Below are 57671 nucleotides of genomic sequence, written 5' to 3'. Positions count from 1 at the left end.
CCCGCTGATGGGCGCGGCCGCGGCCGAGGGCGCCGACCTGGTGCTGGTCACCGACGACAACCCGCGCACCGAGGAGCCCGCCGCGATCCGCGCGGAGGTGTTGGCCGGCGCGCGAGCGACGGTGGAGGGGCTTGTCGGGGCGTTCCGCAGCGGTTCTGCCTCGGTCGAGGAGATCACCGGCGGGCGGCGCGCGGCCATCGACGAGGCGGTCCGGCGGGCCGGCGAGGACGACGTGATCGCGGTGCTCGGCAAAGGGCACGAACGAGGGCAGGAGGTGGCCGGCGTGACGCACCCGTTCGACGACCGGGTCGAGCTCGCGGCGGCACTGCGCGCCCGGTTCGGCCACCTGGTGGGTCAGCGATGATCGCGATGCGCCTCGACGAGGTCGCGGCGGCGGCCGGTGGCCGGCTGGTCGGCGCCGACCCGGCGGCCGTGGTGACCGGTCCGGTCGAGTACGACTCGCGCAAGCCCACCGCCGGTGGCCTGTTCGTCGCCTTCCCGGGCGAGAAGGTCGACGGCCACGACTTCGCCGCGGCCGCCGTGGCCGATGGCGCGGTCGCGGTGCTCGGCACGCGGCAGGTCGAGGGCGTGCCGATGGTGCTCGTCGACGACCCGCTGGTGGCGCTGGCCGGGCTGGCCCGGGCGTCGCTGTCCCGGCTGCCGGACCTGTGCGTCATCGGCCTGACCGGCTCGTCCGGCAAGACCACCACGAAGGACCTGGTCGCCCAGCTGGCCGCCAAGCTCGGCCCGACGGTCGCGCCGGCCGGCTCGCTCAACAACGAGCTGGGCTTCCCGCACACCGTGCTCAAGGCCGACGAGCAGACCCGCTACCTGGTGCTGGAGATGGGCGCCCGGGGTGCCGGGCACATCAGCTACCTGGCCGGCATCGCCACGCCGCGGGTCGGCGTGGTGCTCAACGTCGGCACCTCGCACATCGGCGAGTTCGGCTCGGTCGACAACATCGCCGCGGCCAAGGGCGAGCTGGCGGAGGCCGTACCCGTGGACGGGGTGGCGATCCTCAACGCCGACGACGAGCGGGTCCGCAAGATGGCCGTGCGCACCCGGGGCCGGGTGGTCCTGGTCGGCGAGTCGCCGGACGCGGACGTGCGCGCCGACGACGTGACCATGGACGCGAGCGGGATGGCGTCGTACACGCTGCGGGTGGCCAGGGGGAGCGTGCCCGTGCGGCTGCGCGTGCCCGGCCGGCACCAGGTCGGCAACAGCCTCGCCGCCGCCGCCGTGGCCCGCGAGCTGGGCATGCCGCTGCGGGAGCTGGGCGAGGCACTGGGCGAGCTGACGCTGCGCTCCGCCCGCCGGATGGACGTGTTCGAGCGGCCCGACGGGTCGACCGTCATCGACGACTCCTACAACGCGAACCCGGCGTCGATGGCCGCCGCCCTGCGGGCGCTGGCGACCATCGGCGAGGGACGGCGTACGGTCGCGGTGCTCGGCTATATGGCCGAGTTGGGGGAGTTCGAACGCTCCGGTCATGAAGAGGTCGGGCGGCTCGCCGCGGAGCTGGGCGTCGACCGGCTGGTCGTCGTCGGCGAGGCGGCCGGGCCGATCCACGACGGCGCGACGGCCCATCCGGGCTGGGAAGGTAGGTCCGAGGTGGTGGACGACCAGGCGGCGGCGATCGAGGCGCTGCGGGCCGATCTGCGGCCGGGCGACGTGGTCCTGGTGAAGGGCTCCCGGTACCGGACCTGGGACGTGGTGGACTCTCTCCGCGAGAACGGCAGTACGGCGTGAGGGCGGTCATCGTCGCGATGGCGGTGGCGTTCCTCGTCTCGCTGTTCGGCACCCCGCTCGCGATCAAGGTGTTCACCCGGCTCAAGGCCGGACAGCCGATCCGGGCCGACGGCCCGCAGATGCACATGGGCAAGAAGGGCACGCCGACGATGGGCGGCGTGGTCTTCATCGTGGCCACGGTGATCGCCTACGTGGCCGGCCACATCGCGCTGACCACCCTGCCGTCGCAGCAGATCTTCCAGGTCGGCCCGACGATCACCGCGCTGGTGCTGCTCGGCCTGCTGGTGTTCTGCGGCGCGGTCGGCTTCATCGACGACTTCCTCAAGGTCCGCCGGCGGCACAGCGGCGGCCTCAACAAGCGGGGCAAGCTGGCCGGCCAGCTCCTCGTCGGCGCCACCTTCGGCATCATCGCGCTCTACTTCCCGAGCACGATGCTGGACACCACGGGCAGCCGCACGAACAGTGAGACCGTCGGCAGCACCGCGATCTCGTTCATCCGCGAGGTGAGCTGGCTCGACATCGGCAAGGTCGGCTCGGTCATCCTGTTCGTCTTCGTCGTGCTCGCCGCGACCAACGGCGTCAACCTGACCGACGGCCTGGACGGCCTTGCCACCGGCGCCACGACGATGGTCCTCGGCGCGTACGCGTTGATCGCGTTCTGGCAGTACCGGCACTGGTGCGCGGACCCGAGCTACGTGAAGGCCGGTGCCGACACCTACTGCTACGCCGTACGAGATCCGCTGGAGATCGCTCTGATCGCGGGGGCCGGTGCCGGGGCGTGTGTCGGCTTCCTCTGGTGGAACACCTCGCCGGCCCGGATCTTCATGGGTGACACCGGAGCGCTCGGCCTGGGCGGCCTGATCGCCGGCATGGCGATGTCGACCCGCACGATCATGCTGCTGCCGATCATCGGCGGGCTCTACGTGATCATCACGATGTCGGTGGTCATCCAGATCATCTCGTTCCGTACCACCGGTAAACGGGTGTTCCGAATGTCTCCGCTGCAGCACCACTTCGAGTTGGCGGGGTGGAGCGAGGTCAACATCGTGGTCCGCTTCTGGATCATCGCGGGCATCGGCGTCGCGATGGCCCTGGGCCTCTTCTACAGCGACTTCCTGGCCTCCATGACCGGCTAAGACCGACACGCCGAGAATTTCTCCGCTGTCCGGGCGGGCCGAGCGCCCATGATGAGCCGGTGGGGGAGGAAGCGAAACCGGCTACGGTCGCCGCGCAAGCGCGCCGCTCGCTGTTCGACGGTGGGGTGTCGGCGCTGCGCGGGCTGCTGGGGCGTCCGCTGGCGTCCTACTACCTGCTGATCTCCAGCGCCGGGCTGCTGCTGGTCATCGGCCTGACCATGGTCTTCTCGGCGACCGGCCCGCGGGACATCGCCGACGACGGCAACGCGTTCGCCGCGTTGGCCAAGCAGGCACTGTTCGCCGCCGTCGGGCTGGCCGCGTTCTGGGTCTGCCAGCGGCTGCCGGCCCGCACCTTCCGGGCGCTGGCCCGGCCGATCCTGGGCGTCGCGATCGCGCTGCTGCTGTTCCTCAACGGGCTCAACGCGCTCGCCGCCGTCCGGGAAGAGAAGGTGGTCCATCTCGGCCCGATCCAGAGCGACGAGCTCTGGCTGCACATCGGCTCGTTCCAGCTCCAGCCCTCGGAGTTCGTCAAGATCGGCCTTATCCTCTGGGCCGCCGACGTGATCAGTCGCAAAGGCCCGGCACTGACCTACTGGCGGGAGCTGGCGATGCCGCTGCTCCCGGTCCTCGCGCTGCTCTTCATCCTGGTCGGCTACAAGGATCTCGGCACGATGCTCATCCTGATGGCCATCGTGGTCGGCCTGCTCTGGGCCGCCGGCGTGCGGATGCAGGTCTTCGCCATCCTGTTCGTGGCCGGCCTGGCCGGCATCGGTGTGCTGATCGCGGCCGCGTACTACCGGTTCGCCCGGCTGCTGACCTTTTTCAACCCGCCGACGGACTGCGACCTGAAGGACTGCTACCAGGGCATCCAGGGCCGGTACGCGATCGACAACGGCGGCTGGTTCGGCGTGGGCCTGGGCCAGGGCCAGCTCAAGTGGGGCTGGCTGCCGGCCGCCGACAACGACTTCATCTTCGCCGTGATCGCCGAGGAACTCGGCGTGATCGGATGCATCGTGGTGCTGACGCTGTTCGGGGTCCTGGCCTACACCGGCCTGCGGATCGCCCGGCGGATCGACGACCCGTTCCGCCGCCTGGTCGCCGCGGCGCTGACCACCTGGCTGGTCGCCCAGGCCCTGATCAACATCGGTGGCGTCGTCGGGCTCATCCCGATCACCGGCCTGCCGTTGCCGTTCATCTCCGACGGCGGAAGCGCCCTGGTCGTGACCATGGCCGCGGTCGGCATGCTGGCCTCCTTCGCCCGCGCCGAACCCGACGCCGCCCGAGCCCTGCATGCCCGCCCGTCGGCCCGGTGGGTCCGACTACTCTGGGCCCCGCTGCCTCCGTTGCCCTCGGCTCCGAAGGCCAGCCGTCCGTCGGCGTCCGCCGGTGGGCGCGCCGCGCGCGAGCGTGCCGGCGTGGGTGGCGAGAGGAGACGGTGATGGGTCCGCTGCGGTCGGTCGTGCTGGCTGGTGGAGGGACGGGTGGGCACATCTATCCGTTGCTCGCCTTCGCCGACTGTCTGCGCCGCCATGATCCATCGGTCCGGATCACCTGCCTCGGCACGCCGAAGGGCCTCGAGAACGAGCTGATCCCGCCGCAGGGGTACGACCTGCGGCAGATCCCGGCGTTCCAGCTGCCCCGGTCGGTCAACATGGCCCTCCTGCGTACGCCGGACCGGATGGTGACCTCGACCCGCGCGGCCGGCAAGATCCTCGACGAGGTCCAGGCCGACGTGGTGGTCGGCTTCGGCGGCTACGTCTCGGTGCCCGGCTACCTGGCGGCCTGGCGCCGCGAGGTGCCGATCGTGGTCCACGAGGTCAACGTGCCGCCGGGCGTGGCCAACCGGATGGGCATGCGGTTCACCAAGTACGTGGCGGTCGGCTTCCCGCACCAGCCGCAGCAGGCCGAGTCGCTGCGCGACGCCCGGGTCGTCGGCGTGCCGCTGCGCTCCTCGATCGCCCACCTCGACCGCCGCGCCGCGTCCGCCGCCGCCCGTGCGCGCTTCGGGCTGCGCCCCGACCTGCCGGTGCTGTTCGTCTCGGGCGGCTCACAGGGCGCCCGCTCGATCAACCTGGCCGTCGCCGGTGCGGCCAAGGAGCTGTCGCGGGCCGGCGTCCAGGTGCTGCACGTGATCGGCGCCCGCAACGAGCCGGTCTCGATCCCCAACGACCTGCCGGTGCCCTACGTGACCATTCCCTACCTGAGCCAGATGGAGCTCGGGTACGCGGCCGCGGACCTGATGCTGAGCCGGGGCGGCGCGATGACCGTGGCCGAGGTGGCGGCGATCGGCCTGCCGACCATCTACGTCCCGTACCCGTACAGCAACCAGGAGCAGAGCCGCAACGCCCAGCCCGTGGTCGACGCCGGCGGCGGCCTGCTCGTCGACGACGGCGAGATGACGCCGGCGTGGGTCGAGCGCACCGTGATCCCGCTGCTGCGCGACCCGCACCGGCTGGCGGCGATGGGCTACGCCGCCGCGGGCTACGGCCGGCGCGACGGTGACGAAGCGCTGCTCGACTTCGTTTACGAAGCGGCCACCCAGGCCCGATAGGACACTGACGAGAGCGAGGCACGGTGGCAGGGCTCAACATCGCGGACTTCACCCCGGCCGGCACGGTGGCGGCCGAGGATCTCGGCACGGTGCACCTGATCGGCGTGGGCGGTGTCGGCATGAGCGGGCTGGCCCGCCTGCTGCTGACCCGGGGCATCCCGACGTCCGGCAGTGAGCTGCGGGAGTGGCCGGCGCTGGCCGGGTTGCGCGCGCTCGGCGGCACGATCCACATGCGGCACGTCCCGGAGAACCTGGACGGCGTCGACACCGTGGTCTACTCGACCGCCATCCCGCAGGACCACCTCGAGCTCGAGGAGGCCCGCCGGCGCGGACTGCGGATCATGCACCGGTCCGAGGCGCTGGCCGCCGCGATGACCGGCCGGCGCACCGTCGCCGTGGCCGGCACGCACGGCAAGACCACGACGACCTCGATGATCACGCTGATCCTCCAGCACGCCGGGCTCGACCCGTCGTTCGTGATCGGCGGCGAGATCTCCGAGGTCGGCTCCAACGCCCACCACGGCACCGGCGACCTGTTCGTCGCCGAGGCCGACGAGAGCGACCGGTCGTTCCTGCTCTACCGGCCGTACGTGTCGATCATCACGAACATCGACGCCGACCACCTCAACACCTACGGCGACCTGGCCGGGCTCGAGGCGGCCTTCCTGGAGTACGCGCTGCTGACCGACCCGGCCGGCTTCGTGGTGACCTGTGCCGACAACGACGGCACCCGGCGGCTCGCCGAAACCCTGCGTGCGCGCGGGCGGCGGGTGCTCACCTACGGCGTGGCTGAGGACGCCGACCTTCGGCTGACCGACATCTCGTCGTCGGTGCTCGGGGTCCGCTACCAGGCCACGCTGCTCGGCGAGGAGGTCGGCGAGATCCGGCTGCCCGTGCCGGGCGGGCACTTCGGCCTCAACAGCGCGGCGGCCGTCCTGGCCGCGGTCGAGCTCGGCGTCTCGCTGCCGGTCACCGTGGAGGCCCTCGCGGCGTTCCCGGGCGTACGCCGCCGGTTCGAGCGCAAGGGCGTCGCCAACGGCGTCGTCGTCTACGACGAGTACGCGTACCACCCGGTGTCGGTCACGGCCGCGCTGGAGACGCTGCGCGAGGTCGCGTCCGGCGGCCGCCTGGTGGTGGTCTTCCAGCCGTACCGGGTCTACCGCACCCGCGACATGGAGGCGGAGCTCGCCGCGGCCCTCGCGATCGCCGACGAGGCGATCGTGCTGGAGGTCTTCGGCCCGGGCGAGACCCGCGGGCCGGGTGAGGGCGGCGTCGCGCTGACCGCGGCGATCGACCTGCCGGCCGCCCACAAGGTCTTCGTGCCCGACTGGGACGCGGTGCCGGCCGAGGTCGTCCGCCGAGCCCGCCCCGGCGACCTGGTGGTGACGATGGGTGCCCCGCCGAGCTCGCTGCTCGGTGACGAGCTGCTCGCCGCCCTGTCGGCGGCCGACCCGGCCGTGGGTGGCGCGGCGGCGGGTTCGGTGTCGCCGGTCGCCGGCTGATGACCGTCCGGCCCGGCGGCGGCGCCCCCGAGCGGCGCCGCTGGACCCTGGTGCGGGCGGGCAGCGACGCGATGCCGTCGTCGGTGCGCCGGTTCATGCGACGGGCGCGTCGCCGGCGGATGCGGGCGGCGCTGCCGTGGGCGGTGGGCCTGGGCTCCGTGTCCGTGCTCGCCCTGCTGGCCTGGCTGGTGCTGGGCTCCAGCCTGCTCGGCGTGCGCACGGTGGCGGTCGACGGCACGTCCCTGCTCAGCCCGGACGAGGTGCGGGCCGCCGCGGCGGTGCCGGCCGGTGCCCCGCTGGCCCGGGTCGACCTGGAGGCGGTCGCGGCCCGGGTGGGCACGCTGCCGGCCGTGGAGAAGGCCACCGTCACGCGGCAGTGGCCCGACGGGCTGACGGTCGTCGTCGTCGAGCGCACACCCGAGGCCGTCGTGCCGCAGGGCAAGCGGTTCCTCGTGGTCGACCGGTTCGGCGTCGTGTTCCAGGACCTCAACCGCCGCCCGGCCCACCTGCCGCTCGTGCGGATCGCGGACCCCCGGGGCAACGTCGACGGCACCCGGGGCGCGGTCGAGGTGATCGCCGCGCTGTCGCCGTCCCTGCGCCGCCAACTGCTCGAGGTGGGGGTGGCCGGGCCGGCCCAGATCACCCTCAAGCTGTCCGGCGGCCGCACGGTGGTCTGGGGCGACGCGAGCCGCAACACGGAGAAGGCCACGGTGACCGCGGGGCTCCTGCAGCGGGACGGAAGGACGTTCGACGTCAGCGATCCCGGGGTCGTCACGATCCGCTGAAGAAATACCGCGTGGCGACACGCCGTACCTGGTCCTTGGATCACGGTCGTGTCCCGCTTACGTTGCCCCAGAGGCCGAGCAGTTGACATAACTCTAAGCCTCTAGTAGAGGGTGAGGGTTTCCTCCCTTGCCCTTCGCGTAGCGGCGGCATGCCGCGTCCGGCCGCACACGGGAAGGGAAGGCACCCCCGATGACACCTCCGCACAACTACCTGGCGGTCATCAAGGTCGTCGGCATCGGTGGCGGTGGCGTCAACGCCGTCAACCGAATGATCGAAGTCGGCCTCAAGGGCGTCGAGTTCATCGCCATCAACACCGACGCGCAGGCGCTGTTGATGAGCGACGCCGACGTGAAGCTCGACGTCGGCCGTGAGCTGACCCGGGGCCTCGGCGCCGGCGCCAACCCCGACGTCGGCAAGAGCGCCGCCGAGGACCACCGCGACGAGATCGAAGAGGTGCTCAAGGGCGCCGACATGGTCTTCGTGACGTGCGGCGAGGGCGGCGGCACGGGCACCGGCGGCGCGCCGGTGGTCGCGAACATCGCCCGCAAGCTCGGCGCGCTCACCATCGGCGTGGTCACCCGGCCGTTCTCGTTCGAGGGCAAGCGCCGCCAGGTGCAGGCCGAGGCCGGGATAGACGAGCTGCGCAACCAGTGCGACACGCTGATCGTGATTCCGAACGACCGGCTGCTGGCCCTCGGCGACCGCGGCATCAGCATGATGGACGCGTTCCGCCAGGCCGACCAGGTGCTGCTCTCCGGTGTCCAGGGCATCACCGACCTGATCACCACGCCAGGCCTGATCAACCTCGACTTCGCCGACGTCAAGAGCGTCATGAGCGGCGCCGGCAGCGCCCTGATGGGCATCGGCAGCGCCCGCGGCGACAACCGCGCCGTGGAGGCCGCCGAGGCCGCCATCTCCAGCCCGCTGCTGGAGCAGAGCATGGACGGCGCGCGCGGCGTGCTGCTCTCCATCGCCGGCGGCTCCGACCTCGGTCTCTTCGAGATCAACGACGCGGCGCAGCTGGTCACCGACGCGGCCCACCCGGACGCCAACATCATCTTCGGTGCGGTCATCGACGACGCGCTCGGCGACGAGGTGCGGGTCACCGTCATCGCGGCGGGCTTCGACGGCGGCACGCCCGCCTACAAGCCGGCCGAGGTGCGCAAGACCGCGCAGCCGCAGCCGGTCTCGCCCGCGGCGCCGGTCGAGGTCGCGCCGCCGCCGGTCGCTCCGGCCCAGCCGGCCCGCCGCGTGCTCTTCGACGACGTGGACGTGCCTGACTTCCTCAAGAACGGCTCCTAGGTCCTGACGTGCGCCGGAGGCGCCCCGAGGGGCGGGGCACGGTTCGTAATAGCCTCACTCGGTGAGTGCTGACGAGAGCCGGCGCGCCGAGCTGGCGGCCAATCTGGCCCGGGTACGGGCCCGGATCGACGCCGCCCGCTCGGCCGCCGGGCGCACCGACGAGGTCACCCTGGTCGCGGTCACCAAGACGTACCCGGCCAGCGACGTCGGTCTCCTGGCCGACCTGGGCGTCACCGACGTCGGCGAGAACAAGGACCAGGAGGCGGCGCCCAAGGCGGCCGAGATCGGCGGCCGGGTGCGGTGGCACTTCGTGGGCCAGCTCCAACGCAACAAGGCCAGGTCCGTGACGTCGTACGCGGATGTCGTGCAGTCGGTCGACAGCGTCCGGCTGGCGGCGGCGCTCGACCGGGCCGCCGACGGGCACGGCCGGGTCGTCGAGGTCCTGCTCCAGGTGAGCCTCGACGGCGACCCGGCCCGGGGTGGCGCACTGCCCGGCTCGGCCGACCCGGACCGCGGTCTCGGCCCGGCGGCGGAGGCGGTGGCGGGCGCTTCGGCACTCCGGTTGGCCGGCCTGATGGCGGTCGCGCCGCTGGGTGCGCCGCCGGACCAGGCGTTCGCGCGGCTGGCCGAGATCGCCGCCGCGTTCCATGTCGATCATCCGACAGCCACGGTCCTGTCGGCGGGAATGTCCGATGACCTGGAAAACGCCGTTTCATACGGCGCGACACATGTGCGTATCGGTAGCGCGTTGCTCGGTAAGCGTCACTACCTGGGGTAGCCTGACGGCGGACACCAAACTACATCGGTGTTGTTTTCCATGCAGACCTTCGCAGCGCCGGGGGGCGCGCCGTCAACCGGGAGGGTGACGGCACCGGAAGGTCGGCCTGGTGCCGATGCATAGACGGAGTCCACGCGCGTGACAGTGGCTCGGGCAGGGGGGCTCGTGCCACACGGCGGACGGAGGGGCGCGGCACATGGGAGCTTTGCGAAAGGCGGGCGTCTGGCTCGGGTTGGTCGAAGAGGAAGACGACGACCGGGTCTACGACGACGGCTATGACGGCCGGTCCGGCGGCAGCCGGTCCGGTGATGCGGGCTACCGCGAATCGCGTTACCGGTCCAGCCGGTACAGCGACGACTTCGGCGAGGACGAGGACGAGGCTGACGACGCGCCGGCGGTGCCGCGCGCCCGCTCGACCCGCCACACCGACCGCCCGAGCCGCCTGGAGGCCGCCGAGGCCGAGCTCGCCGAGGCGCGTGAGGCCCGTGAGTCCCGCGCCGAGCGTGCGCTGGAGCGGTCCAGCGTGCGATCGATCACGCGTTCGCCGGCTCCGGAGAGCCCGTCGCAGGTGAGTTACCCCACCCGCGACAACCTCGCGCTGGCGCCACAGGTCCAGTTGCGCGAGCGCGCGGTGGTCGCCGACGACGAACAGCGGTACCAGATCACGACCCTGCACCCGACCACTTATCGCGAGGCCCGCACCATCGGTGAGCATTTCCGGGACGGTGTTCCGGTGATCATCAACCTCACCGAAATGGATGAGTCGGACGCCCGCCGTCTGGTGGATTTTGCGGCAGGGTTGGCCTTTGGTTTGCGGGGTACGATCGAGCGCGTCACCAACCGGGTGTTCCTGCTTTCACCGGCCAACGTCCAAGTCACGGCAGAGGACAAGGCGAAGATCGCTGAAGGCGGTTTCTTCACCCTGCCGTAGCCCTGAGCAGGGCAGAGTCGGCCAGACGGAGGGTTCGGCGAGTCGTGGTTTCGATTCTGTTCCAGGTGCTCTACCTGCTGATCTACTTCTTCCTGATCACTCTGCTCGCACGATTCGTATTGAGCGCCGTGCTTCAATACGGCCGTCGTTGGCAACCGAGGCGCGGTGCGGCCGCCGGACTCGAAGTGGTGTGGAGCGTCACCGATCCGCCCCTCAAGGCGTTGAGGCGTGTGATCCCACCACTGCGGATCGGTAACCTCAGCATCGACCTCGCTTCGCTTGTGCTCTTGGTTATCCTGTTCGTGCTGATGAGATTCGTGGTGCAGCCCTGGATCTGACACACGGTCTGACCAGGAGCAACGCGGCCGCAACTGACCCGAGGAGTTTCGATGCCGCTTACCCCGGCCGACGTGCACAACGTCGCCTTCAAGAAACCCCCGATCGGCAAACGGGGGTACGACGAGGAGGAGGTCGACGCTTTCCTCGACGAGGTCGAGCGCGAACTCGCCCGGCTGATCGAGGAGAACAACGAGCTGCGCGCCCAGGTCGAGCGCGGCGGACCCCGAGGCGGCGCGCCAGCCGGCCCGGGTGCCGACCCTCGTCTGGCAGCTGAGCTCAACGACCTCAAGGCCCAGCTCGACCGGATCCAGCGTGACAAGGCCGCCGCTGAGCAGGCCGCCCGTGCCATGCAGGGCGAGCTTGAGCAGATGCGCGCCCAGGGCGCCCCGGTCGTGGGCGGCGACGGCGAGCAGCAGGCCCTCCGGGTCCTGATGATGGCCCAGCGCACGGCCGACGACCACGTGTCCGACGCCCGCCGCGAGGCCGACAAGCTGCTCTCCGACGCGCGCACCAAGGCCGAAGAGGTCACCCGCGAGGCGCGGGCCAAGGCCGACGCGCTCGAGCGTGACGCGCGGCAGCGGCACCAGGAGGCCATGGGCGGTCTCGACGCCAAGCGCACCGCACTGCAGAAGCACATCGAAGAGCTCAAGCAGTTCGAACGGGAGTACCGCACCCGGCTCAAGGCCTACCTGGAGAGCCAGCTTCGTGACCTCGACGGTCGCGGGCAGGGGCTCGAGGCCGAGATGACCCGGACCGACGGCAATCGGTCCGTGACATCCGGTGCACCGGGTCTGGCCGCCGCTGGTCTCGCGGGCTCCTACGGCGGCGCGGGACGCTCCGGCTCCCTCGAAGCCGGCCGCTAAAGAGCTCCTCGAACCGACGACGGTTCCGTAAGCCCAACCGGGGGCGGGCATGCGTCCCCCGGACGGTGCCGTGTCTCCGGCGTACCCGGGTCCCCCCGGGGGCGCGCCGGACCCACGACATCTATACAGAAAGCGGCGGGGGTGAGCCGTGATCGTTGCAAGTTTGGTGCTCATCCTCGGTGCTGTCACGCTGCTCGTGCTCGGACTCGCAGGTGGTTCGAGCGTGTTGCTGGTCCTGTCGATCGCGGCGAGCCTTCTCGCCGCCGTCGCGCTCGTCGTCGGTGCCCGCCAGGCGGCCGCGGCACGGGCTCAGGCCAGCTACAGCAACGACGAGCGTTTCCGGCGTGCCGGCGACGAGGATGACTCGAGAGTGTTCCACCACCGCTCGACGGTCCGGGGCAACGAGCCCGGCCGCCGGCGGGCGACCGCATGGGGGGCAGACGAGACGTCTGTCGCGGTCGCTGATCCCGTCGCTCCACCGAGCGTGCCCAACCAGGGCACCTACCGGTCGGGCGAGGGCACGGAGTACGGCCGCCGCAGGGCGGCGGCCGCGACCGTCGACGAGCCGGGGGGCCTTGTCGACGACCGCACGGGTCACTACGACCAGGGCTTCGCCGATCTGCGTGCCGAGGGTCCCCCGCAGGGTCAGGGCTGGCCGAGCCAGCAGCCGGTCCCACCGCGGCAGACCTACGCCGCACCGGATCCGGACGACGACGACGATGACGACGAAGATCCACCGGACGAGCCGGCGGCCCAGTTCGTCTCGGCCGCCGACGCTGCCCGGGTCGCGCGGATGTCCGCGCCCGTCCTGGTCTGTGACGGGCGTCCGCGCTATCACATCGTCGGGTGCGTGCACCTGCTCGGCCGCGAGAGCGAGCCACTGCCGGTGAGCGAGGCCGTGGAGCTCGGGTTCACGCCGTGCAGCCTCTGCGAGCCCGACAGCGCACTGCTCGCGGGAGCGCGCCGGGTCTAACTGTTTACAAGAAGGGCACCCGTCTCACGGGTGCCCTTCTTGGCACAATGAGGCATGGTCAGCAGGTCCGTCGTGGTAGCCGTCCGGGTGAAACCGGGGGCTTCGCGTGCCCGCATCGGGGGACACCACGACGGCCCGCACGGTCCGGCGCTGGTCGTCGCCGTCACCGCCCGCGCCGTCGACGGCCAGGCCACCGAGGCGGCCCGTCGCGCGGTGGCCGACGCGTTCGGCCTGCGGGCCGGTGCGGTGTCGCTGCGCGCCGGCGCGGCCAGCCGCGACAAGCTCTTCACGGTGGAGCTGCCGGCCGGTGCGGCCGGCGACGCCGCTCTCGACCGGTTCTCCGTGCTGCGCGCCGGCCCGGGTCGGTGAGCGAGCAGCTGAACCTCGCCCTGCTCCTGGGGGCGGGGGTGCTGCTCGTAGCGGTCGCCGCCGTGCGCCTGTCCACCAAGCTCGGCCTGCCCAGCCTCCTGGTCTACCTGGCGCTCGGCCTGCTCATCGGCGAGTCCGGGCTGGGCATCCAGTTCGAGAACGCGGAGCTGACCCGGATCCTCGGGTTCGCCGCCCTGATCATCATCATCGCGGAGGGCGGGCTGACCGCGCGGTGGTCGACCCTGCGCCCGGTGCTCGGCGTCTCGCTGACCCTGGCCACGGTCGGCGTCGCGGTGAGCATCGCGGTGGTCGGGGTGGCCGTACACCTGCTGCTCGGTCTGGACTGGCGGCTCGCGCTGCTCTACGGCGCGGTCGTCGCGTCGACGGACGCCGCCGCGGTGTTCGCCACCCTGCGCAAGATGCGCCTGCCGGCCCGGCTGGTCGCCACCGTCGAGGCCGAGTCAGGCATCAACGACGCGCCGGTCGTGCTGGTGGTCGTGCTGCTGGCCACCGTCGGGCCGTTCGCCCACCCGTGGTGGTGGGAGATCCTGGTGATCTTCTACGAGCTCGTGGTCGGCGGCGCGATCGGCCTGGTGGTCGGCGTCGGCGGGGTCTGGGTGCTGCGGCGGGCGGCGCTGCCGTCGTCCGGCCTCTACCCGATCGCGGTGGTCGGGCTGACGGCGCTGGCGTACGCGGCCGGCGCCGTCGGCCACGCGTCCGGGTTCCTGGCCGTCTACACGGCCGGCGTGGTGCTCGGCAACGCGCGGCTCCCGCACCGGCAGACGATCCTCGGCTTCGCCGACGGCCTGGCCTGGGTGGCCCAGATCGGTCTGTTCGTGCTGCTCGGCCTGCTCGCCTCGCCCAGCCGGCTGGACGACGTGCTGGTGCCGGCGCTGGTGGTCGGCGTGGCGCTGGTGTTCCTGGCCCGGCCGCTGTCGGTGCTGGTCTCGGCCCTCCCGTTCGGGGTGCCGCTGCGCGCCCAGGCGTTCCTGGCCTGGGCCGGCCTGCGTGGTGCGGTGCCCGTCGTGCTGGCGACCATCCCACTCTCGGCGGGCTCGCCCGGCGCGGCCCGGCTCTTCGACGTGGTGTTCGTCCTCGTCCTGATCTTCACGGTGCTCCAGGCGACGACCATCGGGCCGGTGGCCCGGGCGCTGAAGGTCACCGCCCCGGCCGAGGCGGCGGAGCTGCGGGTGGAGACCGCGCCGCTGGAGCGGATGGGCGCCGATCTGCTTCAGCTCGAGGTGCCGCCCGGTTCGATGCTGGCCGGCGTGCACCTCGACGAGCTGCGGCTGCCGGTCGGCGCGGCGGTGACCCTGGTGCTGCGCGACGGCCAGGGGTTCGTGCCCGGCCCCGACACCCGGTTGAAGGTCGGCGACAGCTTGTTGATCGTGGCCACCGCCGCGGTGCGCGACGTGGCCGAGCGCCGCCTCCGCGCCGTCAGCCGCCGGGGGCGTTTGGCTAGGTGGTTTGCCGAGTACGGGGAGGAAAGAGGCTAACCATCGGTTAAGGTTCCTTTTGTCCTGATTGCCGGCTAATCAGCGGCCGAACTGGTTGAAACGGTGCGGCATGTTGTCGGACGTCTTCACGTTCCGTATTCTTGCCAACCTCCGGAGTGCGCGGCGGCCCGCCGCGCGCCCGTTTTGCACGTGGGGGAACGTGATGGCCGACCGCGCGAGCATCGTCCGGAAAGCACCGGCCTCGGCCGGCGCGCCGGGCACGCGCGCCGCCGGGCCGAACCCCGACCGCCGGCCCCGGCGCACCGAAGCGGGCCGTGCCACATCCGGTGCGAGTCCCGTGCGCAAGACCGCAACCACGTCACGCCGCACGGCGGAGCCGGCGCCATCGAGGTCCACTCGGGCGGCTGCCTCCCCGGAGGCCGCGAGCAAGGTTGTCGCGACCGCGCGGATCGAGCCGGGCGCGGGTTCTGCTGATCGACCCCGGGCCGGGCGTAAGGCCGTGGTCGCCGCGCAGGCCGGGTCGCCGCGGAAGGCGGCCAAGAAGGCCGGCCCGGCGAAGACGACGCCCGCGGCGAAGGCCGGTCCGCCCGCGGAGGCCAACGGCCGGAAGGCGGTCTCGAAGAGGACCCCGGCCGGGGTGACGCCGGCTGGTGAGGCCGGGGCCAAGGCGACGCCGACGGCTGGGGCCGCGGCTAAGACGGCCGCCAGTAAGAAGGCGTCCGGCGCCGGCGCGCCGGCAAAGAGCTCCGCAAAGGCCGCGCCTGCGAAGGCGGCCGGGCCTGGTAAGGCCGCGCCCGCGAGGGCCGCGGCGCCCGCGAAGGCTACTGCGGGTGCCAAGGCTGCGCCGGCCAAGGCTGCCGGGCCGGCCAAGGCCGCGCCCGAGAGGGCCGCGGCGCCCGTAAAGGCTGCCGCGCCTACGAAGGCTGCTGCGGGTGCCAAGGCTGCGCCGGCCAAGGCCGCACCCGCGAAGGCCGCCGCGAAGGGCGCGACCGCGAAGCGGACGTCTGCGGGCGGGGCCGAGCGGGGAGCAGCCAAGAAGGCCGCGCCGACCCGGCGGGTGGCGGCCAAGAAGGCCGCGCCCAGTCCGCGGGCGACAGCCAAGAAGGCCGCGACGACGAACGCGGCGGCGAAGAAGGCCGCGCCGGCAGAACGTGCCGCGGCGAAGAAGGCCGCGCCGACCCAGCGGGCCGCGGCGAAGAAGGCCGCGCCGACCCAGCGGGCCGCGGCGAAGAAGGCCGCGCCGACCCAGCGGGCCGCGGCGAAGAAGGCAGGGACTACCGAAGCCGCCGCGAAGAAGGCCGCCGCTGCCGGAACGACCGCCAAGAAGGCTGCGACTGCCGAGGCGACGAAGAAGACGGCGTCGGCGAAGGCAACCAAGAAGGCGCCGGCTAAGAAGGCGGCGGCGAAGGCGCCAGCGCGGCAGGCCGGCTCGTCGGCCGCCGCAGGCACCCCGTCCGCCGACGGCGGGGCCGGAAAGGCCGCGCCGGCCAAGAAGGCGGCGCGGGCCGGTGGTCCCGTGAGCGGGACGGCGGCTACGCGCGCCGACTCGGCTGCCACCGGCACGCGGAAGAGCACCAGGCGCGCGGCGTCCGATTCCGGGCCGGCCGCGCGTGCGAAGGCGGGGTCACGGACCCGCGCCACCAGGTCGGAGGTGGGCGCGAAGAGCGCGCCAACCGGAGCCGACACCTCGATTCAGACCGGGTCTGCCGACCGGGTCGCGTCACGGAGGAAGCGTTCCCCCTCCGCGACGACAGCACAAACCGCCGCGGGGGCCGCGGCTGAGGGAGAAGCCATGGTGAAGCCAGCCGACACGAAAACCGCCGCCAGCCGCAAAGCGCCCAAGGGCACCCGGTCCGCCGCGGAGACGGAGAAGATCCGTGCGGCGCTCTCGGCTCGGCGGGAAGAGCTGACCGTCGAGCACAGCCAGACGTTGACCGAGATCACCGTCTTGCAGCGCGACCGGTTCACGGACTCGGCGGGCGACGACCAGGCCGACACCGGCACCAAGACCTTCGAGCGCGAGCAGGAGATCACCCTCGCCAACAGCATCCTCGACCGGATCAGCCAGGTGGAGCGCGCGCTGGAGCGGCTCGACGAGGGCGGGTACGGCTGGTGCGAGCGCTGTGGCAACCCCATCCCGGTCGAGCGGCTGGCCGCGTTCCCCTCCGCGACCCTCTGCGTCACCTGCAAGCAGTTGGAGGAGCGCCGGTAAGGCCGGCGTCCGCTCCTTCGCGTAGAGTTGCCCGGCCGGGCCGTGTTCACCCGCGGCTCGACCGGGCAACACTTGGTTTCGCAGCAACCCGGCGTTTCGCAGCAAACCCGGCGCACCAGGAGCCCGGCGCACCCAGCCGACGAGGAAGCAGGCCGAGCTGAACGCCGCCGAAGAGGGACAGATGACCGCGACCACGCCCGCGGAGGAGACCCCGGCGCCGCCCAAGCGCGCCCGGGCGGCGGCCGTCTGGACGCTCGTCGGTGTCGCGGGCCTGATCATCCTGATCGACCAGCTCACCAAGCACTTCGCCCTCGAAGAGCTCAGCGGTCGCGGCCCCGTGCGGATCCTCGGCGGCCTGGTCTACCTGAGCCTCATCCGCAACAGCGGCGCCGCGTTCAGCATGGGCAGCGGGCACACCTGGGTCTTCCCGCTGGTCACGATCGCGGTGCTGAGCTGGATCACCTGGATGGCCCTCAAGCTCCGCTCGCTGCCCTGGGCGATAGCCCTGGGCCTGGTGGCCGGCGGCGCGTTGGGTAACTTCACCGACCGGCTGTTCCGCGCGCCCGGCCCGTTCCTCGGCCACGTGGTCGACATGATCAGCCTCTTCGCACCGTACGGCGAGAAGTTCGCGGTCTTCAACATCGCCGACAGCTCGCTGACCTGTGGCGTCGTGCTGGCGATCATCCTCGAGTTCAGCGGGCGGCAGCGCGACGGCTCCCGGATACCGCTCCGCAAGCAGGTCAAGGCGAAGGCCGACAACGACGCGGGGTCGGGCGACAAGTGACCTCCCGCGCGCTGCCCGTGCCGGACGGGCTCGACGGCATGCGGCTCGACCAGGCGATCTCCCGGCTCTTCGGGCTGTCCCGCACCGCCGCCGCCGCCATCGTCGAGGCCGGTGACGCCGTCGTCGACGGCACGCCGCGCCCCAAGTCCGACAAGGTCGCCGCGGGCGCCTGGCTCGAGGTGACGCTCCCGGAGCCGCAGTCCGCGCTGACCGAGGTCGTGCCGCAGGCGGTGCCGGGCCTGAAGGTGGTCTACGCCGACGACGACATCGTGGTGGTCGACAAGCCCGTCGGCGTCGCCGCCCACCCGAGCCCCGGCTGGACCGGCCCCACCGTGGTCGGTGGCCTGGCCGCGATCGGCCACCGGATCTCCACCAGCGGCGCCGCCGAGCGGCAGGGCGTCGTGCACCGGCTCGACGTCGGCACCAGCGGGCTGATGGTGGTGGCCAAGAGCGAGCGCGCGTACACCGGGCTCAAGCGGGCCTTCAAGGTGCGCGAGGTCGAGAAGCGCTACAGCGCCGTCGTGCAGGGGCACCTCGACCCGTTGCGCGGGACCATCGACGCGCCGATCGACCGGCACCCGCACCACGACTACCGGTGGGCGGTCGTCTCGGGCGGCAAGCCGAGCATCACCCACTACGACACGCTGGAAGCGTTCCCGGCCGCCAGCCTGATCGACGTGCGCCTGGAGACCGGCCGTACGCACCAGATCCGCGTGCACTTCTCGGCGCTGCGGCATCCGTGCGTCGGGGACCTGACCTACGGCGCCGACCCGACACTGTCGGCGCGGCTCGGGCTGACCAGGCAGTGGCTGCACGCCCGCGCGCTCTCGTTCGTGCACCCGGGCACGGGCGACGAGGTGTTCTTCGAGAGCGGCTACCCTGACGACCTGCGGCACGCGCTGGACGTCCTGCGCGACTGACAGCCGAACCTGGGGGAGGGGATCGTGCGCGTCGACGACCTGCTCCGCCGGATCGACGACGCGGTCGTCCCACCGCTCGGCCGGTTGCTCGACCGTCTTCGCCGGCCCACCGGCCACACCGGCCTGTTGACCGTCGTCTCGCTGGTCTCGGTCACCGCGGTGCTGGCGACCGCGGTCTGGGTCGCGGAGCGGCCACGCGAGGAAGTCCCGACCGGCGAGGTGGTGCGCGTCGGCGTCCCTGACGGTGTCTCGGTGCCCAGCTATCTGGCCGAGTCGCGCCGCGAGCTGGACGAGCTTTCCGCGCGTGCGTCCGGAAAAGGCGACCCGTACGCATTGGTGATGTTTACCGCGTACCTGGCGCCCGACCGGTTGCCCACAGTGCTCAACGGCGCGCCGGTGTCCGAAGTGTTCGCCCGGGTGCCGTTGCCCGGCATGCAGACGCAGATCGCCCGGATGCCCGTACACCGGGTGCCTGATGACGTCGTCGCTGGAATGCTGCTGTTCGCCGAGCGCAAGGAGCGCGAGGCGCACGACTACCAGGACCGCGCCGCCGAGGTCACGGGCACACCCGACGAAGGTCGACTGCGCCCCGTGTACGAGACGGCGGCCCGGGTGGCGATCGCCGAGGCGACGGCCTACCGCACGCACTGCTCCTGCGTGTACGCCGCCGTCCTGCGCGCGGCGCCGCCGGACCTGAAGCGGCTCGCCGAACGACCCGGCGTGCGCGCTGTCGACCCGGCCCCCGAAGTGCGTACTCTGGACCGGGCGGTGTTCCTGCCGCCCCTGCCGGAACCGAACCCGGCGCCCCGCCCGACACCCGCGCAGCCGACCGTCGCCCCACCGGAACCAACCGCGCTACCAGGGCCGACACCGTCGGCCGAGCCAGCCGGCCCCATACCGGAACCACCGACCGCCGCGCCGACCGAGGCGGTGGACAGCGGTTCACCGGAGCCGGGGTAATCGTGGACTGGCCCACATCCGGTGACCGGCCCGGCACGTTGGACCAGTCTGACGGTGCGCCATGTGCACAGTGGGGATATGCGTGCTGGTGCGGGCCGCATAGGGTTGCTTCGTAGCCGGATCTGTCGAGCGGGCGTACGCGTCGGGAGGGCGAGGCGTGGAGGGCACCGAAACCGGGTGGGGTCGACCGGCTGAGCCGGCCCCACGGTGGCGGGCGCTGCTCGACCGTGCGCTGCTCGGCGGGCGCACCGGAGAGAACCACGAGGTCCGCGAGGCCAGGGTGGCCGCGCCGCGGGCTCCGGTGGAGCGCCAGGAGCCGCCGGTCGTGCCGGTCAACGGCTTCCAGGGCCGGGCTGTCGCGCCGGTGTCCTATCCGCCGGAGCGTCGCTACCCGCCGGCCCAGGAGGGCTACCAGCAGGGCGGCTACCTGCCGTCGCAGCAGGGCTACCCGCCCGCGCGGGAGAGCTACGCGCCGCCGCAGGAGACCTACCAGCCGGTCCAGGAGAGCTATCCGCCAGTGCCGGAGGCTCGTCCGCCGATGCAGGACAGCTACGAGACGACCGCCTACCAGTCGGGCAGCTACTACGGCGGGTCGGGCACCGACTACTCGTACGGCGCCAGCGACTACGCGGCCGACCGCTACACCGGCGACCAGTTCGACGGCGGCGACTACGCGGAGAAATACACGGGCGGCGGATACGAGGGGTACGCCCGCACCGAGCCCCGCTTGGCCGAGCCCCCGGCCCCGGCCCCGGCCCCGATCAGCCAGCCTGACCCAGGCGGGCTCGAGTGGCGCGCCCCCGCGACCAGCGAGTCCGAGGTCGACCGGGCGGTCGGGGTGCTGCGCCGCGACTTCGGCAGCTCCCGGGTGGTGGCGTTCGCCAACCCCAAGGGCGGCGTGCACAAGACCACCGCGACGGTCCTGGCCGCCGCGACCGTCGGCAGCGTCCGCGGGCAGGGTGTGCTCGCCTGGGACGACAACGAGCTTCGCGGCACGCTCGGCCTGCGCGCCGGCAGCGCCCGGCACGCCCGCACGATCCGCCACCTGATCACCAACCTGGCCGAGGTCGAGGCGCAGCACGGCTACGGCCTGACCGAGGCGCTCGACGAGTTCCTGCGGCACGCGTCCGACGGCACCTACGACGTGCTGGCCGGCGAGGAGAGCCCGCGGTTCGCGCAGCGGCTCGACCAATACACGGTGCGGCGCGTGCTGGAGCTGCTCCGGCGCACCCATGACGTCATCTGCGTCGACACGGGCAACAACGTCGAGAGCGCCAACTGGCAGACGGTCCTGCAGGCGGCCGACCAGCTCGTGATCACCACGGTGCCCCGGGAAGACGCGGCGTTCACGGCGGACTGGATGCTCGACCTGCTCTACGACGTCGGCATGGGCGACCTCGCGACCAACGCGGTGACCCTGCTGTCCTGCCCGACGCCGGGCAAGTCGCCGATGCTCGACGACCTCGCGGCGCACTTCGCCACGCGCACGCGCGCGGTAGCGGTCGTCCCCTACGACCCGGCGCTGGAGACGGGCTCGTCGATCGAATACCAACTGCTCCAGCCGGCAACCCGCGACGCGTGGCTCAAGGCCGCCAGCGTGATGCTGGAGCCCTTCGCCCGCTGACCGTCGGGTGGGTGGGGCTGTCCTCCGGGCGTTGCGACCCGCGTACGGCTCGGCGGTCCGTGACGAGGCCCGGCTGGTCGGGACGATCGACGCCCTGGCCCACGCCACGGTGAGGAGCCGGCGCCTGCCGCTCTCGCTGGAGGCGTCGGTCCTCGGTGACCTGCGGGGGATCGCCGAGAGCGGGAGCCACCCGTCGGGCCGGTACGGCCCGGGCGAGGCGGTCGCGAGAGCCACACCGCACCCCGAGGTCGACGCGATCCTGCGCGAGGTCGAGTGGAAGGTGCGTCGGCTGGCCGCCCCGATCGTCGACTTCGCCGGCCCCGGTCATCTGCTGCTCGCGACGGTGCGGCTGCGCGACTGCTCGGCCGCCCGCTACCTCGTCGCCAACAACGTGCGGCGGGCGGAGATGATCGCCGACCTGGCCATGATCGAGTCTGTCCTAGGATGCCCCGACGCGTGTGTCCCGCGGACCTGGCAAACGGAGCGCAGCGGAGTGATCTCCGCGGGAGCAACGGTCGGGACCGCTGCGGACCGGGGAAATCCAGCTCTTGATCTTCACCAGAATTTGATCTTCAACTCACCCGAGCCGGCTAGATGCCGACTGTCGCACCTGACGACTAGGCTCGTCGCGGCGCTTGAGTGAAGGGGGTCCCAGGTGTCCGACTCGTTCGTTCATCTGCACGTGCACACCGAGTATTCGATGCTCGACGGTGCCGCCCGGCTCAAGGAGCTGTTCGCCGAGGCCAACCGCCTTGGTATGCCCGCGTTGGCGATGACCGACCACGGCAACATGTACGGCGCCTACGACTTCTTCAAGCAGGCCACCGGGGCCGGGATCAAGCCGATCATCGGTGTCGAGTCCTACCTCACGCCCAACACGGCCCGGCGTGACCGGGTGCGGGTCCGATGGGCCGACGGTGGCGAGAACGACGTCTCCGGTGGTGGCGCCTACACCCACATGACCATGCTCGCCGCCGACGCCGAGGGGTTGCGCAACCTCTTCCGGCTGCAGTCGCGGTCGTCGCTGGAGGGCTACTACTTCAAGCCGCGGGCCGACCGTGAGCTGCTGCACGAGCACGGCAAGGGGATCATCGCGACCACCGGGTGTCCCTCGGGCGAGGTGCAGACCTGGCTGCGGATCGGCGACTTCGAGAAGGCCTGCGCGTCCGCCGCCGAGTTCCAGGACATCTTCGGCAAGGACAACTTCTACCTCGAGCTGATGGACCACGGGCTCGACATCGAGACCCGTGTCCGGCAGGACCTGATCCGCCTGGGCAAGCGCCTCGGGCTCAAGCCGGTGGCCACCAACGACCTGCACTACACCTACGAGAAGGACGCCGACTCGCACGAGGTCCTGCTCTGCGTGCAGTCCGGGTCCACGATGGCCGACCCCAAGCGCTTCAAGTTCGACGCGCGCGACTTCTATCTCAAGTCCGCCGCCGAGATGAAGGCGCTGTGGGACGCCGAGGTGCCTGGTGCGTGCGCCAACACGCTGGAGATCGCCGAGAAGATCGGCGACTACTCTTCGGTGTTCGCGCACCGCAAGCTGATGCCGTCGTTCCCGGTGCCCGACGGCTACACCGAGGAGTCCTGGCTGCGGGCCGAGGTGCACCGCGGCCTGCGCGAGCGGTTCCCCAACGGGGTGCCGGACGACCGGCTCAAGCAGGCCGACTACGAGCTCGACGTCATCTGCAAGATGGGCTTCCCCGGCTACTTCCTGGTCACGGCCGACCTCTGCGAATACGCCCGCAAGGAGAAGATCCGGGTCGGCCCGGGTCGTGGCTCGGCGGCCGGTGCGCTGATCGCGTACGCGCTGAAGATCACCGAGCTCGACCCGATGGACCACGGCCTGCTGTTCGAGCGGTTCCTCAACCCCGACCGCATCTCGATGCCCGACATCGACATGGACTTCGACGAGCGCCGGCGTGGCGACATGATCCGCTACGCGACCGAGCGCTGGGGCGAGGAGCGGGTCGCCCAGATCGTCACCTACGGCAAGATCAAGGCCAAGGCGGCGATCAAGGACGCGGCCCGGGTACTCGGTTACCCGTTCGCGGTCGGCGACAAGATCACCAAGGCCATGCCGCCGCCGGTGATGGGCAAGGACATCCCGCTCGCGGGCATCTTCGACCCGTCGCACAACCGCTACGCCGAGGCCGCCGAGTTCCGCACGCTCTACGAGACCGACCCCGACACCAAGAAGGTCGTCGACACCGCCAAGGGCATCGAGGGCCTGATCCGCCAGCCCGGAGTGCACGCTGCGGGCGTGATCCTGTCCGGCGAGCCGCTGATGGACGTGCTGCCGATCTGGCGGCGCGACAACGACGGCGCCATCATCACGCAGTGGGACATGGGCGCCTGCGAGTCCATCGGCCTGCTCAAGATGGACTTCCTCGGCCTGCGCAACCTCACGATCATGGACGACTGCCTCGACGGCATCGCCGACAACCGTGGTGAGACGGTCGTCCTGGAAAAGCTGCCGCTGGCCGACAAGCCGACCTACGAGCTGCTGGCCCGCGGCGACACGCTCGGCGTCTTCCAGCTCGACGGCGGCCCGATGCGCTCGCTGCTGCGCTCGATGATCCCCGACAACTTCGAGGACATCTCCGCGGTGCTCGCGCTCTACCGGCCGGGTCCGATGGGCGCCAACGCCCACAACGAATACGCCGACCGCAAGAACGGCCGCAAGCCGGTGGTCCCGATCCACCCCGAGCTGGCCGACGCGCTGGAAGACATCCTGGGCGACACCTACGGGCTGATCGTCTACCAGGAGCAGGTCATGGCGATCGCGCAGCAGCTCGCCGGCTACACGCTCGGCGCCGCCGACCTGCTCCGCCGCGCGATGGGCAAGAAGAAGAAGGAGATCCTCGACAAGGAGTACGTGCCGTTCTCGCAGGGCATGCGCGACAACGGCTACTCCGACGCGGCGATCAAGACCCTGTGGGACATCCTGGTCCCGTTCTCCGACTACGCCTTCAACAAGGCACACACGGCCGGGTACGGGCTGGTCTCCTTCTGGACGGCCTACCTCAAGGCCAACTACCCGGCCGAGTACATGGCGGCGCTGCTCACCTCGGTCGGTGACGACAAGGACAAGGCCGCCATCTACCTCGCCGAGTGCCGCCGCATGGGCATCAAGGTGCTGCCGCCCGACGTCAACGAGTCGGTGGCCCGGTTCGGCGCCGTCGGCAGCGACATCCGCTTCGGCATGGCGGCGGTCCGCAACGTCGGCGTCAACGTCGTCGAGGCGATCGTGCGGGCGCGCAAGCAGCACGGCGCCTACACCGACTTCTACGACTTCCTCCGCAAGGTCGACGCGGTGGCCTGCAACAAGCGCACCATCGAGTCCCTGATCAAGGCGGGCGCGTTCGACTCGCTCGGCCACACCCGCAAGGGCCTGCTCGCGATCCACGCCGACGCCATCGACGCGTTCATGGGTGTCAAGAAGAACGAGGCGGTCGGGCAGTACGACTTGTTCGGCGCCGCCTTCGGCGACACGGCGGAGACCTCGATGATCGTGTCGCCCCCGATCCCCGAGGGCGAGTGGGACAAGCCCGACAAGCTCTCGTTCGAACGCGAGATGCTCGGCCTGTACGTCTCGGACCACCCACTGTCCGGCCTCGACCGCGCGCTGTCCTCGGCCGCCGACACCTCGATCGCGTCGCTGGGCGAGGAAGGCGCCATCGCCGACGGCGCCGTGATCACGCTGGCGGGCATCCTGACGGGCGTGCAGCGCCGCATCACGAAACAGGGCCGGCCGTGGGCGTCGGCGTCGATCGAAGACATGACGAGCGGCGTCGAGGTGCTGTTCTTCCCGAACACCTACGAGCTGGTGGGTCAGTACATCGCCGAGGACGCGATCGTCGTGGTCAAGGGCCGGGTGGACCGCCGCGACGACCAGGCCCGCATCATGGCGATGGACATGTCGATCCCGGACATCTCGACCGCGGGCGCCGACGGCAACCAGCCGGTCGTGATGAACATCGCGACGAACCGGGTCACACCGCCGTTGGTGGAGCGGTTGCGGGAGATCCTCAACACGCATCCGGGTCCGTCGGAGGTGCACGTCCGCCTGGTCAACGGCTCGAAGGCCACGGTCCTGCGGCTGAGTCCGCTGCGGGTCGCTCCCACGACGGCGCTGATGGCCGACCTGAAGGCCCTCCTGGGACCGTCGGCGGTCGAACTGGCCCGCTGACCTCGGCCGCGGTGGCAACCGACGGCCTCGCGAGGCGCGCTGCTGGCCGGATCACCGCGCGGAGGCCGCGGTCCAACGGTTCGGCCGCGCTCAGGTCGCGGTGACGCGGTCGCGGGTCCTGTCGCCGGACGCATTCGTGGCTGAGTGAGGTCCGGGGCGCGGTGACGTGGCTGCGATGCGCGGGTCGGCCGTTGGCAGCCTCCGCGAGGCGACCGTGGGCACCGGTCTCGATTCGCTGGCGCGGCGGGGATGGGGCTTGTGGGGGTGGAGTGGCGTACCCCGGCGAGTCTTGATCGTTTGTGGCGGGGTGCGGTAGGCGATGGGCGATTCGCCTGAGAGGATCGGTCGGTGACCGCCGCCAGCCCCGAACCGACCGACGGGTCCGGCGCCAGCCCCGCTTCCGGGGACGGCACCTGGACGACGGCGGACTCCCGGCCCGCCGACCCGCTCGCTTCCCCGTCGCCCGATCCCGCCGGCGGTGGGTCCGCGGCGTTCGGCTCGTTCGCACAGCTCGACCCGCCGGACGGCGGGCGCACGTCGGGTCCGGGACCGTGGTCCACGCCGCCTGCCGGGTGGCAGCCGCCCGCCTTCGATCCGGCCGAGCCGACAGGCGGCGGCCCGGGCGTCGCGGGGCCGGGCACCTATCCGGCCGCCGCCGGGCCATGGGAGCCACCCGCCCCGCGGATGCCGCTTCGGCAGCGGCTCGGGGCCTTCGGGCTGACCGTCGCCGTCGTCGCCGTGATCGGTGCGCCGCTCGGGTTACTCTGGGCCCTGGTCGCTCCCGGGGTGCCGATCATCAAGACCGAGGACGGCGCCGTGTTCGCGACGCCGAGTCCTGAGGAGTTCATCGCCTCCGACGGGTGGTTCACGATCCTGCTGTTCTCGCTCGGGGTCGTGGCGGCGCTGGTGACCTGGATCGGGTTCAAGCGCCACCGCGGGCCGTGGACCCTGGCCGCGCTGGTCGTCGGGACCATCGGGGCCAGCATCCTCGCCTGGCAGGTGGGGCGGCGGATCGGGATCGGCGACTACCAGGACAAGGTGTTGGCCGCCAAGCCCGGCGACCTGATCACCCGGCCGCCCGACCTCCGGGCCGGCGGGTTCACCAAGCTCTGGGACGTCGTCCCGTTCGTGCACGGCGACCTGCTGATCGCGACCTTCGGCGCGGTGATCATCTACACGCTGCTCGCCGGCTGGTCGCGGACCCCGACGCTGCGACCGGAGCCCGCGCTGCCGCAGCCGGCGGTGCCGACGAACCCGTACTACTCGCTCGCCGGACCCGGCGAAGCCACCGCCACGCCAGCCTGGCCAGGCCAGCCGGCCACCGAACCAGCTCCCGGCGGTCCCGGCGGACCGGGCGGCTCGGACGTGCCGAGCGGGCCAGGCCATCCGGCCGCACCGGGCTCCGACTGGCCGGGCCAGCCCCTTGCCGGGACTGGCGGACCGGAGGCGGGCGGACCCGCCGGGTCCGGCTGGCCTGGCGGGCCGGTCCAGCCAGGCGATCCCACCGCGCCGCCGCGCTGACGTCGTGCGGCGATGGGCGTCGCCCTGGAGCCGCGTACCCGCGACTGGGTGCGGGCCGCCCTTCCACCACGACACGAGATCCACACCGTCACACCCCTGCGCGGCGGCTGGACCTCCCGGATGTGCCGGCTCGGCATCGAAGGCCCTGACGCGGCGTACCCCCTCGTCCTGCGCTCCTTCCTGGAGCCCTTCTTCGTCCGCCACGCCCCGGGTTTGCTCGCGCGCGAGGCCGGCATCCTGCGCCTCCTCGCCGACACGCCCGTCCCGGCCGCCCGTCTGCACGCCGTCGACCCGGACGGTGCGAGCGCCGCACACCCCTCCCTGCTGATGTCGCTGCTGCCGGGCCGTCCGGACCTCGCCGCCGACCGGTCCGCCGCGCTCGCCCGCCAACTGGTCGAGATCCACGCCGTCGCGAACCGGCCGCGCACCTACCAGCCCTGGGCCGACCCGGACCGGGTCAACGTCCCCGACACCGCCCTCTGGCGCCACGCCGTCGAGCTCATCCGGCGCGAGCCGCCGCCGTGGGAGGGACGGTTCCTGCACCGCGACTTCCACCCCGGCAACGTGCTCTTCGACGGAGAGGGCGACCTGGTCACCGGCGTCGTCGACTGGGTCGAGACCTCCTGGGGTCCGGCGGACCTCGACGTCGCCCACTGCGCCACCGCGACCGCCCTCCTGCACGGGCCCGAGCAGGGGATCGCGTTCGCCGGCCACTACCAGGCGGCCGGCGGCGTCCTCGGCGACGAGCACCGCTACTGGCGGCTCCTGGACGCCCTCGGCTTCGCCCCCGACGCCGAGAAGGTCGCTGGCCCCTGGCGTGATCTCGGTCGCACGGACCTGACCTCAGACATCCTGACCAAGCGCCTGACCGAGTACGTCGCAGCCGTGATCGGCTAGTTCGGGCTACCCGGCACGGCGAGGTCCCGCAGCGGCACCGGCACCGCCCGCACCTGTCGCAGCAGCGCCGCCTCCCGGCTCAGCAACCGCAACTCGGCCCGCAGCCGTCCGGCCGTGTCGGGGGTCGCCAGCAGGCGCTGCCGGTCTTCCAAGGTCAGCGCCGCCGTCGCCGCGACCAGGTGGGAGAGCACCGTCGGGTCCTCCGGCAGCTGCTCCGTCAGCTCGCGCTCGTCGGCGCGGATCAGCGTGAGGTACTGCCGGAACACCGCCAGCACCCGCGGCGCCAGCAGGTCGGCGAGCTCCTCCTGGCCCTCCGGCTCGGGCAGCCATTCGACCTCGGCCATCAGATACGGCTCGGTGGTCCTGTCGATCGACACCACCCGGAACCGGCGCCGGCCCACGGTGACGATGTCGTAGCGGCCGTCCGGCAGCTCCGTCACCTGGCGCAGCTCGGCCGTGCAGCCGACCTCGTGCAGGGCCACGTCGCCGGGCTCGGACGGCGCCGCAGGCGGTGGGGGCAGCGGCGTCGTGGGCACCGGACCCAGCCGGGGCGGCTGGGATTCCGGTGGGTCTGGCGCGGGCGTGGTGGGCAGCGTCTCCCAGCCTTGCTGGATCGCCACCACCCCGAACTCGCGTGGATCACCGTCCGGCCGGCTCAGCAGATGCTTCACGAGGTCGCGGTAACGCTCCTCGAAGATGTGCAACGGCAGCACCAGGCCGGGAAAAAGCACCGTCCCGAGTGGGAAAACGGGCAGCCGCGACGTCACCGCCCGAGCCTAGCGCCTGACCGGGCACCGGGGACCGAACAGCGCGAACGGCGCCGGAATCCCGATTGCTGGAACGCCTAGACTTTGTGGGGTGTTGAACCGGATCGACCTGCGCGGCGTCGACATCGACCCGCGCGGTCTGCTGCCCCGTGCCCGGCTCGACGTGTCGCAGGCCGTCGAGACCATCCGCCCCCTCGTCGAGGCGGTCCGTGAGCATGGGTTCAGCGCGGTCCGCGAGGCGACCGCGCGGTTCGACGGCGTCGAGCTCGACGAGCTCCGCGTCCCACCCGAGACGATCAAGGCGGCCGAGCAGAGCCTCGACCCCGACGTCCGGGCCGCCCTGCTGGAGGCGATCAGCCGTGCCCGCCGGGTCCACGAGGATCAGCGCCGGCAGGACACCACCACCCAGGTCGTCCCCGGTGGCACGGTCACCGAGCGCTGGGTCCCGGTCGAGCGGGTCGGGCTCTACGTGCCCGGCGGCCTCGCCATGTATCCCTCGACCGTCGTGATGAACGTGGTGCCGGCCCAGGTCGCCGGCGTCGACGCGCTGGTCGTGGCGAGCCCGCCGCAGAAGGAGAACGGCGGCCTGCCGGACCAGCGGGTGCTGGCCGCCTGTGCGCTGCTCGGCGTCGACGAGGTCTACGCGATCGGCGGGGCGCAGGCGATCGCGGTGCTCGGCCACGGCAGCACCACCAACGCCGCCGGCACGGGCTACTGCCGGCCGGTCGACATCATCACCGGCCCCGGCAACGTCTGGGTCACCGCCGCCAAGCGGATCATGCGGTCCGGCGGCACCGTCGGCATCGACGCCGAGGCCGGCCCCACCGAGATCGCCATCCTGGCCGACGACACCGCCGACCCGGGCCACGTCGCCGCCGACCTGATCAGCCAGGCCGAGCACGACCCCCTGGCCGCGAGCGTGCTGGTCACCCCGTCGCCGGCGCTGGCCGACGCCGTCGACGCGGAGCTGCGCGGACGGGTCGACAGCACCAAGCACACCGGGCGGATCACCGCCGCCCTCACCGGTGAGCAGTCCGGCACCGTCCTCGTCGACGACCTCGACCAGGGGCTGCGCGTCGTCGACGCGTACGCCGCCGAGCACCTGGAGATCCAGACCAGGGACGCCCGGACGATCGCGATGCGGGTACGCAACGCGGGCGCGATCTTCGTCGGCCCGTACGCGCCGGTCTCGCTGGGCGACTACTGCGCCGGCTCCAACCACGTGCTGCCCACCGGCGGCTGTGCCCGGCACTCCAGCGGCCTGTCCGTGCAGTCGTTCCTGCGCGGCATCCACGTCATCGAGTACGACGAGGCCGCCCTGCGCGACGCGGCCCCGCACGTGGTGACCCTGGCCACCGTGGAGGACCTGCCGGCGCACGGCGAGGCGGTCACGGCGAGGTTCCCGTCATGACCGAGCCTTGGCGAGGGCATCATCGGCAGAGCCCGCCCGGGCAGGGCGGGTCACCACGGAGTGGGGACCCGGCATGACGCACCTCGACGACCTCCCGCTGCGCGACGACCTGCGGGGGCTGACCGCCTACGGCGCGCCCCAGCTCGACGTGCCGGTGCGGCTGAACACCAACGAGAACTCGTACTCCGTGCCCGATGACGTGGTCGAGGCGATCGGCAAGGCGCTGCAGGACGAGTTGCGCGACCTCAACCGCTACCCCGACCGGGACGCGGTGGCGTTGCGGGCCGACCTCGCCGCCTACCTCGGCCACGGGCTGACCGTCGCCAACGTCTGGGCGGCCAACGGGTCCAACGAGGTCCAGCAGCAGCTGCTGCAGGCGTTCGGCGGCCCGGGCCGCACGGCGCTCGGGTTCACCCCGGCGTACTCGATGCACCCGCTGCTCGCGGTCGGCACCGGCACGGCGTGGGTCGACGGCCACCGCGGCGCGGACTTCACCCTGACGGCCGCCGACGTGGTCGCGCAGGTGCGGGAGCACACGCCGGACCTGGTCTTCCTGTGCTCGCCCAACAACCCGACCGGCACGGCGCTGCCACCGGACGTGGTGACCGCGGTGCTCGACGTGGCGCCCGGCATGGTGGTGGTCGACGAGGCGTACGCCGAGTTCGCCCGCCCCGGCACCCCCAGCGCGCTGACCGTGCTGCCCGGCCACCCGCGGCTCGTGGTGACCCGCACGATGAGCAAGGCGTTCGGCTTCGCCGGTGGCCGGCTGGGCTACCTCGCGGCCGACCCGGCCGTGGTCGACGCCGTGCAGCTCGTCCGCCTGCCTTATCACCTCAGCGCCCTCACCCAGGCCGCCGCCCGCGCCGCCGTCGCCCACCGCGACGGCCTGCTCGCCACCGTCGAGGCGATCAAGGAGCAGCGCGACCGCATCGTCGCGACGCTGCGGGAGCGCGGGCTGACCGTGGCCGACAGCGACGCCAACTTCGTGCTGTTCGAGGTCGGCGGCGACCAGCGGGCCGCCTGGCGGGCGCTGCTCGACCACGGCGTGCTCGTCCGCGACGTCGGCCTGCCCGGCTGGCTGCGGGTCACCGCCGGCACCCCCGCCGAGACCGACGCCTTCCTCACCGCCATGGAGTCCCTGTGAGCACCCGCCGCGCCCGCGTGGAGCGCACCACCAACGAGACCAAGGTCAGCGTCGAGATCGACCTCGACGGCACCGGCCGGGCCGAGATCTCCACCGGCGTCGGCTTCTACGACCACATGCTCAACCAGATCGCCCGCCACGGCGGGTTCGACCTGACCGTGCAGACGGTCGGCGACCTCGAGATCGACGCGCACCACACGATGGAGGACACGGCGATCGCGCTGGGCACGGCGTTCGCGGAGGCGTTGGGCGACAAGGCCGGCATCGCGCGGTACGGCAGCGCCACCGTCCCGATGGACGAGGTGCTGGTGCGGGCCGCCGTCGACCTGTCCGGCCGCGCCTACGTGGTGCACGACGAGCCGCCGCTGGCGCCGTACATCGGGCCGGTCTACCCGACCAGCATGACCCGGCACATCTTCGAGTCGTTCGGCCTGGCCGCGAAGGTCACGCTGCACGTCGACGTGCTCCGGGCCGCCCGCCCCGGCGGCAACCCCGACGCCCACCACGTGGTCGAGGCGCAGTTCAAGGCGGTCTCGCGGGCGCTACGGGAAGCCGTCGCGATCGACCCCCGCAACGGGGGCGTCGTGCCGTCGACGAAGGGTGCCCTGTGAGCATCGCGTTGCTGGCGTTGGCCGGGATCCTGAGTGGCGGCGCGTACTCCATGCACAAGCAGGGTGCCGCCCGCGGCATCGTGGTCTTCATCGGGCTGCTCGCCGCCCTCGCGTTGGTCGGCGGCATCCTCTGGCTGGTGCCGTCATGAAGGTCGTCGTCCTCGACTACGGCTCAGGCAACCTGCGCTCGGCCCAGCGCGCGCTGGAGCGGGTGGGCGCGGAGGTCACCGTGACGCCGGACCTGGCCGCCGCCGCCGAGGCGGACGGCCTGGTGGTGCCGGGCGTCGGCGCGTACGCCGCGTGCATGGCCGGCATCGACGCCCTGCCCGGCGACGCCGGCAAGGTCATCGCCGAGCGGGTCGCCGCCGACCGCCCGGTGCTCGGCATCTGTGTCGGCATGCAGATCCTGTTCGAGGCGGGCGAGGAGCACGGCGTGGTGACCAAGGGGCTGGGCCTGCTGCCCGGCGCGGTCACCCGGCTGGGCGCGCGGCGCGTGCCGCACATGGGCTGGAACACCGTCGCGCCGCCCGCCGACTCCGTGCTGTTCGCCGGCCTGCCAACCGACACCCGGTTCTACTTCGTCCACTCGTACGCGGCCCACGACCCGCTGCCCGGAGTCACGACCTGCACCCACGAGGCGCCGTTCGTCGCCGCGGTGGAGCGTGGCGCGCTGTCGGCGACCCAGTTCCACCCGGAGAAGTCCGGCGACGCGGGCGCCACCCTGCTCGGCAACTGGCTGGCCACCCTTGGCTAAGGAACGCGCCCTGCGCCGGGCCGCCCGCGAGGCGGAGGCCGCCAAGCTGCGCGCCCGCCGCGCCCGGGTCGTCGCCCGCCGGCAGCGCCGCCGCGCGCTGGTCGCCCGCCTGACGCCCAAGCGCCGCCGCACCGGCCGCCTGCTCGCCCGCCGCACCCGGGGCCAGCGCGCCGGCATCGCGGTGGTCACCCTGGTGCTGCTGGCCCTCGTCTGGTTCCTGGTCGACGACGTGGCCCTGCGCCTGGTGCTGACCCTGCTCGGCCTGCTCTGCCTGCCCGCCCTGGTCGTCGTCGCCCTGGGCCGCCGCACCTCCTGACAACCTTTCGAGGAGACCAACCGTGACGCTCACCCTGCTGCCCGCCGTCGACGTCGCCGACGGCCAGGCCGTCCGCCTCGTGCAGGGCGCCGCCGGCACCGAGACCGGCTACGGCGACCCGCTGGAGGCGGCGCTGGCCTGGCAGCACGACGGGGCCGAGTGGGTGCATCTGGTCGACCTCGACGCCGCGTTCGGCCGCGGCTCCAACGCCGCGCTGCTCGCGGACGTGGTCGGTCGCCTCGACGTCAAGGTCGAGCTGTCGGGCGGCATCCGCGACGACGCCTCGCTGCGTGCCGCGCTGGCCACCGGGGCGGCCCGGGTCAACATCGGCACGGCCGCGCTGGAGGACCCGGTGTGGTGCGACCGGGTGGTCGGCGAGTACGGGGACCGCGTGGCGATAGGGCTCGACGTCCGTGGTCGCACCCTGTCGGCCCGCGGCTGGACCCGCGACGGCGGCGACCTCTTCGAGGTGCTGGAGCGGCTCGACAAGGCCGGCGCGGCCCGATACGTGGTCACCGACATCACCAAGGACGGCATGATGCGCGGGCCGAACCTCGACCTGCTGCGCGACGTGTGCGCCCGTACCCCCGCGCCCGTGATCGCCTCCGGCGGCGTCTCGAAGCTGGACGACCTGCGCGCCCTTGCCACCCTCGAAGAGGTCGGCGTCGAGGGCGTGATCGCCGGCAAGGCGCTGTACGCGGGCGCGTTCACCGTGCGCGAGGCCCTGGAGGTGCTGGCGTCGTGAGCGTCGCGGTCCGGGTGATCCCCTGCCTCGACGTCGACGCGGGGCGGGTGGTCAAGGGCGTCAACTTCGTCGACCTGCGCGACGCCGGCGACCCGGTGGAGCTCGCCGCGGCCTACGACGCGGCCGGCGCCGACGAGCTGACCTTCCTCGACGTGACCGCGTCGTCCGACGACCGGGGGACGATGCTCGACGTGGTACGGCGTACCGCCGAGTCGGTCTTCATCCCGTTGACCGTAGGCGGCGGGGTCCGCTCGGTGTCCGATGTGGACACGCTGCTGCGGGCCGGCGCCGACAAGGTCGGCGTCAACACCGCCGCCATCGCCCGCCCGGAGTTGGTGAGCGAGATCGCGGAGCGGTTCGGCAACCAGGTGCTGGTGCTCTCGCTCGACGTGCGCCGCTCGCCGTTCGGCGGGTTCCAGGTGACCACCCACGGCGGGCGCAAGGAGACCGGCCTCGACGCCGTCGAGTGGGCCAGGCGGGTCGCCGACCTCGGCGCTGGGGAGATCCTGCTCAACTCGATGGACGCCGACGGCACCAAGGCCGGCTTCGACCTGGAGCTCATCCGGGCCGTACGGGAGGCCGTCGACATCCCGGTGATCGCCAGCGGCGGAGCGGGGACGACCGCCCACTTCCCGCCGGCCGTCGAGGCGGGCGCGGACGCGGTGCTGGCGGCCAGCGTGTTCCACTTCGGAGAGCTGCGGATCGGCGACGTGAAGACCGCGCTGCGCGAGGCCGGCAACCCCGTGCGCTGAAACGGGGTCGCAAGATCAACCCCGCGCGTGGTGGGATGCCTGTCATGCGCGTGCGGGAGAACCTGGTGCCACCGGCGGGCATTCCACGTGCGTACGCCCTCGTCAGCCTGATCTTCGGGGTCGGCATCGGCACGTTCAGCACCGGCAGCGCGGTGTTCTTCACCCGCGTGGTCGGCCTGCGTCCGCACGAGATCGGCATCGGCCTGTCCGCGGCGGCGGGCGCGGTGCTGGTGTGCTCGGTGCCGCTCAGCGCGCTGGCCGACCGCTGGGGTCCGCGCCGGGCCTGGTTCCTGGGCGTCGCCGGCAGCGCGGCGGGCTTCCTGCTCTGGCCGTTCGCCCGCGGGTTCGTCAGCTTCCTCGCGATGATCGTCCTGTTCGAACTGGTCAGCGGCGTCGCGCAGGCCGGCCGCAACGTCTACCTCGTCGAGGCGGTCGACCCCGCGACCCGGGTGCGGACCCAGGCGTTCGCCCGCTCCTGGCTCAACGTCGGCTGGTCCGTCGGCGCCGGCCTCGCGGCGCTGGCGCTCGCGGTCGACACGCGCGCGGCGTACCTGGCGCTGCCGTTGACCATGGCCGTCGTCCAACTGACCAGCCTGTCGCTGATCGCCCGGCTGCCCGCCGGCCCCGCCGCCCGTTCCCGGCGGCGGCCGGCCGGCCAACGCAACGTCTTCGCCGACCGGCAGTTCCTCGCGGTGACCGTGCTCTGCGCGGTGCTGCTCGCCTACGGGACGGTCGAGCTCGAGGTCATGCCGCTGTGGCTCTTGACGCACACCGACGCGCCGAAGTGGTGGATCGGCGTGCTGACCCTGGTCAACACGCTGATGGCGACGACGCTGCAGGTGTGGATGACCCGCGGTGCGCACACGGTCGACGGCGCCGCCCGGGCGCTGCGGCTCGCCGGCCTGGCCGCCGCGCTCGGCTGCCCGGTCTTCTACCTGGCCGGCGCCACCTCGGGCGCGTCGACCATGGTGGTCTTCGTGGTCGGCGCGGTGCTGTTCACACTCTCGGAGATGTGGCAGTCGGCAGGCTCGTGGACGCTCTCCGCCGACCTGCCGCCACCGGAACGCCGCGGCGAGTACTTCGGTGCCTTCCGGATGGGCAACTCGGCCGTCAACATGGTCGCGCCCGCGTCGCTGATCGCTCTGGCCGTGACCACCGGGGGCTGGGGCTGGCTGGTCGTCGGCGGCCTGTTCCTGGCCGCGGGCCTGTCCGCCGTGCCGCTGGTCCGGTGGGCGGCGCGCGACCGGATGCCGGCGCCGGCTCCGGCGCTCGTCTGACGCCGCACAGAACCGGACCGGCCGATCCTGCGTCACCCGTCCGAGCAGGTGGTCGGGCGGGACACGGTGCAGCGGGCGCTCGCGGTGCGCACGCGACGGGAGCGGGCGGTGGTCGTCCTGCGCTTCTACGAGGACCTCAGCGAAACGGAGATCGCGCGCACCCTCGACATCGCCCCTGGCACGGTCAAGAGCGCCTGTGGCGACCCGGCCGACTGCCGGTGGCCCGACGTTAGTCGGTCGGTTCGATCCGCCCCGCGTACTCGAGGATCGCGGCGGCGTGGTCCGCGTCGTCGAGGGTCCAGTCGCTGTCGTCAGGGATCGGACGCCTGAGCAGTTGGGTGTAGACCGTGTCGACCGCGCCTACACCGGACCGGCGGTTGCGCCAGAGCGTGCCGCCGGCCGACGTGACGCGGAACCAGCCGTCGACCACCGTGATCAGGCCGGCGCCGGTCAGGCGCCGGACCGCTTCCTCGACCTCACGCCGGCCGGGTAGCAGTTGCCGCAGGTGGTCGGCCATCGAGAGCACGTCGGCGAGCCGCACGCCCTCGGGTCGTCGAGTGGTTGCCGAGCGCATGTGCCGCCCGGCCCCGTTGGCCATCACCACCGCGACGAAGATCCAAGCGTCGGATCGCCGCCAGCCGTCTTGCCCCATGGAGCAATGATGCCAACGTCAACGACCCATGAACATTGGTGTGATCTTTCGTTTACCTGAAACCTTCACCAGGTTCGATGCATCATGCAGTCGGTTCGGCGATCGGCTGACCGCCGATCCGCGGTGGTTTCGGGCGCACCGTGAACAGCGGGATGAAGACGTGGTTCAACGGTCCGATCAGGAGGGCGTACGCCACCGTTCCGATGCCGACAGTGCCGCCGAGCAGCACACCCGCGCCGAGCACGGCCACCTCGATGACCGTACGCGTGAGCCGGATCGACCGGCCCGGCTTGCGTCCGACCCACCCGGTCATCAGCCCGTCCCGCGGCCCCGGCCCGAGCCGCGCACCGATGTAGAGGCCGCCCGCGACCCCGTTGAGCACGATGCCCAGGACGAGGAAGGTGATCCGCACCGCCAGCGCGTCCGGGGTGGGCAGCAGGGCCAGCGTCGCGTCGACCGCGAGGCCGATGATGACGATGTTGCTGACGGTGCCGATGCCCGGTTTCTGCCGCAGCGGGATCCAGAGCAGCAGGACCGCCGCGCCGACGATGATCACGATGGTGCCGAACGAGAGCCCGGTCTTCTCGGCGAGGCCCTGGTGGAAGACGTCCCAGGGGTCCAGTCCCAGGGTGGCCTCGATCTGGAGGGCCATGCTCGCCCCGTACAGCACGAGACCCAGAAAAAGCTGGGTCAGCCGGCGGGGAAGCCGGTCTCGCAGGGCCATGGGGTGGTTGCTCTCGGACGCCATGCATGCAACTCTGAAGGCCAATTGGTTCGGTGCTGAAGAGCCAATTCGCGAGGAGTGGATATGACAAGCCTGGTCCGGGGTAGCCAACTCGCCCGCCTGCTCGGCCACTGGCACGCCCTGCCGGGCCGCCGGCGAAACCCCGACTACGCCGCCCTGGCCGGCGCGGTGCGGGGCCTGCTCGCCGACGGACGGCTGCCGCTGGGCATTCGCCTGCCGGCCGAGCGCGAGCTGGCCGAGGCGCTCAAGGTCAGCCGGACGACGGTGACGGCCGCGTACCGGGAGCTGCGCGACAGCGGCCACCTGACCAGCCGCCGCGGCGCGGGCAGCTGGACCACCCTGCCCGGCGGCCACCGGGTCGCCAGCACCGGCCTGTGGACCCCGCTCAACGACCTCGGCATGATCGACCTGGGCTGTGCCGCGCTGGCCGCGCCGCCTGAGCTGATCCCCGCCGCCCGCGCGGCCGCCGACGAGCTGCCGCGCTATCTGGGCGACGCCGGCTACCACCCGACCGGTCTCGTGGAGCTGCGCGAGGCGGTGGCCCGTGGTTTCACCGACCGCGGCCTGCCGACGAGCCCGGACCAGATCATGGTGACCAGCGGCACGCAGCAGGCGCTCGACCTGGTGCTGCGGCTGACGGTCCAGGCTGGCAACGGCGTACTCATGGAGTCGCCGACCTATCCCAACGCGTTGGCGGCGCTGTCCGCGCGCCGCGCCCGGATCACGACGCACGGCCTGGACCCGTCGGCCGGCTGGGACGGCGAGCTCCTGCTCGGAGCGCTGCGGCAGAGCACCCCGCGGCTGGCGTACGTGATCCCGGAGTTCCACAACCCGACCGGCCACCTGATGCCGGCGGACCTGCGCGAGCGGATGGTCGCCGCGGCCCACTCGACCGGCACGGACCTGGTCGTCGACGAGTCGTTCGTGGACCTGCCACTGGACGGCGTGGAGATGCCACCGCCGGTAGCCATGTTCGACCGCCACTCCCGCGTGATCACCATCGGCGGCATGAGCAAGCCCTACTGGGGCGGCCTACGCATCGGCTGGGTCCGCGCCTCGGCCCCAACAGTCCAACGCCTGGCGGCGTTGCGGGTCGGCGTCGACATGTCGAGCCCGGTGCTGGACCAACTCGTGGCGGCGCAGTTGCTGGACCGCGCCGACACGATCGTCCCGGCCCGGCGGGTGCAGCTCGCGACCCAACGCGACGCACTGCTGGAGGCGCTGGCCGAGCACCTGCCGGAGTGGCGGGTCCATCCGCCGCACGGCGGGGTGACCCTGTGGGCGGAGCTGGACGGCCCGATCTCGAGCGCGCTGGCGCGGGCGTCGGAGGAGGTGGGGGTGCGGTTGGCTCCGGGTCCACGGTTCGGCCTGGACGGGACGCTGGAGCGTTTCCTGCGGCTGCCGTACACCCTGCCGGCGGGCGACCTGATCGACGCGGTCAAGCGGATCGCCACGGTCCGCTACGACCTGGACCACGCCCCCCAACCCGGCTGGCGCAAGCCGGTGGTCATCGCTTAGTCAAGAGCGATCCGATCGAGCTCCGGTGCCGGGTCCGCTGGGCCACCGCCCGCGAATCCGCTGGGCCAGGTAGGCGGGTGGGGCAACGCCCTCGGCCTCGCCCTCGACATGGCCGCTGACGGCTACGGCTGAAGGTCTCGCGAGGGGTACGCCCTCGGCTTCGGGGTGACCGTCGGGTGGGGCTTCGGGCTGGGCGTCGGCTTAGGCTTCGGGTTGAGCTTCGGGCTGGGCCCGGCGTTGGGTTCGGGCTGGGGCTTCGGGCCGTTGGGTTCGGGCTGGGGCTTCGGGCCGTTGGGTTCGGGCTGGGGCTTCGGGCCGTTGGGTTCGGGCTGGGGCTTCGGGCTGGGCCCAGCCCCGGCGTAGCCAGCCGGCAAGGCGTTCCCGGCCGACGGAGGCGAAACCGCGACGGCGCTTTCGACCCCCCCCGTAGCTCCCGCCGGCGACGGATCCGCGGCCAGCTCCGCACTGGCCCGCCCAGAACCAAGCGGTTGCTGCCGCAGTAGGTCTTGAGCTCGATGACGTGCCGTGCGGGATCGGTTGCCGGGCGAGGCGTGCGGGGTGTGGCTGGCAAGTCGATGATCGTGTGCACTGCATCTGGGCTTGGATTCGACCAAATCATGATCGTGTGTGGCAGATCTGGGCGACACGCCGCGCCGTCACCAGGCCTGTTGCACACGATCATGGGTGCAGCGGCTCCTGACCCCGATCCGATGCACACGATCATGGCGCCAGTGGCGGCGATTCCTTGCGGGCCGGCAATGTCCGACCCACGGCTCAACGGCGCTGCCCGACCCGTAACGGTCGTCGATCCCCTGCGGGCATTGCGGCACCGCTGTGTGACCTGCGGTGACCGAGGCTGGCGGGGCCTTACCGAGGCGCAACCCGACCGACTGCTCGGCTCGCCCGGGTTGTGCGGCATCGGCCGGGGCTGGTCGCGGTCAAGGGGTTCGCCGCTTTACCGTGCGGGGGTGGTTGCCGTTGACGGCTGGGCTGGGTTGCGGTGGTTCGGCGGTTCGCGGCTTGCTAGCGGCCGGCGTCCCACGCCGTCGCCGGCGTGCGGGCCATAAGTGCCCGAGTTGGGTGGTTGCCGTGGGCGGCTGGGGTTGTCGGGTGTGCGGCATCGGCTGGGCTGGTCGCGGTGGTTGCTGCCGCGAAGCGGGATGTGCGGCACCGAGAGAGGGCGGTCGTCGCGGGCAGTTCGGCCCGCCGGGCGTGGTGCCAAACCCGACGGGCCGTCTGCTGGTCTCAGATCTCGGCGACGGTGCCTTCGTACATCTTGTTGATCTCGTCTGCGAAGTTCGCTTCCACGCCGCGGCGCTTGACCTTCAGGGACGGGGTGATCTCGCCGTCTTCGATCGTCAGGTCGCGGGGGAGGATCGTGAACTTCTTGATCGTCTCCCAGCGGTTGAGCTTCGCGTTCAGCTCCGCGACGTGGCCTTCGACCATCGCGTGGGCCTGCGATGACGTGACGATCTCCGCGTACGGCTTGCCCGCGAGCTCTCCGCCTGCCGCCCACCCCGCGATCGCGTCCGGATCCAGGGTGATCAGCATCGTGCAGAAGTTGCGGGCCTGGCCGATCACGATCGCCTGCGAGGTGTACGGGCAGATCGCCTTGAAGAGGCCCTCGATGTGGGACGGGGCGATGTACTTACCGCCCGAGGTCTTCACCAGGTCCTTCTTGCGGTCGGTGATCTTCAGGAAGCGGTCTTCGCTGATCTCGCCGATGTCGCCCGTGCGGAAGAAACCGTCCTCGGTGAACGCGGCCGCGGTCTCCTCGGGGAGGTTGTGGTAGCCGCGCATCACCGGCGTGCCGCGGAGCAGCACCTCGCCGTCCGAGTCGATTTTGCACTCCAGGTCGCCGAGCGGCTGGCCCACCGTGCCGATGCGGAGGCCGCCCGGCCGGTTGACGAAGTTGCCCGCGCTCGTCTCCGTCAGGCCGTAGCCCTCCGAGATGGGCAGGCCCGCCGCCGCGAAGAACTCCGAGATGTCGACGCTCAGCGGGGCCGCGCCGGAGACCAGCGTGCGGATGTTGCCGCCCAGTCGGGCCTGGAGCTTGCTGAAGACCAGCTTGGTGGCGATCGCGTACTGCGCCTTGAGGGCCGCCGGCACCGGCTGGTCCGCCTGCTCCAGCTTGACCTTGCGCTTGCCCGTGGCGACCGCCCACCCGAAGATCTTGGCCTTTGCGCCGCCCTCGGACGTGGCGTTGGTGATCGCGCGGTTGTAGACCTTCTCGAAGATCCGGGGCGCGCCGCACATCAGGGTCGGCTTGACCACGGCGAGGTTGTCGACCAGCTGGTCGATCCGGCCGTCGACGTAGGTCGGCAGGCCGACGTGGATGATGCCGCACAGCAGCGTCTTGCCGAACGAGTGCGACAGCGGCAGCCACAGGTATTGCAGGTCGTCGGCCCGCAGGATGCCCAGGTCGGCCTGCGCGACCGCCTCCCAGCACCAGCCGGCGTGCAGCAGCTCGACGCCCTTGGGACGGCCGGTGGTGCCCGACGTGTAGATCAGGGTGGCCAGGTGGTCGGGGGCGATCTCGGCGACCAGCCGGTCGATCAGCTCCGGGTCGCCGGCCAGCACGGCGGCGCCCTGCTTCTCCAGGTCGGCCAGGGTGAGCTGGGGCGGGTTGGCGGCCGGGTCGGCCTCGCCGTCGATCAGCACGACGTGGGTGACCTGCGGCAGCTCGGCGCCGGACAGCTTGCCGGCCTGCATCGCGTTCTCCGCGATGACGACCTTGGAGCCGGAGTCCGAGATGATGAACGTCGCGTCTTCCGGCTCGGTGGTCGGGTAGACCGTGGTGGTCGCGCCGCCCGCGCACATGATGCCGAGGTCGGCGATGACCCATTCGATGCGGGTGTTGGCCAGGATGGCCACGCGCTCCTCGGCGCCCACGCCGAGGCCGTGCAGGCCGGCCGCCAGAGCCCGGGCGCGCTCGCCCACCTGCTGCCACGTGATCCACTGCGGACCCGAGGTGCCGGGGAAGCCGAACGCCCGCGCGTCGGGCGAAGCGGCGACACGCTTGAGGAACATGTCGGGGATCGACCGGTAAGGGACATCGAGCGACATATCCGGAAACCACCTTTAGTCGGCCATGTGATTGCGGTCACTCTCACGATTGCTACCGAAGAGTATGGCTAACCGGTACGTCGATGCCAGTCCCTTGGCGTACGTGTCGATCATGGCCTGACCAGGGTCTTTATCCTGGACTCAGGGCTGGTAGCGCTGCGCGCCCAGCGACCAGTCGTACGTGCCCCGCAACCAGCGGCGGCGGGACAGCAGCATCCGGGTCAACCGGCCGTCGGCGTCGGCCAGCACCTCGGCCTCCAACGCGCCGTACGCGGCCAGTCCCGCGTTGTACCGCGCCGCCGCCTCGGTCAGGGCCGCCCGCTCCGGCCAGGTCAGCTCGTACGCGATGACGGTGGCCAGGTTGTGCCCGTCGCGCAGGCGTTCCTTCCCGTACGAGAAGACGTCGTTGCACCAACAGACCAGGTCGGCGGCCAGCAGGTCGAGCCGGACCACCCGCGGGTCGACCCGGTCGACGGTGGCCGCCAGACCGTCCGTGGCCAGGTCGGTGAGCGCGAAGCTGGGCAGCACGGCACCGGTGTGCCGGCGCATCTGCACGTACTCGGCGAACCGTGGCACCCGGTGCAGCTGCCGGTTGGTGGCCTCCCACAGGAGGGCGAACAGGTACTCGCGGAAGGCCGCGGCGAACTTGAGCAGCCCGCCCGGCCGGTCCAGCGCTCGGACCCGGCGGCACAGGTCGTGCAGCGCGGCCGCGGTCGGCCCGGCCGGCTGGTAGCCCGCGTGCGCCGTCGTGCCGAACCGGTCGACCACCTCGAGCAGCGGCGCCAGGGCGGGCGCGAGCCGGGCCGGGTTGGCGCCGAGCTCGTCCTCGTCGCACCGGTCGTCGAACGCGAACAGCCAGGTGATCAGGTCGGACAGCAGCCGGACCGCCGACAGGGGCACCTCGGGGCAGGCCCGCGCGGCCAGCTCCGCGGCGTTGGCCCGGGCCAGCCGCTCCCGGCCCGCCGGCGAGGGCACCAGCCCGAACGCGTCCGCCCAGTCGGCCGAGTGCGCGGCGACCTCGGCGACCGCTTCGTGGACTATCCCGTCGTACGGCGGCGGGTTCAGAGCCGTCACGGCGAACGTCCGCATCCCACCCCCAGCCCGTACCCGATGATGTCTGGCGACCCGCAAGAGAGGGAACGGGTGGTTCGGTCGATGCCTCAGATCTTCAGCGGGGAAGTCCGCAGCCGATCGGCCAGGGCGGGCGGCCCGTCGATCTGAACGCGGGTGGCCCGTTGCCGGCCGGACAGGAAGTAGGCCAGCTCGCCGGGCGCGCCGATCAGCCGGAGCGGCTCGCCGCCGGCGCCGGTGGAGATCTCGCCGAACCCGGGCGCCTGCACGAGCAGCGCCGCGGGGAACTTGCGCAGCCGCAGCCGGGCGATCAGCGACGCGCTCTTCCAGAGGGCGGCCTGGTCCTCCTTGGGCAGGTCGCGTGGCTGCCAGCCGGCCTGGGCGCGGCGGACGTCCTCGTGGTGCACGAAGAACTCCAGGCCGTTGGTCATCCCCTCGACCAGCGGGTTGCTGACCGGGCTCCAGAGTGGCGGGTTTCGGACCAATTCCACCAGGTCGGTGTACGGGCGCGCGGCGAACGAGCGCAGCAGGTTGCGGGCGTGCGAGCGTAGCGGCGGGATGAACATGCCGAGGCTGGAGTCGGGCCGGCGCTCCCGAATGACCAGGTGAGCGGCCAGGTCGCGGGCGACCCAACCGGTGCACATGGTCGGCGCTTCGGGGCCGACCGTGCTGAAAAGGTCGGCAAGTTTCCGACGTTCGGACCGTACGAACCGCGACATGGCGAGAATCGTAGCCAGGGTGTGCCAGGACACACCTCGCTGTGACGGCGGACACATGGAATACCCGCTCGCCCGGAGGGCTTGGGTCCGGTAAGGATTACGGTGGAATTTCGCGGCTTACCCCCAGCGGGCAGCCGGGCGGTCAGACAGAGGGGCAAAACATAGTGGCGAGCGTGACCAGTCGGGACGTGCTCGCCCGGGGCTTCCGCGTGTTGGGCCGGGCCATCCGCGACGAACCGCGCATCTTCGCGTTCGCGGTCGGCGGCAGTGTGCTCTTCGGCGGCCTGGTCGTGGGCAGCGCGTACGTGATCGGGCACATCGTCGGGAAGATCATCGTGCCGGCCATCGAGGACGGTGCGGTCAACAACGCGCTGCTCTGGCTGGGCGCGATGGCGGTGCTGGCGATCAGCGTGCTCCGGGTGGTCGGCATCTTCGGGCGCCGGCTCGGTGCCGGTTACATGCAGTTCCGCCTCCAGGCGCGCTACCGGCGGCTGGTCACCGGACGCTACCTCGACCTCCCGCTCTCGTGGCACCACCGGCACGCGACCGGCACGTTGCTGTCCAACGCGAACTCCGACGTCGAGGCCGCCTGGTTCCCGATCGCGCCCCTGCCGTTCGCCGTCGGCACGCTGGTGATGCTGGTCGGCGCCGTCGGGTCGCTGTTCCTGACCGACTGGGTGCTGGCCCTGGTCGGCCTGGCCACCTTCGCCGGCCTCTTCCTGATCAACGTCTTCTACTCGCGCCGGATGGCGCCGCGCCAGGCCCGCGCCCAGCTCATGCGCGGCGAGGTCAGCGCGATCGCGCACGAGAGCTTCGACGGCGCGTTGGTGGTCAAGACGATGGGCCGCGAGGGTCAGGAGACCGACCGCTTCGCCGGCCAGGCCCGTGAGCTGCGCGACGCGCTGATCTCGGTCGGCCGGCTGCGCGGCCTGTTCGACCCGCTGATGGAGACGCTGCCCAGCCTCGGCACGCTGGCCGTGCTGATCGTCGGCACGTTCCGGCTGCGCGCCGGCGACATCTCGGTGACCGACCTGGTCAGCATCGCGTTCCTGTTCACCGTGCTGGCCTTCCCGGTGCGCGCGATCGGCTGGGTGCTGGCCGAGCTACCGCGGAGCGTGGCTGGGTGGGACCGGCTCCAGCACGTGCTGACGGCCACGGGCGAGATGCGCTACGGCACGATAAGTCCCGAAAAATCGGACAGCCCCGCGCGGCTCGCGTTCGACGGCGTGGACTACGCCTACCCAGTCGGTGCCGAGACCGACGACATGGCCGCCGCGGCGGCGGGCGACGAACACGGCCCGACCGTCCTGCACGACATCAGCCTGGTCGTCCCCGAGGGCCGCACGGTCGCCCTGGTCGGCCCGACCGGCTCCGGCAAGTCGACCATCGCCTCGCTCGCGGTGCGGCTGGTCGACCCGGCCACCGGCACGATCACCATCGACGGCCACGCGCTGCCGGACCTCACCGCCGCCGCCCTCGCCGACAACGCCGCCCTCGTCGCACAGATCCCGTTCATCTTCGACGACTCGGTGCGCGCCAACGTCGCGCTCGACCGACCAGGCATCGACGACGACGCGATCTGGGCGGCCCTGCGCCTCGCCCAGGCCGACGAGTTCATCGCGCGCCTGCCCGAGGGCCTCGACACCATGGTCGGCGAGCGGGGCACCTCGCTGTCCGGCGGCCAGCGTCAGCGCCTCACGCTCGCCCGCGCCCTGGCCGGCCGACCCCGGCTGCTGGTGCTCGACGACGCCACCAGCGCGGTCGACCCGAGGGTCGAGGCCGCGATCCTGGCCGCCCTGCGCGGCGGCGAGCAGCCCACCTCGATCATGGTGGTCGCCTACCGGCGGGCCACGATCGCGCTGGCCGACGAGGTGGTCTACATCGAGCACGGGCGGGTGGTCGCCGCCGGCACCCACTCGGAGCTGCTCGCCAGCACGCCGGGGTACGCCGACCTGGTCACCGCCTACGAGCGGGCCGAGGCCGAACGGGAGCGCGAGCACGCGTACGAGGACGAAGGGGCGGTGACCGCGTGACCACGACCGTCGCCGCGCCCGCGAAAGCGAAGACCGCCACCGACGCCGTCGCTGAGGAGCGCACCGAGTCCACCTGGACCACCATCCGGCGCGGCCTGTCGCTGTCGCCGGAGCTGCGTACCGGCCTGGCCGGCACCCTGTTCTTCGCGGTCATCTCGATGATCGGCCGGGCCGCCGTGCCGGTCGCCATCCAGCAGGCGATCGACAAGGGCATCGCCGGTCCGGGTGGGCTCGACGTCGGTTTCGTCGGCAGCGTCGTGGCGATCACGGCCGGCGTGCTGGCGGTGACGACGCTGTGCGGCTACCTGATGATGCGGCGGCTGTTCACGGTCAGCGAGACGGCGCTGGCCAACGTGCGGGTGCGCACCTTCCGCCACATCCACGACCTGTCGATGCTGCACCAGCAGTCCGAGCGGCGCGGCTCGCTCGTCTCGCGGGTGACCAGCGACATCGACCAGATCACCCAGTTCCTCCAGTGGGGCGGCGTGATCCTGATCATCAGCGCCGGCCAGCTCCTGGTCACCGCCGGCGTGATGGCCTTCTACTCGTGGCAGCTCACGCTCGTCGTGCTGGTCGCGTTCGCGCCCGCGGTGTTCGTGATCCGGGCGTTCCAGAAGCGGCTGGCCGGCGCGTACGGGCTGGTCCGCCAGCGGATGGGCGCCCTGCTCGCGGCGGTGTCGGAGAGCGTCGTCGGCGCGCCGGTGATCCGGGCGTACGGCGTCTCCGACCGCACCCGGACCCGACTCAACACCGCGATCGAGGGGCACAAGACGTCCCAGATGCGCGCCCTGCGGACGAGCGTGATCGGCTTCTCCAGCGGCGAGATCGCGGCCGGCCTGGCCACCGCCGCGGTCGTCGTGGTCGGCGTCCAGCTCGGCATCGGCGGCACGCTGACGATCGGCCAGCTGACCGCGTACCTCTTCCTGGTCACGCTCTTCATCCAGCCCGTGCAGATCGCGACCGAGGTGCTCAACGAGGCGCAGAACGCGGTTGCCGGCTGGCGGCGCGTGCTCGACGTGCTCGACGTGCGGCCCGACGTGGCCGACCCCGGCGAGCAGGGTGTCGACCTTCCGCCCGGTCCGATCGACGTGCGTTTCCAGGACGTGTCCTTCACGTACGGCGGCCCGATCGTGCTCGACGACGTCGACCTGGACATCCCCGCGAAGACGCGGGTGGCCGTGGTCGGCGAGACGGGCAGCGGCAAGACCACGTTCGCCAAGCTGCTGACGCGGCTGATGGACCCGACCACCGGCACGGTGCGGCTCTCCGGAGTGCCGCTCGACCAGCTCCGCTTCGACTCGCTGCGCTCCCGCGTGGTGATGGTGCCGCAGGACGGCTTCCTGTTCGACGCGACCGTGGCCGAGAACGTGCGGTTCGCCCGCCCGGACCTGACCGACGCCGACCTGGCGCTGGCGTTCACCGAGCTCGGCCTGACCGACTGGGTCGAGAGCCTGCCGAACGGCCTGGCGACCCGGGTCGGCGAGCGCGGCGAGGCGCTCAGCGTCGGCGAGCGGCAGCTGGTCGCGCTTGCTCGCGCCTATGTCGCCGACCCTGACCTGCTCGTGCTCGACGAGGCCACCAGCGCGGTAGACCCCGCCACCGAGGTGCGGCTGCAGCGCACCCTCGACGCGGTGACCCGCGGCCGCACCACGGTCGCGATCGCACACCGGCTGTCGACCGCGCAGGCCGCCGACGAGGTGATCGTGGTCGACAAGGGCCGCATCGTGCAGCGCGGCCCGCACGACCAGCTGGTCCAGGACCCGGGCTCGGTCTACGCCAAGCTCTACGCCAGCTGGCTCGAGCAGACGCGCTAGGCCTTCTCGAACACCGAGAGCTGGAAGGTCAGCAGGCGGTCCCGGGGCTCGTCCGGGTCGGGCAGGTCGCGCAGGCCCTGCACGATCGGCATCACGGTCGAGACCCAGACCGCGCCGTCGACGTTCCACAGGTACGACCACGCGCGGGTCTCGATCGTCTCGGCGATCTGGTTGGGCGACGTGGCGGCCGCGCCGACGGTCACCTCGCGGCTCTCGCGCGTGCGCAGCCCGGCCGAGGTCGCGGCGGCCCGTACGGCCTCGGGGTGGTCCACCCGGTCGCGGCCGGGCAGCCCCGCCAGCAGCGGCGCGAAGGCGTCGTGGCGGTCCCGGTCGCTGCCCGCCGACAGGGCCAGCACCCGCCCGCCGGGCCGGACGACCCGCGCGGCCTCCGTGAACGCCGCCTCGACGTCGACGATCACGTGCAGCGCGCCGGCGAAGAAGGCGTTGTCGACGGACGCGTCACGCACCGGCAGCCCCCGCGCGTCGCCCACCGCCACCCGCGCGCCGAGCCGGGTGTGCGCGTGCGTGAGCATGGCGGGGGAGAGGTCGACACCGACCGCGGGCACGCCGTGCACCTGGGCCAGCGCGGCGGCGACCAGCCCGGTGCCGACGCCGATCTCCAGCACGCGACCCGGCAGCAGGTGCGGTGCGAGCGCGGCGGCGAACTGCCGACCGCGCTGCTCGCCGCCCCGGGTCTGGTCGTAGGAGTCGGCGACACGGTCGAACGGCAGGGACTCGGCCATGCGCGCCAGGCTAGCCCGGGGGCGTTTCGCGCCGGCGGGCTGGCCCGCACGCCGCGCTAGCCCGGCCCCTCGGACGACGGCGGGCTGGCCCAGACGCCGGGGAGCTCGCCGAAGACGTAGCGCTGGATCGTCGGGCCGATGGCCGCGACCAGCACCTCGGGCGGCGCGGAGGCAAGCGGTTCCACCTTGATCACGTAGCGGGCCATGGCCAGCCCGGCAAGCTGGCTGGCGACCAGGCTGACCCGCATCGGCGCCTCGTCGTGGGGCATCGGCACGACGCTGCGGACCCGGCGCAGCACCTGGCTGACGACGAACTCCCGAAACAGCCGGGCGGTCCACTCGCTGCTCACCGCCGAGCGCAGCATGGCCACGCCGGCCTTGCCCGCCGGCGAGTCCCAGATCGACAGGAAGAACCGCACCAGCCGCTCGCCGACGGCGTCGGGGTCGCCGGCGAGCGCCTCCGGGATGACGACGCTCGGGTCGATCGGCGAGTTCATCGCCGCCAGGAACAGCTTGTCCTTGGTGCCGAAATAGTGGTGCACCAGGGCCGGGTCGACGCCGGCGCCGGTGGCGATGTGGCGGATCGAGGCGCCGTCGTAGCCCTTCTCCGCGAACGCGGTGCGGGCGGTCGCGAGGATCGCGTCACGGGTGTCGGGGTTGCCGGGCCGGCGGCCGGTCCGTCGTACCATCACTAGCCCTTCGGTGCTTCGGGTCGGGCGTCGCTGGCGGGCGGCGCCCGACCCCATTGTGGTCAGGCCGTGCGGCGACGCAGCGTGGCGGCGCCGAGGGCGAGCGCGAGGATGATCGCGCCGACCACGATGCCAAGATCTCGCCACATCGTGCCGGTCGGGTCGGCGTGGGCGCCGACCTCCGTGAGCGCCTCCACCGAATAGGACAGTGGCAGCACGTCGCTGACCACCTGCAACCAGCCGGCCATCGCGTCCCGCGCGACGAACAGGCCGCAGAGCAGGATCTGCGGGATCGCCACCACCGGCATGAACTGCACCGCCTGGAACTCGGTGCGGGCGAACGCGCTGCACAGCAGGCCGAGCGCGACGCCGAGCACCGCGTTGGCCACCGCGATCACGATGACCAGCCAGAGGCTGCCCGCGGTGTCGAGGTCGAACAGCCAGTAGGCCAGCCCCGCCGCGACCGTCGCCTGTGCCGTGGCCACGAGACCGAACGCGATGCCGTAGCCGAACAGCAGGTCGAGCTTGCCGACCGGGGTGGTGAACAGGCGCTCGAGGGTGCCGCTCGTGCGCTCGCGCAGCATCGCGATGCTGGTGATCAGGAACATGATGATGAACGGGAAGATGCCGAGCATGACCAGTGCGACCCGGTCGAACATCAGCCCGCCGTCGAACATGAAATAGAGCAGGGTCAACAGCAGCAGGGGTACGACGATGACGAGCGCGACCGTGCGGCGGTCGTGCCGGAGCTGCCGGACGATCCGGCCGATCGTGCTGGCAAGGATGTGTGGGGACATCACGCGGCCGCCTTCTCCTGTTGACGGATGATGCGCAGGAACGCCTCGTCGAGGTCGTCGGTGCCGGCCGTCGCCTTGATCGCCGCCGGGGTGCCGTCGCCGATCAGGTAGCCGTCGCGGATCAGCAGCAGCCGGTCACAGCGGTTGGCCTCGTCCATCACGTGGCTGGAGACCAGGATCGTGGCGCCGTCGGCGGCCAGGGCGCGGAACTGCGCCCACAGCTCGTCGCGGAGCACCGGGTCCTGACCGACCGTGGGCTCGTCGAGGACGAGGACCTCCGGCCGGCCGACGATCGCGCAGGCCAGCGAGGCCCGGCTGCGCTGCCCACCGGACAGGTTGCCGACGAGCTGGTGCGCGGCGCCGGAGAGCCCGACCCCGTCGACGGCGGCCTCGGCGTCGGCCGCGCCGAGCCCGTAGAGGGAGGCGAAGTAGCGGGCGTTCTCCCGGACCGTGAGGTCGTCGTAGACGCTCGGCGCCTGCGTCAGGTAGCCGATCTTGCGCCGAAGCGGCGGGGAGCCGGCCGGCTCGCCGAGGACGGTGACCCGCCCCGAGGCGACGAGCTGCACGCCGACGACGGCGCGCATCAGGGTGGTCTTGCCGCTGCCGCTGGGCCCGAGCAGCCCGGTGATGCTGCCGCGCGGGATGGAGCAGCTGAACCCGTGCAGCACCTCGCGCTTTCCGCGGTTGATCACGAGGTCGGCGACCTCGATCGCGGTCTCCATCGTTCCTCCGTCTCTGAAATTCAACGACTGTTGAACTCAACGGTAGATGAAATAGATGGGTGTACGCAAGCGAACGCCCCGGCCCCCCATCGTTCGGGGGACCGGGGCGCTTGTCTGTGCTGTTTAGAGCGCGAGCACCCGGTCGAGGAAGTCGCGGTACCGGCGCATCGCCACCCGCATCGCCTCGGTGTCCGGCGCGTCGTTGTCCCGCCGGGGGTCGAGCTCGACCTGCTCGGCGAGCAGCGTCTCGGCGAGCTGCTGCACGGCCCGGGCGACCAGGCCCTGCGCGTGCTCCAGGGCCTCGGTCGGCTCGTCGACGAATTGCGCCTTGACCTCGTGCCACTCGGACCGCAGCGCGTCGGCCGCCTCGGCGCTCCACACCGCGATCCGGGTCTCCGGCACGTCCCCGGGCCGCATCGGCGGCCCACTGACCGGCCGCACCTCCGCGGCCGGCGACCCGAGATCGGTCAACGTCGGCGCGGCGACCACCGGCTCGACCTCGACCGCCTCTTCGGCCGGCTCGTCGTCTTCGGCCGCCTCGTCGACGGGCTGAGGCGCCTCGGCAGTCTCCGCGAGCCCTTCGTCGTCGACGGCGACCTCTTCCGCCGGCGCCACGACGGCCGCGGTCTCGACAAGCTCCTCGCCGGCGTCAGCCTCGGTCTCGGCAACCGCCTCGGGCTCCGCGTCCGCGGCGTCGCCCTCGGGCGCGGTCTCCGCCTCGGCGGCGGCTTCCGGCTCGGTCTGCGTCGCGTCGGTGTCGGCCTCCGCCTCGACGACAGCCTCGGGCTCGCCCTCTTCGGCGCCCTCGTCAGTCGCGGCCTCGGCTTCGATCTCGGTCACGGCTTCGGGCTCCGCGTCGGCGGAGTCCTCGTCGTCGGCTTCGCCCTCGGCGACGGCCTCGGGCTCGGAGCCAGCCGCAGCCTCGTCGTCGGCGACCGCTTCGGTCTCGGCGCCGTCCTCACTGACCGCCTCGGGCTCGGCGTCCGCGGAGTCGTCGTCGGCCTTGGTCGCCTCTTCGTCCCCTGCCTCGGCGACGGCTTCCGGAGCGGCGTCCGCGACGGCCTTTTCCTCGGCTTCGGTGACCGCTTCGGGCTCGGCGTCCGCACTGTCCTCGTCGTCGCCCTGGGCCGCCGCCTCAACATCGTCTTCGGCGATGGCCTCGGGCTCGGCACCCTCGTCGGGCGCTGTTTCGTCGCCGGTCTCGGTGACGGCCTCAGAATCCGCGTCTGCCGTGTCCTCGTCCGTGCTCTCGACCTCCGGCTCGGCCACGATTTCGGCGGCCGCGTCGGCCTCCGCCGCGGCTTCACCGTCGGCCTCCGCGTCCGCTTCCGGCTCAGGCGCGATCTCGGCAACTGCCTCGGCGTCCGCCGGGGATTCGTCTTCGGCTTCCGCATCTGCGTCGGCTTCCGGTTCTGCCGCGGTCTCGGTGATGGCCTCGGCCTCGGCCGGGGCGTCCGCGTCCGCGTCGGGCTCGGCGGCGGTCTCGGTGATGGCGTCCGTATCGGCCGGGGCGTCGTCTCCCGCGTCCGTGTCGGCGTCGGGCTCGGCGGCGGTCTCGGTGACGGCCTCCGTCTCAGCCGGCGCTTCGTCGTCGGCTTCCGCGTCCGTGTCGGCGTCGGGCTCGGCGGCGACCTCGGTGACCGCCTCCACCTCGACCGGCGCTTCGTCGTCGGCTTCCGGCTCGGCCGCGGCCTCGGTGACGGACTCCGCGTCGGCGAGGGCTTCCGCGTCCGCGTCTGCATCGGCTTCCGGGCCGGTGAGAGCCTCAGGATCCGCGTCTTCGGTGTCCTCGTCCGCGGTCTCGACCTCCGGCTCGGCTGCGACCTCGATGACCGCGTCGGCCTCCGCTGGGGCTTCACCGTCGGCCGCCGCGTCGGCTTCCGGCTCAGCCGCGGTCTCGGCAAGTGCCTCCGCGTCGGCCGGGGCGTCGTCTTCGGCTTCCGCGTCTGCGTCGACTTCCGGTTCTACCGCGGTCTCGGTGATGGCCTCCGCGTCGGCTGGGGCGTCGTCTTCGGCTTCCGCGTGCGCGTCGGCGTCGGGCTCGGCGGCGATCTCGGTGACGGCCTCCGCATCGGCCGACGCTTCGTCGTCAGCTTCCGCGTCCGCGTCGGTGTCGGCCTCGGCCGCGGTGATTGCCTCCGCCTCGGCGGGGGCGTCGTCTTCGCCTTCGGCGTCTGCGTTCGCGTCGGCGTCGGGCTCGGCGGCGATCTCCGTGACTGCCTCGGCGTCCGCCGGGGATTCGCCTTCGGCGTCCGCGTCGGTGTCGGCTTCCGGCTCGGCCGTGACCTCGGTGGCTGCCTCGGCGTCCGCCGGCGCTTCGTCCTCGGTGTCGGCCGTGGCCGCTTCCGGCTCGGCAGCGACCTCGGTTACGGCCTCAGCCTCCGCGGGCGCCTCAGCCTCGGCCCCGAAGGCCGGCGTCCCGGCCTCCACGCCGCTCACCGTGTCGGTTTCGGTGTCCACAGTGGCCAGAGCGGTCGGTTCCCCACCCTCGGTCGGCGCGTCGCCGTTGGACGCGGCCTCTTCGGCCAGCAGCGCCTGCCATTCGCGCTCGAACTCCGGGTCTTCCGCGGCCGCGGCGGCTGCGGTCTCGGCCGCCTCTTCCGCGTTCTCGGCGACGACCGGCTCGGCCTCGGCGACCTCCGCGGCGGCCGCGTCGGCCTCTGCCACCGCCGAGGCGTCCGCCTCGTCGAGGGCAGCGTCGGGTTCGGACTCCGTGGAGGCGGGAGCGGTCGCCCACGGAGAAGCGGGAGACTCGAGGAACTGGCTCGTCATCGGGGGAAGGGGCTGGGTGGCCGGTTCACCCGGACGGATGACAGGCGTCTCGATCGTCGTCTCGGTCAGGGCCGTCGAGACCGGCTCGGTGGCCTCCGCCGCCTGGGCCGCAGCGAGTGCGTCGAGAGCCGACACCGGGCCGTCGTCGCCGGGCGGGCGCTGGCCGGGCAGGGAGATGGTGGGCTCGCCCTGGTCGGGCTGGGGTGTGGGCTGGGGCTGCATGTCGGGTGATTCCTTCCGTCCGCTCCGTCAACGGCGAACCCGGCCGGGCGATGCCAGGATGGGGGCGCGCCGGACAGGTGGGGGAGACGGGACGCGACTGCCGGAACGGAACGCGTCGGACCCGTGCGCCGACCGAAGCCGGAGACGGGTCGAGACGCGCGGAAAGGGCAGGGGAGCGCCCCGCCGGTGAGATGGAGAAACCCGGGCGGCGCACGCTCAAACTACCGTGACGTGAGCCGGAGCACAGCCCCTGATTTGGCCTGAGCCGCTCCCGCAGGGATATCTCCGCCCCAGGATCTGGTCCCGCCGCCGGTACGGAACAATTGGTCGGGTGGCCTCCCCAGAATCGGGTCTCGACCCGGCGATCGCCGCCCGCCTGAAGCGCACCGACGACGGGCTCGTGCCCGCTGTCGTCCGCCGGCACGACGACGGCGAGGTGCTCATGCTCGCCTGGATGAACGACGAGGCGCTGCATCGCACGCTGACCACCGGCAGGGCCACCTACTGGTCGCGCAGCCGCCAGGAGCTCTGGGTGAAGGGCGAGACCTCCGGCCACCACCAGTACGTGAAGTCCGCCGCCCTCGACTGCGACGGCGACACGATCCTGCTGACCGTCGAGCAGGTCGGCCCGGCCTGCCACACGGGCACGCCCACGTGCTTCTCGGACGAGTTGACGGTGGGCGCATGACCACCGGAGCCGTGAACCCGACGCTCGACGAGTTCGCCGAACAGGCGCGCACCGGGCGGGTCGTGCCGGTCACCCGCCGGCTGCTGGCCGACGGCGAGACCCCGATCGGCGTCTACCGCAAGCTGGCCGGCGGCCCGGGCACCTTCCTGCTCGAGTCGGCGGAACCAGGCGCCGGCACCGCCTGGTCGCGCTACTCGTTCGTCGGCGTGCGCAGCGCCGCCACGCTGGTCGAGCGCGGAGGCCGCGCCGCATGGCTCGGCACACCCCCGGAGGGCGTGCCGGCCGAGGGCGACCCCGTCGACGTGCTGCGCGCGACCGTCACCGCCCTGACCGGCCGCCGCCACGACCCCGACGGGCCGCCGCTGACCGGTGGCATGGTCGGCTACCTGGCGTACGACCTGGTCCGCCGCTTCGAACGCCTGCCCGAGCTGGCCGACGACGAGCTCGGCGTGCCCGAGCTCGGCATGATGCTGGCGACCGACCTGGTGGTGCTCGACCACTACGCGGGCTCCGCGATCCTGGTCGCGAACGCGATCCTGCCGCCGGACGCGACGGCGGAGCAGACCGCCGCCGCCTACCACCACGCCGTCGGCCGGCTGGACGCGATGACGACCTCGCTGTCCCGACCGACCCCGCCGATGATCTCGACGATCGACCTGCCGCCGGTCCAGCCGAGGCTGGAGAGCCGGACGCCGGACGGCGGCTACCCCAAGGCGGTCGAGCTGGCCAAGGAGGCGATCCGGGCCGGCGAGTGCTTCCAGATCGTCGTCTCGCAGCGGTTCGAGCGCCGGACCACCGCGGACCCGCTCGACGTCTACCGGGTGCTGCGGACCACGAACCCCAGCCCGTACATGTATCTGCTGCGGTTCGACGAGTTCGACATCGTGGGCTCGTCGCCGGAGGCGCACCTCAAGGTCACCGACGGCCGGGCGCTGCTGCACCCGATCGCCGGCACCCGCCCGCGCGGCCGCGACCAGCGGCACGACAACGAGCTCGCGACGGAGCTCCTGGCCGATCCCAAGGAGCGGGCCGAGCACGTGATGCTGGTCGACCTGGGCCGCAACGACCTGGGCCGGGTGTGCGTGCCGGGCACGGTCGAGGTGCCGGAGTTCGCGACCATCGAGCGCTACAGCCACGTCATGCACATCGTCTCGACGGTGGTCGGTCAGCTGCACCCCGACCGCACGGCGTTCGACGCGCTGGCCGCCACCTTCCCGGCCGGCACGCTGTCCGGGGCGCCCAAGGTACGGGCGATGGAGATCATCGAGGAGCTGGAGCCGACCCGTCGGGGCGTGTACGGCGGCACCGTCGGCTACCTCGGCTTCAGCGGCGACCTCGACATGGCGATCGCCATCCGCACGGCGCTGATGCGCGACGGCGCGGCCTACGTGCAGGCGGGCGCCGGCATCGTCGCCGACTCCGACCCAGCGGCGGAGGAGCGGGAGACGCAGAACAAAGCCGCCGCGGTGCTCGCCGCGATCAGCGCGGCGGAGACGTTGAGAGCAGCGCGATGACCGGCAAACGGGGACTCACCCTCACCGTCCTCCTCTGCGTCGTAGGCGCGGGCCTGGCCTTCATCGGCGCCGGACGCACCTGGGAGAGCGGCTACACCCACGGGATCGCGGCGCCGTCGAGCTTTGACCAGACCGGCAGCGACCTCGTCCCGGGCCTCGCCGCGTTGGCGCTGGTCGGGCTCGCCGGCGCCGGCGCCCTGCTGGCCACCCGGGGCTGGGGGCGCCGCGCCGTCGGCGTACTCGTGCTGCTGGTCGGGGTGGGTCTGACGGCCCTGTCGCTCGGACGGGCGTTCGACGCCAGCAGCGCATGGCCGGCCCTGACCGCTGGCGGTGGTCTGCTGGTGGTGCTGGCCGGGCTCGCGGCCGTGATTGCCGGCCATCGCTGGCCGGGCATGAGCGCGCGCTACGAGCGGACGCCGAAGTCGGTGGGGGGCACCACCGACACCTGGAACGCCCTGGACCGCGGTGAAGACCCGACGGAGCCGACCGGGCCGACCGGGCCGGCCGAGCCGGCCGAGCCGACCGTCAGGTGAGCGAGCGGGTCTTGGCCTTCGCCACGCGCGGCATGGTGACGATCATCGCCACGTGACGCCGCACCTCGTCGCGCTGGTCGGCGCGGGCCCGGTCGGCGCAGATGGCTTCCCAGGCGTTGCCGCGGGCTGTGCGGACGCGGTCTCCGGCGACCGCCCGCGACGCGCTGTCGATGACTCCGTATGCCGCCGACAGGACGGCCCGCGGAAGGTCCGCTATCCCGCCCTGCTGCCGTGCCAGTGTGTTGTCCATACCCCGCCCCGATGAACAAGTCCCCTGTGGTCGGTGCCGACGTGGCCACCGTCGACCAGTTTGCCCGACGACATCCTCCCCGAGGGCTGTTTCGCCAGAGTGTCCGACCCGTGGCGGATGCGGTTCCCGTCACCCCCTTAGTAATGGGCGGCACACGCTCTGTGGGACGGGTGGGGCATTATGCCCGACCACGCGGGGTGAGACGGCCCATACCCCGGACGCTGTCCGCCGTCCGGCTGGCCATAGCATCGGGCGCATGACACCCGGAAAGGGGAGTCCGTTGGTGAATGCTGATCAACCGCAGGGTGACGACGGCGCCAACCCGGCGGCGCCGGTGAGTGTCCTCGACGAGATCATCGCGGGCGTGCGCGAAGACGTCGAAAGTCGGCAGCAGCAGGTGCCACTGGAAGAGGTCAAGCGGCTCGCCGCCGCCGCGCCGCCGCCCCGCGACGCCCATGCGGCGCTGCGCCGGCCCGGTGTCGCGGTGATCGCGGAGGTCAAGCGCGCCTCGCCGTCCCGTGGCCAGCTCGCCGACATCCCCGACCCAGCCGACCTGGCCAGTGAGTACGCGGGCGGCGGTGCCAGGTGCATCAGCGTCCTCACCGAGGGCCGATGGTTCGGAGGCTCTCTGGACGACCTCGCCGCGGTGCGCGCCGCGGTCGACATCCCGGTGCTGCGCAAGGACTTCGTGGTCTCCAGTTACCAGGTGCACGAGGCGCGGGCGCACGGTGCCGACATGGTGCTGCTGATCGTGGCCGCGCTCGAGCAGAACGTGCTGACCGGCCTGCTGGAGCGCATCGAGTCGCTCGGCATGACCGCCCTGGTCGAGGTGCACGACGAGGAAGAGGCCGACCGGGCCATGGAGGCCGGCGCGCGGGTGATCGGCGTCAACGCCCGCAACCTGCGTACCCTCGAGGTGGACCGATCGGTGTTCGAGCGGATCGCGCCCGGCCTGCCCAACAACGTGGTCAAGATCGCGGAGTCGGGCGTACGAGGGCCGCACGACCTGATCCGCTACGCCTCCGCCGGTGCCGACGCGGTGCTGGTCGGCGAAGGGCTGGTGACCCAGAAGAGCCCGCGGGACGCCGTCGCCGAGCTGGTCAACGCCGGCAACCACCCCGCTACCCCGAGGCCTGTGAGATGACCGATCTACTGCTGCCCGACGCCACCGGGCACTTCGGCCCCTTCGGGGGTCGGTTCATCCCGGAGGCGCTGGTCGCCGCGCTCGACGAGCTCGACGCCGCCTACCGGGCCGCCCAGGCCGACCCGGCGTTCGTCGCCGAGTTCGAGGCGATGCTCCGGGACTACGCGGGTGCTCCGTCGATGCTCTACGAGGCCCGGCGGCTGAGCGCCCAGGCCGGCGCGCGGATCCTGCTCAAGCGCGAGGACCTGCTGCACACCGGCGCGCACAAGGTGCGCAACGTGCTTGGCCAGGCGCTGCTCACCAAGCGGATGGGCAAGCGCCGGGTGATCGCCGAGACCGGGGCCGGCCAGCAC

At 72.3% G+C, this 57671-nt stretch carries 55 protein-coding genes and 1 pseudogene (2 of these 56 only partly in view); 43 read left to right on the top strand and 13 right to left on the bottom strand.

Annotated elements, in window-relative coordinates; genetic code table 11:
• From AB0J88_RS35240 to AB0J88_RS35170, 15 genes and pseudogenes are all read left to right on the top strand, one after another.
• A protein-coding gene (locus tag AB0J88_RS35240) for a UDP-N-acetylmuramoyl-L-alanyl-D-glutamate--2,6-diaminopimelate ligase (RefSeq protein ID WP_364349394.1) crosses the window boundary here: on the top strand, positions 1-364 show its end. Its footprint begins 1235 nt before the window's first position; 364 of the gene's 1599 nt are visible here — the last part of the coding sequence; its start codon lies beyond the left edge, outside the window; its stop codon occupies positions 362-364.
• Positions 361-1749: a UDP-N-acetylmuramoyl-tripeptide--D-alanyl-D-alanine ligase gene (murF, locus tag AB0J88_RS35235; protein ID WP_364348615.1), complete on the top strand. Its 1389-nt coding sequence runs from the start codon at positions 361-363 to the stop codon at positions 1747-1749. Before AB0J88_RS35240 ends, murF begins: the two co-directional genes overlap by 4 nt.
• Positions 1746-2885, top strand: a complete 1140-nt coding sequence (gene mraY, locus AB0J88_RS35230) for a phospho-N-acetylmuramoyl-pentapeptide-transferase (protein ID WP_364348618.1) — start codon at positions 1746-1748, stop codon at positions 2883-2885. The genes murF and mraY overlap by 4 nt, the downstream gene beginning before the upstream one ends.
• Positions 2886-2944: 59 nt before the next feature.
• Positions 2945-4324: a putative peptidoglycan glycosyltransferase FtsW gene (locus AB0J88_RS35225; RefSeq protein WP_364348621.1), complete on the top strand. Its 1380-nt coding sequence runs from the start codon at positions 2945-2947 to the stop codon at positions 4322-4324.
• Positions 4324-5436, top strand: coding sequence for an undecaprenyldiphospho-muramoylpentapeptide beta-N-acetylglucosaminyltransferase (gene murG / locus AB0J88_RS35220; protein ID WP_364348624.1), 1113 nt, complete (start codon positions 4324-4326; stop codon positions 5434-5436). The genes AB0J88_RS35225 and murG overlap by 1 nt, the downstream gene beginning before the upstream one ends.
• A 23-nt stretch (positions 5437-5459) precedes the next feature.
• Positions 5460-6938: a UDP-N-acetylmuramate--L-alanine ligase gene (gene murC, locus AB0J88_RS35215; RefSeq protein WP_364348627.1), complete on the top strand. Its 1479-nt coding sequence runs from the start codon at positions 5460-5462 to the stop codon at positions 6936-6938.
• The gene (locus tag AB0J88_RS35210) at positions 6938-7723 is read left to right on the top strand and encodes an FtsQ-type POTRA domain-containing protein (protein WP_364348630.1); all 786 of its coding nucleotides are present in this window, start codon (positions 6938-6940) and stop codon (positions 7721-7723) included. The genes murC and AB0J88_RS35210 overlap by 1 nt, the downstream gene beginning before the upstream one ends.
• 190 nt (positions 7724-7913) lie before the next feature.
• Positions 7914-9026, top strand: coding sequence for a cell division protein FtsZ (gene ftsZ / locus AB0J88_RS35205; protein ID WP_364348633.1), 1113 nt, complete (start codon positions 7914-7916; stop codon positions 9024-9026).
• Between the two features lie 61 nt (positions 9027-9087).
• Complete coding sequence (locus tag AB0J88_RS35200) at positions 9088-9804, top strand: YggS family pyridoxal phosphate-dependent enzyme (RefSeq protein ID WP_364348636.1); 717 nt, start codon at positions 9088-9090, stop codon at positions 9802-9804.
• A 196-nt stretch (positions 9805-10000) separates the two neighbouring features.
• Positions 10001-10735 carry a cell division protein SepF gene (gene sepF, locus AB0J88_RS35195; protein ID WP_364348639.1) on the top strand — a complete coding sequence of 245 codons (735 nt, stop codon included), beginning with the start codon at positions 10001-10003 and terminating at the stop codon, positions 10733-10735.
• 44 nt (positions 10736-10779) lie between these two features.
• Positions 10780-11073 carry a YggT family protein gene (locus AB0J88_RS35190; RefSeq protein WP_364348642.1) on the top strand — a complete coding sequence of 98 codons (294 nt, stop codon included), beginning with the start codon at positions 10780-10782 and terminating at the stop codon, positions 11071-11073.
• A gap of 51 nt (positions 11074-11124) precedes the next feature.
• Positions 11125-11937 (top strand): DivIVA domain-containing protein, encoded by an 813-nt coding sequence (locus AB0J88_RS35185; protein ID WP_364348645.1) that lies wholly within the window; start codon positions 11125-11127, stop codon positions 11935-11937.
• A gap of 739 nt (positions 11938-12676) precedes the next feature.
• Positions 12677-12910, top strand: a pseudogene (locus tag AB0J88_RS35180) (hypothetical protein); the annotation flags it as partial.
• A gap of 54 nt (positions 12911-12964) precedes the next feature.
• Positions 12965-13279: a DUF167 domain-containing protein gene (locus AB0J88_RS35175; protein WP_364348648.1), complete on the top strand. Its 315-nt coding sequence runs from the start codon at positions 12965-12967 to the stop codon at positions 13277-13279.
• A complete protein-coding gene (locus AB0J88_RS35170) occupies positions 13276-14775 on the top strand; it encodes a potassium/proton antiporter (protein WP_364348651.1) in 1500 nt (499 codons plus the stop codon). Before AB0J88_RS35175 ends, AB0J88_RS35170 begins: the two co-directional genes overlap by 4 nt.
• A 39-nt stretch (positions 14776-14814) precedes the next feature.
• Here AB0J88_RS35170 and AB0J88_RS35165 read toward each other — a convergent pair whose 3' ends face one another.
• Positions 14815-16377 carry a hypothetical protein gene (locus AB0J88_RS35165; protein ID WP_364738136.1) on the bottom strand — a complete coding sequence of 521 codons (1563 nt, stop codon included), beginning with the start codon at positions 16375-16377 and terminating at the stop codon, positions 14815-14817.
• Positions 16378-16528: 151 nt separating this feature from the next.
• Between AB0J88_RS35165 and AB0J88_RS35160 the strand changes: the two genes are divergently transcribed.
• The 9 genes from AB0J88_RS35160 to AB0J88_RS35120 all read left to right on the top strand — a co-directional run bounded on the left by AB0J88_RS35160 (position 16529) and on the right by AB0J88_RS35120 (position 27849).
• Positions 16529-16948, top strand: a complete 420-nt coding sequence (locus AB0J88_RS35160) for a TraR/DksA family transcriptional regulator (RefSeq protein ID WP_364348656.1) — start codon at positions 16529-16531, stop codon at positions 16946-16948.
• Between the two features lie 181 nt (positions 16949-17129).
• Complete coding sequence (gene lspA, locus AB0J88_RS35155) at positions 17130-17732, top strand: signal peptidase II (RefSeq protein ID WP_364348659.1); 603 nt, start codon at positions 17130-17132, stop codon at positions 17730-17732.
• 38 nt (positions 17733-17770) lie between these two features.
• Positions 17771-18652: an RluA family pseudouridine synthase gene (locus AB0J88_RS35150; protein WP_364349397.1), complete on the top strand. Its 882-nt coding sequence runs from the start codon at positions 17771-17773 to the stop codon at positions 18650-18652.
• Between the two features lie 24 nt (positions 18653-18676).
• On the top strand, positions 18677-19612 hold the full coding sequence (locus AB0J88_RS35145) for a hypothetical protein (RefSeq protein ID WP_364348662.1): 936 nt from the start codon (positions 18677-18679) through the stop codon (positions 19610-19612).
• A 157-nt stretch (positions 19613-19769) separates the two neighbouring features.
• Positions 19770-21236, top strand: a complete 1467-nt coding sequence (locus AB0J88_RS35140) for an AAA family ATPase (RefSeq protein WP_364348665.1) — start codon at positions 19770-19772, stop codon at positions 21234-21236.
• Between the two features lie 31 nt (positions 21237-21267).
• On the top strand, positions 21268-21879 hold the full coding sequence (locus AB0J88_RS35135; RefSeq protein ID WP_364348668.1) for a hypothetical protein: 612 nt from the start codon (positions 21268-21270) through the stop codon (positions 21877-21879).
• 12 nt (positions 21880-21891) lie between these two features.
• Complete coding sequence (gene dnaE, locus AB0J88_RS35130) at positions 21892-25431, top strand: DNA polymerase III subunit alpha (RefSeq protein WP_364348671.1); 3540 nt, start codon at positions 21892-21894, stop codon at positions 25429-25431.
• 348 nt (positions 25432-25779) lie between these two features.
• Positions 25780-26952, top strand: coding sequence for a DUF2567 domain-containing protein (locus AB0J88_RS35125; RefSeq protein ID WP_364348674.1), 1173 nt, complete (start codon positions 25780-25782; stop codon positions 26950-26952).
• Positions 26953-26964: 12 nt separating this feature from the next.
• Complete coding sequence (locus tag AB0J88_RS35120; protein ID WP_364348677.1) at positions 26965-27849, top strand: phosphotransferase; 885 nt, start codon at positions 26965-26967, stop codon at positions 27847-27849.
• On the opposite strand, the gene AB0J88_RS35115 is transcribed toward AB0J88_RS35120, so the two are convergent.
• Positions 27846-28616: an LON peptidase substrate-binding domain-containing protein gene (locus AB0J88_RS35115; RefSeq protein ID WP_364348680.1), complete on the bottom strand. Its 771-nt coding sequence runs from the start codon at positions 28614-28616 to the stop codon at positions 27846-27848. The genes AB0J88_RS35120 and AB0J88_RS35115 overlap by 4 nt on opposite strands.
• Before the next feature lie 91 nt (positions 28617-28707).
• Between AB0J88_RS35115 and hisD the strand changes: the two genes are divergently transcribed.
• The 10 genes from hisD to AB0J88_RS35065 all read left to right on the top strand — a co-directional run bounded on the left by hisD (position 28708) and on the right by AB0J88_RS35065 (position 35956).
• Entirely contained in the window at positions 28708-30027 is a 1320-nt protein-coding gene (gene hisD, locus AB0J88_RS35110) for a histidinol dehydrogenase (RefSeq protein WP_364348683.1), read from the top strand.
• A 73-nt stretch (positions 30028-30100) separates the two neighbouring features.
• Positions 30101-31171 carry a histidinol-phosphate transaminase gene (locus AB0J88_RS35105; protein WP_364348686.1) on the top strand — a complete coding sequence of 357 codons (1071 nt, stop codon included), beginning with the start codon at positions 30101-30103 and terminating at the stop codon, positions 31169-31171.
• Entirely contained in the window at positions 31168-31782 is a 615-nt protein-coding gene (gene hisB / locus AB0J88_RS35100) for an imidazoleglycerol-phosphate dehydratase HisB (RefSeq protein ID WP_364348689.1), read from the top strand. The genes AB0J88_RS35105 and hisB overlap by 4 nt, the downstream gene beginning before the upstream one ends.
• Positions 31779-31931, top strand: coding sequence for a hypothetical protein (locus AB0J88_RS35095; protein WP_364348692.1), 153 nt, complete (start codon positions 31779-31781; stop codon positions 31929-31931). The genes hisB and AB0J88_RS35095 overlap by 4 nt, the downstream gene beginning before the upstream one ends.
• A complete protein-coding gene (hisH, locus tag AB0J88_RS35090; RefSeq protein ID WP_364348695.1) occupies positions 31928-32536 on the top strand; it encodes an imidazole glycerol phosphate synthase subunit HisH in 609 nt (202 codons plus the stop codon). The genes AB0J88_RS35095 and hisH overlap by 4 nt, the downstream gene beginning before the upstream one ends.
• A complete protein-coding gene (locus tag AB0J88_RS35085; protein WP_364348698.1) occupies positions 32529-32852 on the top strand; it encodes a hypothetical protein in 324 nt (107 codons plus the stop codon). Before hisH ends, AB0J88_RS35085 begins: the two co-directional genes overlap by 8 nt.
• A 22-nt stretch (positions 32853-32874) precedes the next feature.
• Entirely contained in the window at positions 32875-33597 is a 723-nt protein-coding gene (priA, locus tag AB0J88_RS35080) for a bifunctional 1-(5-phosphoribosyl)-5-((5-phosphoribosylamino)methylideneamino)imidazole-4-carboxamide isomerase/phosphoribosylanthranilate isomerase PriA (protein WP_364348701.1), read from the top strand.
• On the top strand, positions 33594-34349 hold the full coding sequence (gene hisF, locus AB0J88_RS35075) for an imidazole glycerol phosphate synthase subunit HisF (protein ID WP_364348704.1): 756 nt from the start codon (positions 33594-33596) through the stop codon (positions 34347-34349). The genes priA and hisF overlap by 4 nt, the downstream gene beginning before the upstream one ends.
• 44 nt (positions 34350-34393) lie before the next feature.
• Complete coding sequence (locus tag AB0J88_RS35070; protein ID WP_364348707.1) at positions 34394-35626, top strand: MFS transporter; 1233 nt, start codon at positions 34394-34396, stop codon at positions 35624-35626.
• A 48-nt stretch (positions 35627-35674) separates the two neighbouring features.
• A complete protein-coding gene (locus AB0J88_RS35065) occupies positions 35675-35956 on the top strand; it encodes a sigma factor-like helix-turn-helix DNA-binding protein (protein WP_364738134.1) in 282 nt (93 codons plus the stop codon).
• Here AB0J88_RS35065 and AB0J88_RS35060 read toward each other — a convergent pair.
• Complete coding sequence (locus tag AB0J88_RS35060; protein ID WP_364348710.1) at positions 35856-36278, bottom strand: hypothetical protein; 423 nt, start codon at positions 36276-36278, stop codon at positions 35856-35858. The genes AB0J88_RS35065 and AB0J88_RS35060 overlap by 101 nt on opposite strands.
• An 82-nt stretch (positions 36279-36360) precedes the next feature.
• Positions 36361-37026 (bottom strand): hypothetical protein, encoded by a 666-nt coding sequence (locus AB0J88_RS35055; protein ID WP_364348713.1) that lies wholly within the window; start codon positions 37024-37026, stop codon positions 36361-36363.
• A 60-nt stretch (positions 37027-37086) separates the two neighbouring features.
• Between AB0J88_RS35055 and AB0J88_RS35050 the strand changes: the two genes are divergently transcribed.
• Entirely contained in the window at positions 37087-38541 is a 1455-nt protein-coding gene (locus tag AB0J88_RS35050) for a PLP-dependent aminotransferase family protein (protein ID WP_364348716.1), read from the top strand.
• Positions 38542-38754: 213 nt separating this feature from the next.
• Positions 38755-38904: a hypothetical protein gene (locus AB0J88_RS35045; protein ID WP_364348719.1), complete on the top strand. Its 150-nt coding sequence runs from the start codon at positions 38755-38757 to the stop codon at positions 38902-38904.
• Positions 38905-39786: 882 nt separating this feature from the next.
• On the opposite strand, the gene AB0J88_RS35040 is transcribed toward AB0J88_RS35045, so the two are convergent.
• The 3 genes from AB0J88_RS35040 to AB0J88_RS35030 form a co-directional block, all read right to left on the bottom strand.
• On the bottom strand, positions 39787-41607 hold the full coding sequence (locus AB0J88_RS35040) for a long-chain fatty acid--CoA ligase (protein ID WP_364348722.1): 1821 nt from the start codon (positions 41605-41607) through the stop codon (positions 39787-39789).
• A gap of 141 nt (positions 41608-41748) precedes the next feature.
• Entirely contained in the window at positions 41749-42696 is a 948-nt protein-coding gene (locus AB0J88_RS35035) for a terpene synthase (RefSeq protein ID WP_364738131.1), read from the bottom strand.
• Positions 42697-42767: 71 nt separating this feature from the next.
• Entirely contained in the window at positions 42768-43397 is a 630-nt protein-coding gene (locus AB0J88_RS35030) for a TIGR03085 family metal-binding protein (protein WP_364348727.1), read from the bottom strand.
• A 164-nt stretch (positions 43398-43561) separates the two neighbouring features.
• Between AB0J88_RS35030 and AB0J88_RS35025 the strand changes: the two genes are divergently transcribed.
• Together AB0J88_RS35025 and AB0J88_RS35020 are read left to right on the top strand one after the other, a co-directional pair.
• Positions 43562-45430, top strand: a complete 1869-nt coding sequence (locus AB0J88_RS35025; RefSeq protein ID WP_364348730.1) for an ABC transporter ATP-binding protein — start codon at positions 43562-43564, stop codon at positions 45428-45430.
• 83 nt (positions 45431-45513) lie between these two features.
• Positions 45514-47244: an ABC transporter ATP-binding protein gene (locus AB0J88_RS35020; RefSeq protein WP_364349403.1), complete on the top strand. Its 1731-nt coding sequence runs from the start codon at positions 45514-45516 to the stop codon at positions 47242-47244.
• Here the strand turns inward: AB0J88_RS35020 and AB0J88_RS35015 are convergent.
• The 5 genes from AB0J88_RS35015 to AB0J88_RS34995 all read right to left on the bottom strand — a co-directional run bounded on the left by AB0J88_RS35015 (position 47241) and on the right by AB0J88_RS34995 (position 53189).
• Positions 47241-47987, bottom strand: a complete 747-nt coding sequence (locus AB0J88_RS35015; RefSeq protein ID WP_364348733.1) for a methyltransferase domain-containing protein — start codon at positions 47985-47987, stop codon at positions 47241-47243. The genes AB0J88_RS35020 and AB0J88_RS35015 overlap by 4 nt on opposite strands.
• A 56-nt stretch (positions 47988-48043) precedes the next feature.
• The gene (locus AB0J88_RS35010) at positions 48044-48676 is read right to left on the bottom strand and encodes a TetR family transcriptional regulator (protein WP_364348736.1); all 633 of its coding nucleotides are present in this window, start codon (positions 48674-48676) and stop codon (positions 48044-48046) included.
• 62 nt (positions 48677-48738) lie between these two features.
• Positions 48739-49473: an ABC transporter permease gene (locus tag AB0J88_RS35005; RefSeq protein WP_364348739.1), complete on the bottom strand. Its 735-nt coding sequence runs from the start codon at positions 49471-49473 to the stop codon at positions 48739-48741.
• Entirely contained in the window at positions 49473-50195 is a 723-nt protein-coding gene (locus AB0J88_RS35000; protein WP_364348742.1) for an ABC transporter ATP-binding protein, read from the bottom strand. Before AB0J88_RS35000 ends, AB0J88_RS35005 begins: the two co-directional genes overlap by 1 nt.
• 123 nt (positions 50196-50318) lie before the next feature.
• The gene (locus AB0J88_RS34995) at positions 50319-53189 is read right to left on the bottom strand and encodes a hypothetical protein (RefSeq protein ID WP_364348745.1); all 2871 of its coding nucleotides are present in this window, start codon (positions 53187-53189) and stop codon (positions 50319-50321) included.
• Between the two features lie 331 nt (positions 53190-53520).
• Between AB0J88_RS34995 and hisI the strand changes: the two genes are divergently transcribed.
• The 3 genes from hisI to AB0J88_RS34980 are packed head-to-tail and all read left to right on the top strand — an operon-like array spanning position 53521 to position 55924.
• Positions 53521-53877 (top strand): phosphoribosyl-AMP cyclohydrolase, encoded by a 357-nt coding sequence (hisI, locus tag AB0J88_RS34990; protein ID WP_364348747.1) that lies wholly within the window; start codon positions 53521-53523, stop codon positions 53875-53877.
• On the top strand, positions 53874-55391 hold the full coding sequence (locus tag AB0J88_RS34985) for an anthranilate synthase component I (protein ID WP_364348749.1): 1518 nt from the start codon (positions 53874-53876) through the stop codon (positions 55389-55391). Before hisI ends, AB0J88_RS34985 begins: the two co-directional genes overlap by 4 nt.
• Complete coding sequence (locus AB0J88_RS34980) at positions 55388-55924, top strand: Trp biosynthesis-associated membrane protein (protein WP_364348751.1); 537 nt, start codon at positions 55388-55390, stop codon at positions 55922-55924. Before AB0J88_RS34985 ends, AB0J88_RS34980 begins: the two co-directional genes overlap by 4 nt.
• On the opposite strand, the gene AB0J88_RS34975 is transcribed toward AB0J88_RS34980, so the two are convergent.
• Entirely contained in the window at positions 55917-56162 is a 246-nt protein-coding gene (locus tag AB0J88_RS34975; RefSeq protein ID WP_364349406.1) for a hypothetical protein, read from the bottom strand. The genes AB0J88_RS34980 and AB0J88_RS34975 overlap by 8 nt on opposite strands.
• Positions 56163-56457: 295 nt before the next feature.
• Here AB0J88_RS34975 and trpC point away from each other — a divergent pair, with 295 nt between their 5' ends.
• Both trpC and trpB read left to right on the top strand, forming a co-directional pair.
• The gene (trpC, locus tag AB0J88_RS34970) at positions 56458-57318 is read left to right on the top strand and encodes an indole-3-glycerol phosphate synthase TrpC (protein WP_364348754.1); all 861 of its coding nucleotides are present in this window, start codon (positions 56458-56460) and stop codon (positions 57316-57318) included.
• Positions 57315-57671 carry the beginning of a tryptophan synthase subunit beta gene (trpB, locus tag AB0J88_RS34965; RefSeq protein ID WP_364348757.1) on the top strand. 849 nt of this gene lie beyond the right edge of the window, so 357 of the gene's 1206 nt are visible here — the first part of the coding sequence; the start codon lies at positions 57315-57317; its stop codon lies beyond the right edge, outside the window. The genes trpC and trpB overlap by 4 nt, the downstream gene beginning before the upstream one ends.

It is taken from the genome of Asanoa sp. NPDC049475 (assembly GCF_040676915.1).
Classification (GTDB): domain Bacteria; phylum Actinomycetota; class Actinomycetes; order Mycobacteriales; family Micromonosporaceae; genus Asanoa.
This window is presented reverse-complemented; position numbering and strand designations above follow the sequence as displayed.

Bases quoted from the DNA above. Each gene is read 5' to 3' on its own strand.
- AB0J88_RS35050 (WP_364348716.1), top strand. From the start codon at position 37,087: ATGACAAGCCTGGTCCGGGGTAGCCAACTCGCCCGCCTGCTCGGCCAC.
- AB0J88_RS35105 (WP_364348686.1), top strand. From the start codon at position 30,101: ATGACGCACCTCGACGACCTCCCGCTGCGCGACGACCTGCGGGGGCTG.
- AB0J88_RS35060 (WP_364348710.1), bottom strand. From the start codon at position 36,278: ATGGGGCAAGACGGCTGGCGGCGATCCGACGCTTGGATCTTCGTCGCG.
- sepF (WP_364348639.1), top strand. From the start codon at position 10,001: ATGGGAGCTTTGCGAAAGGCGGGCGTCTGGCTCGGGTTGGTCGAAGAG.
- murF (WP_364348615.1), top strand. From the start codon at position 361: ATGATCGCGATGCGCCTCGACGAGGTCGCGGCGGCGGCCGGTGGCCGG.
- AB0J88_RS35070 (WP_364348707.1), top strand. From the start codon at position 34,394: ATGCGCGTGCGGGAGAACCTGGTGCCACCGGCGGGCATTCCACGTGCG.
- AB0J88_RS35030 (WP_364348727.1), bottom strand. From the start codon at position 43,397: ATGTCGCGGTTCGTACGGTCCGAACGTCGGAAACTTGCCGACCTTTTC.
- AB0J88_RS35175 (WP_364348648.1), top strand. From the start codon at position 12,965: ATGGTCAGCAGGTCCGTCGTGGTAGCCGTCCGGGTGAAACCGGGGGCT.
- AB0J88_RS35150 (WP_364349397.1), top strand. From the start codon at position 17,771: ATGCGGCTCGACCAGGCGATCTCCCGGCTCTTCGGGCTGTCCCGCACC.
- ftsZ (WP_364348633.1), top strand. From the start codon at position 7,914: ATGACACCTCCGCACAACTACCTGGCGGTCATCAAGGTCGTCGGCATC.
- AB0J88_RS35005 (WP_364348739.1), bottom strand. From the start codon at position 49,473: ATGTCCCCACACATCCTTGCCAGCACGATCGGCCGGATCGTCCGGCAG.
- murG (WP_364348624.1), top strand. From the start codon at position 4,324: ATGGGTCCGCTGCGGTCGGTCGTGCTGGCTGGTGGAGGGACGGGTGGG.
- AB0J88_RS35015 (WP_364348733.1), bottom strand. From the start codon at position 47,987: ATGGCCGAGTCCCTGCCGTTCGACCGTGTCGCCGACTCCTACGACCAG.
- hisH (WP_364348695.1), top strand. From the start codon at position 31,928: ATGAAGGTCGTCGTCCTCGACTACGGCTCAGGCAACCTGCGCTCGGCC.
- AB0J88_RS34980 (WP_364348751.1), top strand. From the start codon at position 55,388: ATGACCGGCAAACGGGGACTCACCCTCACCGTCCTCCTCTGCGTCGTA.
- lspA (WP_364348659.1), top strand. From the start codon at position 17,130: ATGACCGCGACCACGCCCGCGGAGGAGACCCCGGCGCCGCCCAAGCGC.
- AB0J88_RS35120 (WP_364348677.1), top strand. From the start codon at position 26,965: ATGGGCGTCGCCCTGGAGCCGCGTACCCGCGACTGGGTGCGGGCCGCC.
- AB0J88_RS35160 (WP_364348656.1), top strand. From the start codon at position 16,529: ATGGTGAAGCCAGCCGACACGAAAACCGCCGCCAGCCGCAAAGCGCCC.
- AB0J88_RS34985 (WP_364348749.1), top strand. From the start codon at position 53,874: ATGACCACCGGAGCCGTGAACCCGACGCTCGACGAGTTCGCCGAACAG.
- AB0J88_RS35055 (WP_364348713.1), bottom strand. From the start codon at position 37,026: ATGGCGTCCGAGAGCAACCACCCCATGGCCCTGCGAGACCGGCTTCCC.
- AB0J88_RS35010 (WP_364348736.1), bottom strand. From the start codon at position 48,676: ATGGTACGACGGACCGGCCGCCGGCCCGGCAACCCCGACACCCGTGAC.
- AB0J88_RS35035 (WP_364738131.1), bottom strand. From the start codon at position 42,696: ATGCGGACGTTCGCCGTGACGGCTCTGAACCCGCCGCCGTACGACGGG.
- AB0J88_RS35185 (WP_364348645.1), top strand. From the start codon at position 11,125: ATGCCGCTTACCCCGGCCGACGTGCACAACGTCGCCTTCAAGAAACCC.
- AB0J88_RS35040 (WP_364348722.1), bottom strand. From the start codon at position 41,607: ATGTCGCTCGATGTCCCTTACCGGTCGATCCCCGACATGTTCCTCAAG.
- AB0J88_RS35000 (WP_364348742.1), bottom strand. From the start codon at position 50,195: ATGGAGACCGCGATCGAGGTCGCCGACCTCGTGATCAACCGCGGAAAG.
- AB0J88_RS35210 (WP_364348630.1), top strand. From the start codon at position 6,938: ATGACCGTCCGGCCCGGCGGCGGCGCCCCCGAGCGGCGCCGCTGGACC.
- AB0J88_RS34995 (WP_364348745.1), bottom strand. From the start codon at position 53,189: ATGCAGCCCCAGCCCACACCCCAGCCCGACCAGGGCGAGCCCACCATC.